Source organism: Olivibacter ginsenosidimutans (genome assembly GCF_039542865.1).
Classification (GTDB): domain Bacteria; phylum Bacteroidota; class Bacteroidia; order Sphingobacteriales; family Sphingobacteriaceae; genus Olivibacter; species Olivibacter ginsenosidimutans.
The window spans coordinates 519,044-576,714 of sequence record NZ_BAABIQ010000044.1 but is presented as its reverse complement, the minus strand read 5'-3'; the positions used below and the strand labels follow the sequence as shown (position 1 = coordinate 576,714).

Here is a 57,671-nt window from a genome sequence, read left to right as displayed (position 1 = left end):
AAACTTGTTGTCAATGATTTTGATGCTCGCGGGTTTGTATCCCAAATAATGGATGACGAATGGGAAAACAGAGAATACAAGCAACGCTGTAAGCACATCACAGCAATTCTGAAAAAGTTTTTACCAGCAGATTATAACGTGGCAATTGCTAAGATACTTGAACTGTTAGATCACGTAAAGGATACACTCCCTGATTTTTCAAAAATAGACGATAAGAATTTCGGATTATTAATGTTGGAGTATGGAGCGGTGTTGGATAATTATGTAGAACAATATGGGTTGGACAATTACGAAACCTCTATTAAAGCAATAGAAAAAATCACGCAGTTTACGACTTGCGAATTTTGTGTTCGTCCTTTTATTATAAAATATCCTGACGAAATGTTGAAACAAATGTTAATTTGGTCGAAGCATGAACATTGGGCGGTAAGACGGCTTGCATCGGAGGGGTGCCGTCCGCGCCTTCCTTGGGCAATGGCGTTATCCAATTTGAAAAAAAATCCTGCGCCAATCCTTCCAATTTTGGAAAATCTGAAAAACGACCCGTCAAGATTTGTGCGATTGAGTGTTGCCAATAATTTGAATGATATGGCGAAAGATAATCCTCAAGCTGTGATTGATCTAGTAAAAAGATGGCAGCAAGAGGAGTCGAAAGAAGTAGCTTGGATTATTAAACACGGCTGCCGAACACTCTTAAAACAAGGCAATTCGGAGGTGATGGAGTTGTTTGGCTTTGATGCTATTGTAAAAAATATCGACATTGAGAATTTTCAAATTTCGATACCCAAAGTTAAAGTCGGAACTTCGTTGGAATTTAGTTTTAACCTGTTGAATAATAACAACAAAAAAAACAAAATACGACTTGAATACGGAGTTTACTATCAAAATGCGAATGGAACGTTGGCAAAGAAAGTCTACAAAATTAGCGAAAAAGAGTACGCCGAGAATTCTACAGCACAAATTACTCGAAAACACTCTTTTCGCGTGGTAACAACAAGGAAATTTTACCTCGGACTTCACCAAGTTGCTATAATCATCAACGGAAATGAATTTGAAAAACATCATTTTGAACTAATTGAATGATCAACACTGCACAACCTGAGCAGAGGAAACAAAGCTGGCGAGCGGCAAATTCTTGCTGTACTGATGCAACATGTTTCTTTAAATTGATAACGGATACCATTTTTAATAATTCCTCAAACGAGGTTTCTGAAATAGTGTAGTAAGAATTTATCTTTTTCCTAAAAGGGTGTATTAATAATTCATCTATGGGAATTTAAAATAGCTAATTTATGCAGTTTCCCACTACCTTGTTTTAATGCCTTACTAACAGTTTTGACATTAGGTGTATTGGCTGCACATGTTACGGTGATTTAATACGTGTTTTTCGGTTTCAATTATTTTTTCGACATTTGATCAATAGATATTGGAATCTTTGACTATGCCCCCCTTTACAGTAGATATCAATCAGTTTAATGTTGGTGATCGAATAGTGTTTGATGGGGTTTATAGGTATTACTCAAGGCCATTGCAGTATTTCGCTCTTTCGTATGTACGTGATCGTGGGATCGCCGAGGAAATTGTGAGCGATAGTATGCTCAAACTGTGGAACAATCGCGAGCGCATCCGCACGGAGCAGCAGATCAAGGCTTTTCTATACATAGCCACGCGGAACGCATGTATTGATAATATCCGCAGTAATCGTGCACAGCTTATGAGTGAGCTGCCTGACGATGTAAACGACCTTTCAGGTCAAGATCCAGAAGGATACAACCGAATGCTCTATGTTGAATTGTTGCAACAGATTGAAGAAGCCATAGATGCGCTCCCTCTTAGTCAGCAAACCGTGTTTCGTAAAAGTTTTTTTGAGGGGAAGACTACCAATGAAATCGCTAAAGAAACAGGTATGACCGAATCATCGATATTCGCCCAGAAGTCCAAAGCCATATCTACTCTCCGAAAACTTTTGAAACACAACCTCTTATTTTTACTTTGGCTTGTCGGACAAAGATAATACGCTATGATATGCAGCACACATTGCTGTATTGACGAGTAATGCTGAAAAAGGACATAATAAAAAAAAATAAAAAAATTTGGTAAGATATATCCGTCCAGTCCGTATCTATAGTATTTGTTACTCCAAAATGAGTTAAGATACGGTAAAAATGGAACGGATCAGTCTATTACTTTATAAGCACCTACAGGGCTCCATCAGTGAAGCCGAACATGCTGAGCTGATGGCTTGGGCAGTCACCGATCCAGCTAACCGAGAGCTATTAAGCCGTATTGATCAAGAAGAGCGACTTCAGGCAGACATCCAAGATTGGTACGCAATCCCGAGACGATCTGTAACCGATGATGCACGATTAGATGCCGCTATCATACAACAAGAGACTGCTAACAAACGTTCGCGTACTTATCAACGGATCAGGCGTATGCTTCCTTATGCTGCCGCTGTACTTCTAATAGCTTTTACCGCTCTATGGTATACATTTGAACAAAATCATCATCAAGTACAGGAAATCGCTGCAGAAGATATTCTTACTGGTGGTAACAAAGCCTTTCTTACACTGGCAGACGGCCAGAAAATTGATTTAAGTACCGAACAATCAGGGATCATCGTTGGAGACGGCCATATCACTTATGACGATGGTTCAGCACTCGCCACCCTATCGAATAATGTTGAAGACCCACAAGCAATCACTCAATTAGAACTATCTACTCCAAAGGGTGGAACCTATCAGATGACATTGCCAGATGGCTCCAAAGTATGGCTCAACGCCGCCTCTACCATAAGCTATCCAAGCAGCTTTGCTGGCATGGAGCGTGTAGTCAAAATTAGTGGTGAAGTATATTTCGATATTCGGGAAGACAGCAAAAAACCATTCAAAGTGCTTAGTCAAGGCCAAGAGATAGAAGTATTAGGTACACAATTCAATATTTCAGCTTACCCAGACGAACAAGAGACAAAGACAACCTTGATAGATGGAAAAGTTCGCTTATCATTAGCCGCGGCATTGGGCAAAGCCAGCGCTAATCAATCCATTATACTTGTTTCTGGCGAGCAAGGATCACTAAGTAATGGACAGATTACAAAATCTAAAGTAGATGTTGCCCAGTTTATTGCGTGGAAGGAAGGGGTTTTCTATTTCAACCGGTTGCCTACCACCGCTGCTATCACCCAATTAAGCCGATGGTATGATCTTGATGTGTCTTATCAAGGGCATTTACCAGAATCTAATGTATACGCCTATATTGATCGTAAGAAACCATTAAGTGCTGTTTTAAAAGCACTCGAAAAAAGTAGACTAAAATTTAAGGTTGTCCAATCTGGAGAACGGAAACAGTTGATTGTTTTAGGAGAACAATAAATAGTTAACCAATGCACTGAATAAGGGAAACCAATGTTTAAACACTAAAGGAGGAGTAAGAATGATGGAAACATAACGTAAAACCAATTATCGGATATAGCCATAAAAAACAGATGATGCTAACGACATCATCTGCTGATTTTGCTTGGATTTGATACTCGGCATGTAATTAAGGAGCTGCCGAAAACCAATGTTTAACTAACCAAACATGACAAATATATGATTTTTACACCACGTGTAACTGACCCTTATTGGTCAGTTAAATTCCGATTATTACTTATTATGAAATTAGCGATTCTCTTAACGATTGCCTTTTCTTTGCAAGCTGTGGCAGAAGGCAAAGCGCAAACGATTACGTTAAGTGCCCAAAACAAGACACTTCGTGAAGTGTTGCAAGAAATTCAAAAACAACAAGGGTATTCCTTTTTGTTCAGAGGAGATCAAATTGCAGATATACGCGTTACTGCCCAGTTGAAACAGGTTGATTTAGCAGATGCCATGCATGTTCTGCTAGATGAACATGGGTTAACGTGGTCCTTGGATGAAGGAATCATTACGATAGCGGGCAAGCCTTCGAACTATGCAACAGGGGCTTCTCAACAGCAACGTTTAGTTTCAGGAAGGGTAATCGATGAGCAAGGACTTCCATTAGAAGGCGTAACCGTTAGTGTTAAGGGAACTACGACTGGAGCCAAAACCAATGAAAAGGGAATTTTTGAAATTAGAACGTCAGCTTCCAGTGCTGTCTTTGTTTTTAGCCTATTGGGATACGAAAAAGAAGAAGTCTCACTAGGTTCAAGCAGTACAATAAATGTGACACTAAAGTCGGCAATTAGTGATCTGGATGAAGTAGTGGTAGTTGGATACGGTACCATGCAGAAAAAAGACTTAACGGGTTCTGTGATGCAAATCCGCCCAGATAAAATTGCTAATGAAAATCCAAAGACGGTGCAGGACATCTTGCGAGGTGCACCAGGCTTGCGCGTTGGCTATAGCCCTTCGGCTAAAGGTGGTGGCGACATAGAGGTGCGGGGACGACGCTCAGTCTATACTGATGGTGGGCATAACAGCCCGCTTATTATTCTCGATGGAATGATCTTTTATGGCGAACTGTCGGAAATCAACCCTGACGATATTGACCAGATTGATATCCTCAAGGATGCTTCCGCAGCGGCTATCTATGGGGCGAAAGCGGCCAGTGGGGTAATCATTGTATCAACAAAAAAGGGTAAACAAGGTAAACCAGTGATTAATATGACCATGAATGTGGGGGCTACACAGAGAAGTAATTACCGTGAACGTTTCAGTACGGAAGCCTATTTACAACATCGGCAGGATTGGTACACCAAGAATACTTATGGGATAAATCCAGAAACTGGTGCCTATGAGGCTTATCAGAGCGGCACATATGCGAGTAAACCCGGCTATTTTATGCGACCCGATCAATTGCCTTCAACAGTCTCTTTAGATGATTGGCGAGCCTATACTTCAAATACGGAAGATGAATCTGATCTAAGTATTTGGGCCCAGCGATTAGGTTTCAAAGGTAATGCCCTCCAAAACCTCCTTTCAGGAAAAACTGTTGACTGGGCAGATAAGACATTCCGTACCGGTCTTAATCAAGACTATAATGCAAGTGTAAGTGGCGCCAGTGAGAAAGTGAACTACTATCTGTCTATGGGCTATTTAAAAAATGAGGGGGCGGTAGTTAGTGATAGTTACCAAGCCATCCGAGGCAACATGAAAGTAAATGCCAACATAACCAATTGGCTTGAACTTGGTGCCAATATCAACTTTCAGGATCGTTCAGATGGTAATCTTGATATCGATCCGGATCAGATGTTACGCAATAGCCCTTATGCTGATTATGTTGATGAGGCTGGTGATCCGATACAGTATCCTTTGAGTGCAGAGTATAGCCAAAGAGGTTATAATTACGATTTTCAAAAACAATATTTAGAGCTAGACAAAGGTTATACGGTATTCAACAGTATTTTCAATGCTAAAGTCAAGTTACCTTATAACATTACCTATTCCTTCAATGCCTCTCCCAGGTATCAATTTTTCTACGACCGTTATTTTATGTCGGCAGAACTGCCTGGTTCTGATCCCGCTACTCGTGGTGCAAATCGTGAGCAATCCAAAGGTTTAGATTGGTCATTGAACAATACCATCAATTGGGATCAAACGTTTAATGAAAAGCATCATGTGATGCTTACTTTAGTGCAGGAGGCGGAAGAACGTAAATTCTGGACAGACCGTATTGAAGCTCGTAATATCCTACCGTCGGATGCCTTGGGATTCCATAACACAAAGAACGGTAGCAAAGAGAATAGCACCTATTCGAGTAACGATACGCACGAAACAGCAGATGCCCTTTTGGCACGTCTATTTTATTCGTATGATAACCGGTATATGCTCACCACCTCTATCCGTCGGGATGGTTATTCGGCCTTTGGTACCTCCAATCCATATGCTACTTTTCCATCGGTAGCTGTGGCATGGACCTTTACTAATGAAAAGTTCTTCAAATGGACTGATATCATGAGTAATGGTAAGTTGCGGGTATCCTACGGAAAAAATGGTAACCGATCACTAGACAATCCCTACTTGGCCCTTGCTAATCTTTACGAAGGTGCCGGTAAAATGCAAGGTTACCTCAACCCATCAGGAGAGTTGGAATTATATCGATATTTGTTGGTTAACAGGTTAGCTAATCCTAATTTACAGTGGGAAAAAACGGCGTCATGGAATTTCGGACTGGACTTTGGGTTCCTAAATGATCGCATATCTGGAAGTTTGGAATATTACAGCATGCAAACACACGATATGATCATGAATCAGCGTCTTCCTGGCTTCACTGGATTTGATAACATTACGACCAATTTGGGGCAGGTGAATAATAATGGGATTGAATTATCCTTAAATACGTTGAATATTCGAAATAACTTTTTAGAATGGTCAACCACTGTTGGTTTTTCCTATAACAAGAACAAAATAACGCACCTTTACTATGAGTATGAGAATGTTTTAGATGCCGCCGGAAATGTCGTCGGTACGAAAGAAATGGACGATTTAAGCAATGGTTGGTTTATCGGAAAACCCATTGGCGCCATTTGGGACTACCGTGTGACAGGCATTTGGCAAGCCAACGAAGCGGAAGAAGCGGCCAAATACGGGCAGTTACCAGGGGATCCTAAAGTAGCGAACAACTATACGGCCGACGATGTGGTCAATGCAGATGGTTCTGTCACACATACTTATAATGACAAGGACAAAGAATTTTTGGGACAAACCGATCCACCTGTTCGTTGGTCACTGCGCAACGAGTTTATCTTATGGAAAGACCTGAATATCTCGTTTAACATCTACTCGTATATGGGGCATAAAAGCTTATTTGGCGACTACCTCAATAATGATGACGATGGTGGACGTATGGCTTATGCCATGGCCAACCTACCTGCAAAGGAATATTGGACACCAGAAAATCCTACAAATGAGTACGGACGTATTGAAGCAAAAGGACCTACCGGGGCGGCTGGTGCACAAAAATTGTATGACCGTTCCTTTATTCGTCTCGATAATATTTCAGTAGGCTATAATTTACCAAACAAATGGACCTCGAAGTGGAATTTAAATCGCGTTAAAGTTTACGGCACCGTGCGCAATGTGGCTACCTGGGCGAAAGACTGGGAGTATGGTGATCCCGAAACCGACCCTGCAGTTGGTCAAAGTGGTGGCGGATTCGCTACCCGTGTTTATACCTTGGGATTAAACTTAACTTTTTAACCAATTTAATTGACAGATATTATGAAGCAGATAAGCCAAAAATTGAAACATTTATATAAATATCTTGCCGTTTTTATGGGAAGTATCCTGCTGTTTAGCAGCTGTTCAAAAGATTTTTTACAACCCGATCCGCTATCCTTCTATGAGCCTAATGAAACCTTTAATACCGAGGCGGGCTTGATGTCCGCCATGGCCATATGTGATCGCCATCTCAAAGGATATTGGGCAACCGACCACAACGAAATGCTTATTCTAGGAACGGAATATACCTTTTCCGAACTGATGGTTGCCAGCGCGACGGACAAACGGAACATGCTTTGCGATGTAGCCAATATGCTCACACCTACCAGTGATAATTCCACCTTGATTAATCTCGACCGGACAAACAGCATCTGGTATCTTTGGGAGGAGACCTACAAAGGCATTAGTTATGCCAACACCATTATTAAATATGTGGATCAAGTAGAAGGATTGGACGACGCTGTAAAGAATGCATATAAGGGTAGGGCTTATTTTCATCGTGCTTTCCGCTATATGGCCTTGGTTTTTGAATTCGGCGATGTACCGTTAGTGACGACCATTATTGATGCACCAAAACAGAACTATCGCAGTACTAAGCGTGATGCTATTCTACAGATGCTTACTAAGGATATGGAATTTGCGGTGCAATGGGTGCCCGATCAAAAAGATATGAGTTTGACAGGCTTAATCAATAAGGGAGCTTGCCGTATGTTATTGGCGAAATGTTATTTAGCTATAGGTGAGTATGAAAAGGCAAAAGAGCAAACCGATATCTTGATTAACCAGTCGGGTTATTCCCTGATGCAAGACAATTTCGGTACGTTTAACGATGGTGGTGAACCGCAAACTTGGCCTATTACCCGTAATGTGATTTGGGACTTACATCGCCCAGAGAATAAATTGATTGCTGCCAATCATGAGACCATCATGGGTATGCCCAATCGCGGTGCAGATGCTGAATCATTCGTTCAAATGCTGACCATGCGTATCTTATATCCTTTTGCTTTTGATAGTAGGTTACAAACAAAGGATGGTAAGCAAGCATTGCTGAACATTAGGCGTGATCAAAGCGATTATAATCCTAACTACGATTATATGCGTGCATTCGGACGAGGTATTGCTACTTTTCGTCCTACCTATTTTCAAACACATGCGATGTGGCGCGTAAATGGTGTTATGGACGAAGGCGACTTACGCCATAGTTCCACAGTGGGTAACTGGGTACGCATGGAAGATTACCGCGTAAATAATAAGGCTTCTTCAGAATTTGGAAAACCTATTACGCTTTATAATCCAGACAATGGGGCGTTATTGTGTAGCGATACCGTCCGTCGTTGGTTTGATGTACCGCACTACAAATTCTTTCTGGATGATCCGGTAAATGAAGCCAATATTAGTGGTTCCGATGGCCTTAGAGGAGCTACTAATGGTGGTAATGCTGATTGGTACCTCTATCGCTTGGCAGAGGCTTATCTCCTTCGCGCGGAAGCTAAATATTACCTAAATCCGGGTGACGGTACCATTAAAGATGATTTGAATGCGGTGAGACAACGCGCAAAATGCAGCCAATTATATCAAGGCACTGTGACCATCGGTGATATTATGAACGAACGTGCCCGGGAATTATATTGGGAAGAGTGGCGCAATGTGGAGTTGAAAAGAGTGTCGTTGTGTTTGGCACGTAGCGGGAAACCCGATGAATGGGGCAATGTGTATAATTTAGACAATTTTGACAAACAAAGCGGAACGGGTCCTAGCGGTGGAAGTTACTGGTATCAACGTATTGAACACTACAGTATGTATAACAAAGGGCCAATAAAAATCGATGCTACTGGTAATAGCAACCCGAATTATACCATGGATAAAAAGAATATGTATTGGCCTATCCCTTATGCTGCTATTAGTGCGAACAATAAAGGAGAATTGAGTCAAAATTATGGATACGACGGCTATGACCCTGGTACACCTAAATGGGATAACTGGGAAGATGCTGTAGCAGACGAAATGGCAACGGCAGAGTAAGTGTCTAAACCAGGCGTTATCTCGACTGTAGTGGAGAGATTTCATAAACAATGTCTCTACTACGGTCAATGTGGTGAAGATTGAGTGCGAACTCAACAAGAATACGTTCAATTCTGTTTACTTAAATAAATGATTGTTATGTTTAAAAAAATAGTAGTTTGGTTACTCTTCCTTCCTTTTCAGCATTTATTTGCTCAAACGAATCTGTTAACTGATTTCCCTAACGGCTATACACCACAAGAAGTTGGCAAAAAAATCGCATACCGCTTTATCGATGCGAAACATGCCCTTCATGCAGGGAAATGGATAAGCTATCCGGAAACTTTTTACTGGAATGGTGCACTGAAGTTTGCAACGTTAACAAAAGACCAAGAGCTGCTTAAACAATTGCAAAACAGATTTGAGCCACTATTTACGACAGAAAAAGCATTACTGCCCATCAAAAACCATGTGGATCTGAACATGTTTGGTAGTTTGCCCCTAGAACTCTATCAAATAACTAAAGAAAAGCGCTACCTCGAATTGGGATTACCTTATGCAGATTCCCAGTGGGAAGTGCCCCAAAATGCGAAACCGGAACAAAAAGAATGGGCAGATAAAGGGTATTCTTGGCAAACACGCCTGTGGATTGATGATATGTATATGATTCCTATCGTGCAGACACAAGCTTATACGGTAACCGGCGATATCAAATATATTGATCGGGTAGCGAGAGAAATGGTGCTTTACCTCGATGAACTGCAACGCCCGAACGGCCTTTTCTACCATGCACCTGATGTTCCTTATTATTGGGGAAGAGGAAATGGCTGGATGGCCGCAGGAATGACGGAATTACTCCGTTGCTTACCTGAAGATCATAAAGATCGGCCACGCATACTCAAAGGCTACCTTACCATGATGAAAAGCCTGAAAAAATATCAAGCTGCTAGCGGTATGTGGAATCAGCTGATCAATGAATCAGACTGTTGGCCAGAAACATCTGGATCGGCGATGTTTGCTTACGCCATGATTACAGGCGTTAAGCATGGCTGGTTAAATGCCAAGCAATATGGCCCTTTTGCTCGGAAAGCTTGGCTGGCGATGGTAAAATATGTTAACGAAGCGGGGGCTGTATCGGAAGTATGCGTTGGAACCAATAAAAAGAACGATAAGCAGTACTATTATGATCGGCCACGCCATGTAGGAGACTATCACGGACAAGCCCCCTATCTCTGGTGCGTTGCTGCACTTTTGGAAAATGTAACAAAGTAAACAGTAAATTTTATACTGCAAGACATATTTGAAAGAGAGCTAAAAGATATTAACATGATACATCCCATTAGAATCTGCTTAATCATCCTATCTTTCTGCGGTACTTCGTACGCTTTCGGGCAGGAATCGCAGAACCAACAAGATGCCCCGTCAACAACAATGGTTAGCAGCGGCCAAAATAAAAAACCAAATATCCTACTGATTATTGCGGATGATCTTTCCAAGACCTTACCGCTTTACGGTGACAGCACCATTACTACTCCAGGTATGGATGGCGTGGCCAAAGACGGCGTGGTCTTTGAACGTGCTTACTGCACGGCTTCTTCCTGTACTCCCTCCCGAGCGAGTATCTTGACTGGAAAATACCCCCATCAACTGACCGAAGGGGGCAACTTGCATGGAACGCTGCCCCTGAAATACGAGAATTACGCCCGTATCTTAGCGGAAAATGGGTACCGGGTAGGCCTGCAGGGCAAAGGCTGGGGTCCTGGAAACTTTCAGAAAGGGGGGTATACCGAAAATCCTGCAGGCAAGTCCTACAAAAATTTCGAAAATTTCATGCAGGATCAGCCGGCGGACGTTCCTTTTTGTTTCTGGATCGGCAGCCATGATCCGCATAGACCTTACAGCGCGTCGCTCAAGGGTAGTCTGGGTATTGATTCGATGAAGGTAAAGGTACCGGTCTGGCTACCAGATAATAACGGGGTACAGGAGGATTTTCTCGACTATTACGCAGAGTCGAAACGTTTTGATCAGACGATAGAAAAGGCCATAGCCCTGCTCAAGGAAAAAGGAATCTATGATGAAACGTTGATTGTAATCACGAGTGATAATGGAATGCCGTTTCCAAGAGTCAAAGCAAATGCATATGACAGGAGCACCAATATACCGCTTATCATGCGGTGGGGCAGACATTTTATGAAAGGAAAAAGGACCAGCGAAATGGTCAGCCTGGTAGACCTAGCTCCTACTTTCCTCTCGGTGGCAGGTATAGAAACACCCAAATCTATGGAAGGCCAATCCCTCTTAGCTTTGCTTGAAACAGGCAAAAGTAAACATCCGCGTGCCGAAATTTTCAGCGAACGGGAAAGGCATGCCTATGTGCGAGCAGATAACTTGGGCTATCCGATGCGGGCAATCCGGACAGATCGCTTCCTGTATATCAATAACCTGCGCCCGGAACGCTGGCCAGCAGGAGATCCGGAGAACCCTGAATCAAACCGATTCTATGGGGACATAGACGATGGGCAGACAAAGAAACTGCTGCTGGAAAATAAAGACGACCCAGCCTACGAAAAGCTACGCTTATGGAGTTTGGACAAAAGACCAGCGGAGGAGCTGTATGACTTGGAAAAGGATCCTGATCAGTTGGAAAATCTGGCGAAAGACGCAAGCTATGCTAAAGTTCGGCAGGAGCTGGCAACGCGTCTGCTGAAGTGGAGGAAGCATACAAAAGATCCTGTAACGGAAACCATAGAACCTTTTGATAACTATCCTTTCTATGGAGAGATACCGAAACATCCATAGCATACTTATCCCGTGAATATGGATGTTTGAACGGAAAATATTTACATATTTCCTATTGAATAAGCGCATAACGTTTTTTCTTAACTACCGCTGTTATCGTGTCTCAACTCGTAAATGGCGATGGAATCAGGGAATTTCTTTTTCAATCGGTGGCTTTTGATGATTATGCGCTGTTTGTATGATACCCGAATCTCAGGGAAAACCCTTAGCAAAAAAGCAGCGTTTTCCCCAATTGCCTCGTTTTGTCCAAACGCCTTACTTTGTTTGGCAAAAACGATCGTGTCATTCATCCCATAAAAGGAAGTACCACCGACCCGCGAGGGCTGAGAATGGTTATGGTTGGCGATTTTGTATGGCGACAATAATGCTTACCCCCTTATTTTGTGAAGGTCTGGATCGGCGATAAACTCAAAATAGAGCAAACAACAACAAAAAGTAAACAGATGAAAAGGAAACAACTATTATGGACCGTAGTAGCCATGATGATGTTAAACGCCTGTAGCAAAAGTAATCCGGATGAAGTGAATCCAGACAATGGCCATTATGGCTCGGGGAATATTTTCATTAAACAGGGTACAGAAGGCATCACGAAGTTTGACCTTACTACCGGTATATTGTCGAGCGTGATTCCAAATTGGTTGAGCGCTGGTTGGGACATTAGTTGGGATGGAAAGAAGGGAGTTAAAGAAGTAAACGAATCAAGTTATGACACGCGGTATATTTTCTTTAATACAGCGGATGGCTCAACGATAAAAGAGCTGTTTTATGAGCCAAACGATAACAATGGGGGGCTGCCTTATATTTCGCCCGACGGGAGTAAGCTAGCCCTTAGGCCTACCTTAAGGGATGGGCTCGTCATATTGGATGTAAATACAGGCCACGTACTCCGCAATATTTCTGGATATGGTAACACCCATGAATTCGAATACCTTGATCCGATATGTTGGGAACCGGGTGGCACCATTCTATTTAAAAAAGATGGCGGACTTTGGCGTACTTCCAACGATTTTGGTAGGGCAACTAAAGTTCGGGATATTCCTTTTTCTGATTGGAGAGGATATGCTGATGCTAGTCCTGATGGCAAGAAAATTGTTGTACCGGCCGGTAACCATATTTGGCTGATGAATGCCGATGGAAGTGATTTTCACGCGGTCACCGAAAGTAACCAAGACGAATTTTCACCTTGTTTTTCACCAGATAGTAAATATATTGCTATGAAAGCGAACGCCCGGGCGCCTGAGATAGCCGGTTCTTCCGATAATGCATACCATCTCTGTATCATTCCGGCAGATGGCGAGGTTTATAAAGTATATCCCGGCGAAGATAAGCGGGTTATTCATCCAAGGGCCCGCGGAGACGAAGATTCCAGAGGATTGGGAATGACCATTGTAGGAGATTTTGTTTGGCGGCAATAAACCTGCGATTTACTAAAGATTGATAACCTTCGCGAAATTGTAGGAATACTTGTATTTTTATTTTTTTTAGGGTTCAACAACTTGAAAAGCTTTACACCTATTTTATGGATACTTCTCCTGCTGGCAAATGTTCATTCAATTGCAGCCAGTCAAGCAAAATCGGATCGTTATCCCGATAGCTTACTGAACGTACTGCATCAAGCTAAACAGGATAGCGTTAAGGCGCGAGCCTTATTTCTGTTGGCCGACTACTGGTCGGAACGGGATAGTACGTTAGCCGTGAAGTATGCAACGGAGTCGTTTACCTATACCGCAGATAAATCCGTTCTTCGCGGGTTGGCACATTTTTATCTTGCGGGATCTTATTTTAACTACGATAATAAGAAAAGTCAGCAAGAATACCTAACGGCTGATCGTATGTTGCAACGTTTTAAAGGTAAGGATATCATGCAATACCGATCGCGTGCCTGGCATAACTATGGTGCACTCGAACAGCGTAATGACAACAGTAAAGCCTTTGTCAATATTCTGTTAACCAAAGCGATCCCCTTTGCCGAAGCCGCTGAAGATGGAGAGCGGGTAGCATGGAATTTTATGGATCTCGGATCGGTCTTCATGAACTACAAAGACTATGAAAAAGCGGGCTACTATTATGAAAAAGCCATCACTGTTCTTCACAAAAACCAATACAGCAACAAACCGGTATTGGCAGAATGCTATATTAATCAGGCCAAAAGCTATGTCTTAAAAGAGCATGCCGATTCTGCAGATATACCACTGAAAAAGGCGTTTAAGATATTAACTTCCACCCAGGATTCCTCATATTTACCTCTTTATTATCTGGTTCAAGGGATGTTCCATACCCGCATGCAGCTATGGCGGGAAGCGATGGCAAGCTTGGATAAAGGGTTAATGCTCGCTAAGCAGCAGCAACGTCCCTATGATGTGCTGAGTATTCAATATGAACGTTATGAAGTTTATAAGCGTCAAGGTAAACTGGATATGGCTAAACAAGCACTTGAGGAAGTGTATATAGGATATAAGAAATATCCGCTTATGCAAAATGGTCGAACGATTTTATTTGAGCTGGCACAAACAGAGGCAGCCTTGGGAAATTATCAATCGGCTTTCGGAAAGCTCACGGAATATACGCAACTTTCAGATATTTTTTTTGCGGAGAAAACAGGTCGGGAAATAGCTGATTTGGAGGCTAAATATCAGGTTGCAGCACATGAAAAAAAGTTGCTGCAATTGCAAAACCGGAATCAGCTGCAGCAATTATTGCTGTATTTTGGCACAGGACTGGTTGTCTTATTGGTGATTTTTCTAATATATGTTTACCGGCAACGAAAAAAGCGGGAAGAACAACGTCTACACACACTGCAGCAGCAGCAGGAAATACAGATTGCACGTGCTCAACTGGAAGGTGAAGAACGAGAACGAAAACGCGTAGCACGGGATCTCCACGATGGTTTGGGAGGTATGCTAGCGGGAGTGAAACTCAATTTATCGGCCGTTAGTCATAACCAAAATGGAGAACCGCAGAAAGACTTGGAAAAAGTAATTGGCCAGCTGGATGCTTCGGTTCATGAGCTCAGACGGATTGCGCGTAATATGATACCGGAGGTCTTGCTTCGCTCTGGATTGGCTCGTGCACTGGAAGATCTTTGTAAATGGCTGGACAATGACAAGATGCATGTCGACTATGAATTTCTGAATATTCCGGAAAACATCATCCATCAAGAAAAAGTGGATATTTATCGAATCGTACAGGAGTTATTGGCGAACGCAGTGCGACATTCCGGTGCAACAGATATATTTTTGCAGTGCAGCGGGCGCGGACAACGGTTTTATATCACGATAGAAGACAATGGAAAGGGAATGACCGTAGTGGGACAACATCATGAGGAAGGACTAGGATTAGCGAACATCCGGGCTCGCGTAGCCTATTTGCAGGGAAAGATGGAATTGGATACACAAGCGGGAAGAGGTACGATCATTAATATTGAAATCAATGTCACAGGAAACGAATAAGGTCAGTATTGCATTGGTAGAAGATCATAGTATCTTTATCGAAGGACTACTAAGTGTATTGCAGAAAATCGAAAATGTACAAGTGCTTGGCACTTTTAACACCGGACAGGAAGCACTAAACTTCCTGCAGCAACAGTATGTGGATATCGTTTTGCTCGACATCAGTTTGCCAGGTAGCATGTCTGGTGTTGACCTATGTAATGCCATTCACGGTATGAATAAACAGATTAAAATCATCGGATTGAGCAATCATACTGAGCGAGATATTATTCATAAAATGCTAAGTAATGGAGCAAATGGTTATCTCTTGAAAAATGCTTCTTTGCATGATCTGAAAAATGCCATTGACCAAGTTATGCAAGGGCAGTGTGTCTTAAGTGAAGAGGTTCGGCATATCGTCTTTTCCTCCCCAGATAGGTCGCAAGGGCCGCCCCGTCTTACCTCACGGGAAAAAGAGGTTCTCTACTGGATAGGTGAGGGGCTTACTACTTCAGCTATTGCCGCCAAGTTATTTATCAGCGTACAAACCGTGGAAAGCCACCGATATAACCTATTGCAAAAATTTGAGGTTCCAAACGCGGTAGTGCTCATAAAAAAAGCGATGGAATTGGGATTGATACCCTAATGGGAAAAGACACGCTAAGTATACGGAGTAGGCTTTGCCTACTCCGTATACCCGACTTGCGACTGAACTTGTATGGGTATGTGTTTCAAATTCCATGACTTAAATCAATAATTACTACCGCTGCGGATATTACCTTTGTCGGAAAATTCGACATATGAATAATGTAGATATCATCGAAGAAATACCCGAAATCAAAGAACCGATAGTTACCGTTAAACAACCTCAACAGCTGCTGAGAATATACATTAATATATTTTCTATTGTTTTCATTGAATTTTTAATCATGGGCATATCCCTAGGAGTGCTACCTACCTTTGTGCACGAAACGTTGGGATTTAGTAATTTTTGGGTTGGCGTGGTTATTGGCGCTCAATATGTCGCTACGCTCTGTGCTCGGCAATTTTCAGGTAACCTTGCAGACAGTGCTGGAGGGAAAAAGGCTGTCAACTATGGATTGCTCTTAAGCGGGCTGTCTGGTGTACTGTTACTGTTATCTGGTATGTGGGCTTCTTATGGCGTAGCCTGTATCATAGGATTAATCATAGCACGTATTGTATTAGGCATAGGCGAAAGTTTACTGGTAATCGGTATTTTTGCTTGGGGGTTCAAGCTCGTCGGTTCTGCCCATACGGGGAAAATTATGGTTTGGAATGGAATGGGCATGTATGGAGGGATGGCCTGTGGAGCACCGATCGGTATGGCTATTTTAGGTTACACCAATTTGGCACTTGTCTTTACCCTTACTATCGTACTGCCTATGGTTGCTTATCTCATCATGCGCTTACTTCCCGAAGTGGCACTACCCAAAAAAGCAACACAGATTCCCTTTTATAAAGCAATCTATCTCATTTGGCGGTCCGGTGCAGGTTTAGCCTTAGCTAGCATAGGCTTTGGCGGTATTGCCTCTTTTATTTCCTTATATTTTATTCAGCACAGTTGGCAAGGTGGTTCTTTGGCGCTTACTTCTTTTGGCGCCAGCTACATTATCGTGCGCCTATTCTTAGCGGGTGCCCCCGATAAATACGGAGGAGCAAAAGTTGCTTTTATTAGTCTTTTAGTCGAACTTTCCGGACAGTTATTGGTATGGGGTGGATTTTCTTCCTATCTCACCATCGTTGGAGCAGCACTCACTGGAGCAGGATTATCCCTCGTGTTCCCTTCTTTCGGACAGATCGCCATCAAAAAGGTTACACCAGAAAACCGTGGGATTGCTATGGCAGCATACAATGCTTTCTTCGATATCGGAATGGCAATCACGGCTCCATTGGCAGGCTTACTCGCTGGAGATGGTCAGTACCAGCATGTGTATTTATTTGGCGCCAGTGCTGTGTTCGTTAGTGCCTTATTTGCCCTTTGGGAATTGCGAAAACCAAACTGATGTAATATGAAACAAGAGACACTATACCAACGCTTAAGAGAAAACATTGCTGCGACGATCACGATCAACCAAGAACAAATGGATTTGATCTTGAAATATTTTAAGTGGTATGAGGTCAAGAAGAATAAAATTATTTTAAGCGCTGGGGAAACTAACCAATGGATGAATTTTGTTGGTTATGGTTGTTTGCGTATTTTCTTCATTAAGGACGACGGACAAGAGGTAACTCGTTACCTGGCTTTTGAACATATGTTTGCCACCGGCTTGGCCAGTTTTATCACCCAACAACCATCTTTTGAATATTTGCAGGCAATGGAAGATACCCAATTACTACGGATCAGCCGGACTGATTTTTATTATTTGCTGAGTATTATTCCCGCTTGGGAGAAATTTTTTCGGGATTACCTTTCCGATGCTTATATCAATAACTTGGAAATCTTTCATCGGGAAACAACAAAAGATGCGGAAGACCGTTACCGGGAGCTGTTGCACAAATACCCCACTGTCGTTCAACGGCTACCCAATAAAATTATCGCTTCCTACTTAAACATGTCTCCTGAAACCCTAAGTAGAATGAAAAGAAAAATCCTGAATCTATCGAAGTAGATAGTGGTATTAAAATACGATGAACTCGAATGATAATTCAGATCTAAATTGATGGAATAAAATCCAAAATACTACCAGGTCAGGATGAAATAATAAAAAGCAATCAAGATAAGGTTTACAGACAACTTCATCATTACACATGCCTTGAATATAATAACAGTAGCGGAACCCAATGAGTAACGGAGTTCCGCGCTATTAAATCGTTATACAACCCTACGCCCGATCTAGTAGCGGGTCGGTGAAGCTTTCTTTACCGGTTTCCACTCTTCCGGCGAACCGCTGCCGGTAGGTATTATTCCCTGTTGCAGTAAGGGTGAAATCATACCAGTTAAAGGTGTCTTTAAGATCAATCATGATCCGTTCGGTTGTGTTGGGAGCAATGACTTTCGTCGCGAGTTGTTTTTTCTTATAGCTCACATCATGTAAAGCAACTGTTATCGCTTGATCTCCCTCATTAGCGAGATTTATTTCGATATTCCCTGTTGGAACTTTGGTTAAGGGTTTTAATGCGGGTGAAACGGTAACGTTCAGCTGTGGATCCTGGGTATTACCGGTAAATTCCCGAAAAAAGCCATTCGGTCCATGCAGTTGTAGGTTGTAATTGCCTTTTTCAAATGCTTTTAAAGGCCATTCATAGCGAATCTCATCACCCGCTTTTACCGCAAATGCCCAGTTTCGGCAAACTTCGGTTTTACCTTTGTCGGTATAGGCTACAGGAGCATATACGGTAAAGGGCGATCCTGCGGCATCTTTGCCAAAGACAGCTTGATCGGCTTTCATGCGGATGCTGAAAGTATCTTTCGTTGCCTGTAGGTGCCCTTCAGCACAGAGCTGATAAGGAAGCGCACAGGATGGGCGCTTGCCGGGCTCTTGCTGCGACATTAAAGCGCCAAAAGAGCCTGATTGCTGAGCCTGGTTAATTTCCTGATCGCTGACTGCTTTAAAATTCCCTGGTTCTTCCTTGAACTTGGCATTGTAAATCGTTTCCACAAACTTATTCCGATCTAAGAAGGGCAATTTTTCATCTTTTGGATTAAAAGGGGTGAATGCGGCCGTGAGGTTACCACAAATAGTACGTCGCCAGGCACTGATATTGTCGAAATGCAGATTCTTGCCGAACTTTTTATTCACGAAAGTTTCCAAAAATTGTAACGTTGAAGTATGGTCAAAAACTTGTGAACATACTTTTCCTCCTCTACTCCAGGGGGAGGCAATAAGCATTGGTACCCGAAAGCCTAGACCTACCGGTGCTTCACGAGCCTGTTTTTTGGGAATTCCCAGTTTGAGTTCATTAGCTAAACGCACATGCTCAATTTCGGTTTCGATACCTGCCGAACACTTACCCGTGTCAGGCTTATTATTATCTGGGATGGAAAATGGCGGTATATGATCGTAATAACCGTCATTCTCGTCATAAGTGACAATGAAAATAGTCTTTTTCCATACCTCAGGGTTTTTGGTTAAGATGTCCAATATTTCAGAAACATACCATGCGCCGTACCAAGGTGCGCTAGGGTGATCGGAAAAGTTTTGCGGACCTGCTAACCAGGAAACGGTTGGCAGTTTGCCGTTATTTACATCTTCTCGAAATTGGTGCAATAAGTCTCCCTTGGGAACAGCTAATTCTCGTTTAACACCCTTATCATCATAAGATAAGGTATCCAGACTAAGGTAATTGGGGTCGGCTTGGTTGGTAACGAAAGCGCGGCGATGTAGACTTTTTTGCTTGTCACTTAATTTTTCAAAGTTAGCTTTGCTCCATTGTTGTAGTTCTGCCTGCGCGGCGTCTAAAACTTTTTGCTTGGCCAGAATACTTTCTTTTATCTTTTTTGCCCTTTCTTCGCTAGAAGGGCTTTCTTCTTGTAATTTGTTGATTTCGTCCGGAAGTGTATCCACCTGCCGTTGCAGGCTCGCAATATAGCGGTCCCGGAACTTGACATTGTAGGCGGCAAAGAATTCCAACAAATTGCAGCCAAAGTTGGCTAACCAAGAACGTTCCTCACCCTGATAACCTCCTCCAGAGCTCAACTCGTTTTGATAAAAGCTCCAGCTAATACCATTTTCTTCTAACAATTCAGGAAAGGTTTTCCATTCCCGCTTGCCATAAGCGTAATCAGAATTTTGGATATTCGCTTTGGGTATTCCGTTAACAGTACTCATAATGTTTCCCGTCCAAAAGAAAGAGCGGTTGGGTGTAGTGCTCGTCATGGCCGAACAGAAATTCTGATCGCATACGGTAAAAGCATCGGCCATAGCATAATTAAATGGGAGATCTTCGCGCGAGTAATGTCCTAATGTAAGGGGCATCTCGGCATATTTCTTATTGCCCGATTTTTTGGCATGTAACCATTTGTCGTATTTCCCTTCATTATAAGCATCCACCTGACTGGCACGGGAATGAGGGAGCGATCCCATCCAGGTAATTTTGCTGTCTTTGATGTTTAAACGAAAAGGGGCATAGGTGTTTCCTGAAGCGTCGGTTTGAAACCATGCGGGCTTTTGATCGGGTAAAGTTACCACGCGGGGGTCATTGAAGCCTCGAACACCTGATAAGGTACCAAATGCATGGTCAAAAGACCGATTCTCCTGCATCAAAATGACAACATGTTCGGCATCGAGGTAAGTGCTTCCAGGAGCAGGATCAATAGCCATTGCCTTTTGTATCGCTTCCGGCATCACATTAACTAATCCAGTAGCCCCAGAAAGTAAAATGGTTTTTCGGAGAAATTCTCTTCTAGTATCCATAATAAGTATTATACGTTGTTTTAGTCTTGACAAGTTTAACTTTTTTAAATATATTTAAAGTAAAATTAAGCTTAAGTTTGTGTAAGGTAATCGAATTGTTACAATCTTACCTTAATCTGTCTTTATCTCGAGTTTATACTACTCTCTACTACGTTTTATACTAATCCTATACTAAGTAGACATTATCTCCTATTTTAAAGAATAATATATTTAATAACTATACCTATTCAATCCATATTTTCAATATTAAATATGGATTCATATTGGACTCATATTGGACTCACTATGGACTCATTTGCTAATTATACATAATTTGGTACCCTCTTTGTCTTAATATCTAGCAAGTAGAACTTTAACCTGTAGTGCGTATGGAAAAATCTAATGGTCAATGTTCTCTTTATTAAAGCTAAAACAATTTCATGGAAAAAATTATTGCTAAATCGATTTTTTTTCAGATTTTAGCCTAGAGTAAACCTAATGGGCCGTGGTAATACGATCTTGTACTGAGGAGGAGAAGTTATTGGCTTTGATTGCTGATGGGAATGAGCGGGCTTTTGAGCTGTTTTTTTCAGCCCATCACCATCAATTGGGATCCTTTGCATACCAACTTACAGCATCACGTACACTAGCTGAAGAGGTAGTGCAGGAGGTATTTATCGAAGTATGGCTAAAAAGACGGGAGTTACCTCAAGTTGCATCCATTAAAAATTATCTTTTTATCTTAACTAGAAATAGAGCGCTGAATGCGTTGCGAAAGATAGCGAATGACAAGCTGAAGCACGCCGTTTGGGCACAGTATACGCCAACTTATGAGGAAACAACAGCTGCCGAAGATCCGATAGAAGTATACAACCATAGGTTACAGGAAGCCATTACAAAGCTCCCTCTGCAACAGCAAAAGGTGTTCCGAATGAGTAAAATAGAACGCTTAAAACAGGAAGAAATCGCTCGTATTCTTAATTTATCGCCAGAAACGGTGAAAAAGCATATGAAGCTGGCCTTACGCTTTTTACGCAGTTACCTGTCGACGAATATCGATAAGCCTATCTTACTGCTATTGCTAGGCAACTGGTTTCGTTAGAAAAGAGCAGTATATATTACCCCTTTTTTCCATTAGCAGTGTCTTTAACCAAAAAACCAGATATAAAATCTGAACTACTGATATAGGCTACATACAATGAAATTTATCCTTTTATTATTCTTCTTTCTACCCTCCATTAAGTTTTGTTATGCCCAATTCCCTGTTGTCGAAGCTAGTCGATCGTCATGGAATGCAGGTTGGGTTGCTGCTCCAAATGATGATGGACAACACTATGGTGTTTATTATTTCCGGAAGCGTATCGATTTGTCAACAAAACCAAAAACGTTTCTAGTACACGTTTCAGCGGATAACCGTTTCAAATTGTATGTCAATGGAACTTTGGTTGCACTGGGACCTGCACGTGGTGATACCTATCACTGGAACTACGAAACGGTTGATCTTGCTCCTTACCTGAGTGAAGGAGGAAACATGGTTTCGGCAGTTGTGTGGAATGAGGCGGCCTTCCGGCCAGAGGCGCAAATCAGTTTTCGGACAGCCTTCATCGTTCAGGGTAACACAGAAGCGGAAGAGATAGTCAATACCAATAAAAGTTGGAAATGTATGCGCGATCAAGGTTATCAGCCTATCAGTGGCTTTTTTGCAGCCAGCACGGGTGAGTTTGTCGATATGAACCAATCGGTTAAAGGGTGGACGGCCTTGGATTTTGACGATAGGAATTGGTCTTTTGCGGATAGTCTGTTCGCCGGCCAACCGAAAGGACTTTCCGACGGTTTTGGTTGGATGTTAGTCCCTTCTTCGCTTCCACAAATGGAGTTGACGTATCAGCGCATACCGGCCTTGCGTAAGGCGACTGGGATTAAAGTTCCGGCTGGATTTCCAGCGGAAAAAGCACCGCTGACAATACCCGCCCAGTCCACTGCCACCTTGCTCCTCGATCAAACCTATTTAACCAATGCTTACCTTACGCTCAAGTTCAGTAAAGGAAAGCATGCTTTTATCACTATACGTTATGCCGAATCGCTGGTGGATGAATTTACCCCTTATGGCCCTAAAAAAGGTAATCGAAATGAAGTGGAAGGAAAACTATTTCACGGTAGAAAAGATAGTTTAATTGCTGATGGCAGTGATGGCCAATTGTATACTAATCTCAACTTTCGCACCTATCGATACATTCAATTACAGGTAAAGACAGCGCAGGAACCACTCGTTATTGACGACCTGTTTGGTACTTTTACGGGGTATCCTTTTAAAGAGCCTGCTGCATTTGAGAGTGATCATCCGGAAATAAAAAAGATATTGGACATTGGTTGGCGTACCGCTAGACTCAATGCGTGGGAGACCTATACGGATTGCCCCTATTACGAACAATTACAATATATAGGTGACACGCGTGTACAGGCCATGATTACCTATTATAACAGCGCGGATGATCGTTTGGCAAGGAATGCCATCACCCTAATAGATCATGCACGCCTGTCTGACGGTCTAACCTTAAGTCGTTATCCTACCCACAGCACACAGGTAATTTCTACCTTTTCTTTATGGTACATTGGTATGTTATACGATTATTGGATGTATCGTGGCGATGATCGATTTATTCAGGATAAGCTTAGTGGAGCGAGAGGTATTCTTGAATTTTTTGGTAAATATCAAGGAGAGGATGGCTCTTTGCAGCATCTTCCTTACTGGACTTTTGTCGATTGGGCTAATGGGGAAAACTGGTCCGTAGGCGCACCGCCTAAAGGTACCGATGGCAGCTCGGCGATCTTCGATCTGCAATTGCTCTGGGCCTATCAATGGGCAGCTGCTATGGAAGCTCATATGGGTATGACAGCATTTGCAGCATTATATCATAAAAAAGCACTCCAACTGGAGCAGACCATCCAACGGAAATACTGGGATCCGGTAAAACAGTTATATGCCGATACAGAAGAAAAAACGTTTTTCTCCCAACATGTTAATGCGCTTGCTATCCTTACCGGTGTGGCAGGCCAGGTTGATAAGCTTGCTTTAGGAAAACGCTTATTAGCGGATAGCACGCTCACTCAATGTACGATATACTTTAAATATTACCTGCATCAGGCTTTGGTAAAAGCGGGATTGGGTAACGATTACCTGAATTGGCTGGATATATGGCGTAAAAATATAGCCATGGGTTTAACTACATGGACAGAAGATTCAAACATTGAATTCAGTCGCTCGGATTGCCACGCTTGGGGTAGCAGTCCGAATATTGAATTTTTCCGAACGGTGTTAGGGATAGACAGCGATGCTCCCGGTTTCCATAAAATCAAAATTGAACCGCATTTAGGAACATTAACCCATGCTAAAGGTACCATCCCTCATCCTGAAGGAAATATTGCGGTAGCCTATATTCAGGATAAGGGAAAATGGAAAATTACCATCAATTTACCGGAAAAGACGTCGGGAATCTTCGTGTGGAAAGGGAAGGAATACCAAGTTCATGCCGGTGATAATGCATGGGTAATTTAAGTGGTTTAAAAATAGAACCTTTATTCTATACTTTCTTTTCCGCAAAGAAAGTATCAAAGAAACTCGCCGCTTCAAAATTTACAAAAACGGTAGTGCCTCCCATTGCACCTTGTAAATTTTATATGCGGCATTTTCGAAGACCAACAGCAGGTGCTTTTAACCGGACGAGCCGTATGGGTTGTTTTTTCAATGGTGGAGACTATATGTATGCTTTCCACCTGCTTGGCAGAAAATCTCCGTTCTGCTAAAAACCGTCTTAGCCAGTAGCGGTATGTAGTAGGATGCACTACCGTTGTAGCTGCTGGGTACAGCGGGAGCTTTTTTTGTTACTTTTTTTCGCGGTGAAAAAAAGTAAAATTAAAAGGTTCTTTTAATACCACAATCAACCATATGTGGCTGCCAGGTATAACTAGTGTAAAATGAACTGATAGATGATCATTTTTTCATTACCCCTTTTTTATACTTGCTGTGTCTTTAGTACAGGAAACTATTTATAGCTAACGATTGCCAATGGAAAAATCCAGATTGACTGCACTGTTTGAAAAATATAGGACTGGAACGATGACTCCCGAAGAGGAGCAAGAGTTCTTTTCCCGTTTATGGGCAGATCATCCGGAAGAAGAGCTGAATACGGTTTTACGTAAGGTGTTTGATGAACATCAAACACAGCATACGTTTTTTACCGAACAGGAAACCGAACGCATGTTGGCGCATATAAAGAAAAAAAGTGGTCTGAGGCGGGTAGGTAACTATCGTTCATTCTGGCGATATGCTGCTGCGGTGTTCCTCGTATTGGGCGCTGCTTTTTTCCTTCATCACACCCTGATGAAACGGAATTTGTTCACGCCAATGGCTGAAAAAGTGGTCGTCACAAAAGATGTGGCTCCAGGTAATGAAAAGGCGATTATTACCTTAGCCGATGGTAGTAAAATTGATGTCGACCAGGTGGCCAATGGAACTTTTGATGATCATGGGAACACCTTTTTAAAAGAAAAGAAAGGATTGTTGAACTATACCGCAAATCAGGCTAATGGTCAGGATGTGGCTTATCATACCATGACCATACCCAAGGGAGGGCAGTACCAATTAGTCTTGGCTGATGGTACTAAAGTTTGGCTAAATGCGGCTTCGTCGTTGCACTACCCGACACAATTTAAGGGTACGGTAAGGGAAGTTAGTGTTACTGGTGAGGCGTATTTTGAAGTGGCTCATCATCCGGAGAAGCCATTTTTAGTAACCTGTCACGGACAGACGATTCGGGTGCTGGGCACACATTTTAATGTACGCGCTTATCCAGACGAGCCAAGCGTGAAGACAACGTTGTTAACAGGAAGTATTAGTCTATTAACAAAAGCGTCCACCAATCAAGAAGCCTTAAAATTACAGCCTGGCGATGAGGCTACACAACAGGCGAATGGTGAAATTAACGTCAAGCATTTAACCAATGCTGCGATGTCTGTGGCATGGACAGAGGGATACTTTGCTTTTTACCACAGCGATTTAGAGAACGTATTGCGCGAACTTTCAAGATGGTATAATGTCGATTTCAAGATAAAAGCCAAAACTTCAAAAACATATACCGGCAGAATCGACCGGCAACTCACATTAGCTGAACTCATGAACGGTTTGCAGCTTTCGGGAGTTCCTATCCAAATAGAAGATAAGCATAACATTATTGTATTACCTAATAAATGAATACTATGATGAAAACGAAGATAATATAGAAAACGAACAAAGGGGAAAATTGAATATAAACTAACAATCCTAATATATATTGAATTCATATGATCGCAATCAAAAAAGAGGCGAAATGGAAGGCTATTAGCCAAACTTTCGAAAAAAAAGGGTATAGCAGATCGGCATGGGGACTGATGCTGATGACGTGGCTTATGCTTGTTGCTTTACCCGTTTCTGCTCAAGGGATTACCCTTGTCGCAAGGCAAGCATTACTGTCGGATATCTTTGCATCGATTGAAAAACAATCGGATTACACCTTTTTTTATAATGACCAACTGCTGGATAAAATCAGCAAAGTGGATGTCAACATAAAAGATGCTCGTGTCGATGATGCTTTGAAAACCATTCTACAGCATTTATCTCTAGACTATCAGATTAAAGGCCAAACGATCTTTATTACCGAAAAAAAACAAGTGTCAACCGATCATCTTCAGCAATTCCGGGTGCAAGGTAAGGTGCTTGATGAAGAAGGTAAACCTTTACCTGGGGCATCGGTTAAGCTTCGTGGATCGGCAAAAGGTACCGTCACCAATGCCGAAGGTGCTTTTACTATAGAGGCATCGTCGGGTGATGTTTTGCTGGTATCCTATATTGGTTATACCGAAAAAGAACTTGTCTTAACCGACTCGAGTCAGCTAACCATCACTTTAGCAACGGCTAGTAATAGTCTTGATCAGATTGTAGTGGTCGGGTATGGTACCTCCCGAAAGGCGAACCTCAGTACGGCCGTAGGTTCGGTAAAAGGAGAGGAGCTGCTGGAACGGCCAACAGCACAGAATCTGCTTCAAGGAATGGCCGGTAAGATAGCTGGTGTGAATATCAGTTTAAATTCGGGTAAACCCGGAGGGAACCCCGCTATTAAAATACGGGGAACAGGTTCTATCAATGGTTCTAATACACCACTATATGTTATTGATGGTATTGTCGGTGCTGACCCGACAACCATCGATCCAGCCATTATTCAATCCGTAGATGTGCTGAAAGATGCGTCATCAGCGGCTATTTATGGCTCAAGAGGTGCCAATGGCGTGGTGGTCATCACCACTAAGAACGGAGATCCAAATACCGCTCAGATTGCCTTCGATAATACCCTTAGCTTTGGCTCGCTTCCTCGTGAACTGGATTTACTGGACGCTAACGAAAGCTTGGAAATGTTTAAGCGGCAATACGAATATGTGCCTGGCCGGCTTGCTCCACACCTGGATCCCGATAATGCCTTTAAACGAAAAGACGATCTGTTCAATAGCGATGGAACGCCAAAATATCAGGTGAATTGGCAGCGCGAGGCTACCCGTGTGGCGGTTTCGCATCAGCATGCGCTTACTTTTTCGGGCGGTAAGGATAACATTAAAGTATTGGCAAATATATCCTATAGAAACAACCAAGGGATTATGCTAAATAGCTATTACAAGCAATTGAATGGTTTTTTGAATCTGGATTGGGATGTGAAGTCTTGGTTGAATATTAAGGCCAATATCAATGCAGGTGGCTATCAGAGTAATAACATTGATAATAATACACTCGGTTTAAATCCATTGCGGGAAACGTTGGAATACCTGCCTTTTTTACCGGTACAATATGCAGACGGCACGTATAGTCGGAAAGGAGACTATCCTGGAGCGGAAAACTCCGAAAATCCGGTTAAATTACTCAATGAAGTGAAGAACGTGACCGGCCGCAGCCAGTCGCTCGGCAATTTAATGGCTACCTTCCATTTGACAGATAAGTTGGATTTTAATACCTCGGTAAGCGGACAATTGTCGTCTGGTTATACTCATTATTATGGTGGGCGGACGGTCTATGATGTAGGTGAAAATCAGCAGGGGGTAGCCCAGCGTGCACATACTGATTTTGGCTCATGGACTACGGAGAATTATTTCTCTTATAACCAATCGTGGGATAAACATCACCTCAATGCGGTGGCTGGAGCGAGCTGGTACTATTATGTTACCTCAACCGATCAGGCCGGAGCAGAAGGTTTCTTCGATGATTATTTCCAAGACAATAACCTGGGAACAGGAACGACACCACAAATTCCGAGTTCAGGAAAAACAGAAAATCAATTGAACTCCTATTTTGCGCGGGCGAATTATAATTTTGACGATCGCTATTTGCTGGGCGCTTCTTTTCGGGTAGATGGAAGCTCCCGCTTTGGTAAACATAACAAATACGGCTTTTTCCCTTCTTTCTCCGCAGCTTGGCGGATTTCGCAGGAGTCTTTCTTTAAAGACATGAATACGGGCATCAACGATCTAAAGTTAAGAGCCAGTTATGGGATTGTAGGGAATGCAGAAATAGGCGACTATGTCACCTTAAATCGTTATAACAACGGACAAGCGGTATTTAATAACAACTACGAGTCGGCTGTAACCTTAGCCGGTTTAGGAAATCCCGACTTGCGCTGGGAGAAAGCCAAACAGTTGAATGTCGGTTTAGACCTTAGTTTATTCCAGGGTCGATTGTTGCTGACGGCAGATGCCTATAATAAACGGAATGATGATCTACTTTATTTACGGAAACTTCCTGTAACTACGGGATATACCAATGTTTTCGACAATATTGGCAGCATCGAGAATAAGGGGATAGAACTCGGTGTGAATGCCGTTACGATGAAAAAAGGAGATTTTACTTGGAGCACCGGTTATAATTTTTCCCTGAACCGTTCGAAGGTCATCGACATTAATAATGATGTGATTTATCCTTGGTTCGGCCGGATTATCGCCGGAGGGCCGCTGAATGAGTTTTTTGGTTATGAGCGCTTGGGCGTTTGGGGCACGGGTGAAGCGGAAGAGGCGGCTCAATATGGGAAGAAACCAGGCGACATCAAATACCAGGATACCAATGGAAATGGCGCTAAAGATGCAGATGATCGAGTCAATCTGGGCAATGCCATGCCAAAATGGGAAATGAACATGACCAATACCTTTAGCTATAAGGGCTTTTCGCTGTTTGTCGATTTACAGGGGGCTTATGGAAACCATGTGATCAGTTTAGCGCGCGTGCTAATGGTCAATCCAGGACCAAACATCAACAGTTTTAAGTCTATTCTAGACGCTTGGACACCGGAGCATCAAAATACAATGCTGGGTCAACTGCGCGTTAATTCGGACGGTTTTGATAATGAAGGCGGGGATTCCTTCAACGTGGAAGATGCTTCTTTCTTGCGTATACGGAATGTCGGCTTTTCCTATCAGTTTAACAAAGACTGGTTGCAAAAAATAAAATTGAATAGTCTGGTATTCGGCGTAAACGTAGAAAATGCGGCACTCTTCACCGGTTATAGTGGCTACGATCCGGAAGTAACCTCTTTTGATGCGGCATTGAATCAGGGGGTAGACGTTTATCAATATCCCAAGCCACGGACGATTTCCTTTTCCTTGAAAACCAGTTTTTAATTCCTATTACTGATGAAAATATTGAAAAAAATAGAGAAACCTATGAAAACCTTTGTTAAATTATCGGCATTGACCGTGTTGTTGCTAAGTTCTTGCACTAAATTTCTAGAGGAAGAACCTGCCAGTTTTTTAACCACCGATCAGTATTATAAAACCGAAGAGCAGATCCATGCAGCGGCCAATGGTACTTACGACGGACTGAATATGCCTTTCGCCTCAGAAATTACGTTAGCGGCAAGTCCGGTATATGCACTGGAATACATAACCGGCTATAGCAGGCGTCCACGTCCGACCGGAGGCGATGACGATCAATTTCTACTTTTGCAAAATATCCAAAATTCCAATGGACGATTTGAAACCTGGTGGAATGCGACCTATATTCCAATCGAAAACTGCAACAGTTTTATCGCTAATGTGTCGCAAACAAGTGTGGTAAACGAAGAAACTAAGAACCGCTTTCTCGGGGAGGTCTATTTTTTGCGGGCTTATTATTATTTTCGTGCCGTACGCCTATTCGGTAGCATTCCATTGAAAACGGAACCAACCTTAAATCTGGATAATATCCAGATTGGAAAATCGCCGATAGAAGAGATCTATAACCAGATTGTAAGCGATCTGCAGTTTGCCGAAAATGCCGGTCTGCCATGGACAGATAAAAGTGGCCGGGTTAACCTAGCAGCGGTAAAATCGTTGTTAGCTGAGGTATACATAACGATGGCTGGTTATCCATTGCAAAAAGGCGCAAATTATTATCAAATGGCCTATGATAAAAGTATGGAAGTCATTAACGCAGGCGAATATAGTTTATTTGCCAGCTATGCCGATCTTCGGGATCCAGCCAAAAACAATAGTGGAGAGCATATCCTCATGAATCAGCGCGACCAGAAGAACGCAACGAGCATTATCCATTTTCATTTTATGCCCTATCCCGAACCGTCAAAACCGGTTTCCGTTATTCCCAATATGGGTGGTTCCATGGCACCAACAACGGCATTTTACGATTCGTATGCAGCTGATGATCTGCGTAAACAGGAAAAACAGTTTTTCTTTAAGGTGTCTAATACCCCTTTTATTTATAAGTTTTGGGACGATGAGGCGGAGCAAACCTCCCGTTCAGGGGCTAATTTCCCCTTAATGCGCTATGCTGATGTGCTGCTGTTAGGTGCAGAAGCCAAAACGATGGTAGACGGCGGCACAACACAGGATGCAGCAGCTTTAGATGCCTATTATAGTGTGCATAAACGGGCTTTTCCATCGTCTAAAAGACCGTCCAGCATCAGTACGGATGACGTGCTGAAAGAACGGTATTGGGAATTGTGTTTTGAGTTGCATACCTGGTTCGATATGATCCGTACACGTAAGGCCTTCGATGTGGAAAATGACCGTATCGTCAGCCTGATTGGCTTTAAAGCGCCGAACCATAATCGGGCTTTTGAGGAGAAAGATCTATTATGGCTTATTCCGCTTGCTGAAATTCAGGCAAATCCAAACCTGAAATAAAATGGCGGGATTACGTAAGATCTGGTCTATCGGATGTTGCCTGCTGCTATTGGCCACAATGGGATTTGCCCAAACGGCCTATTTTGTAGATGGCTTCCATGGGGGAAAGTGGGGTCACTATCCACCGCAATATACGCGCTACCTGGTACAGCAATTGCGGCAGCATCCGGATTGGAAAATGAACGTAGAGATCGAACCAGCTACTTGGGATTGGGTAGCCACGGTGGATCAGGAGGGCTATGCGGCATTTAAAGCTATGGTAGCCGATCCCTCGACTGCCGAGCGTATTGAATATGTCAATCCTGCTTATGGGCAGTCCTATCTCTACAATATATCGGGCGAGAGCATCATTCGGCAATTTGCCTATGGCATGGAAGAATTGCACAAGCATTTTCCCTCCATGACTTTCGATACCTATTCTTCCGAAGAACCTTGCTTCACCAGTGCCTTACCGCAGATTTTACGTGGTTTCGGTTTTAAATATGCTTCACTAAAAAACCCCAACACCTGTTGGGGAGGTTATGTGCGCGCTTATGGTGGGGAAATGCTGGATTGGGTGGGGCCAGACGGCACGGCGATTCCTACCGTTCCACGTTACGCGATGGAGAAACTGAAAGCGGGTTCAACGTGGGAAACCATTGGCAATGCTAATACCAATCATTTTATCCGAACTGCATTTCAAGCAGGTATTGCACATCCGGTAGGGATGTGCCTACAGGATGCAGGTTGGAGAAACGGTCCATGGCTGGGCAAAAATAAGGGCGAGTATCACCCGGTTAGCTATACCACGTGGCGTAACTATTTTGAAGAGGTAAGTACCCGTAGGGATTTGGAAAAATGGCGCCTGTCACAAGAAGATATTCAGGTAAGTTTGGTTTGGGGGGCACAAGTGCTACAGCGCATTGCCCAACACGTGCGCCAAGCCGAAAATAAGATCCTCATGGCCGAAAAATGGGCAGCGATGGATCAGGCATCGTTAGGAATTGCTTTTCCACGTGTTGCCTTAAAAGATGCTTGGTATCCCTTATTATTGGCGCAGCACCATGATTGTTGGATTGTTCCGTATAACAAGGTGGACAGCCTGGATTGGGCAGGGAAGGTGAGGCAATGGACCGCTCATACCATACGGGTTGCTGATTCGGTAATGCAGACTGGAGCATCGGCAAACCAAGGAGAGCATGCTGCCCTAGTGGTGCGTAATGTACTACCTTATGCGCGGGAAGATGTGGTAAGCTATCCGGTAAACCAAATGGATGCGGATACCAGTTTGGTGGTTGTAGACGCTAAGGGCAACGTTTTACCCACTCAATGGAACCGGAACAGGGCGCAGGAGGGATATCAACTCCTGTTTTTAGCACAGGTACCGCCCATGGGGGAGGCAACTTACCAGTTAAAGAAAATGGAGTCTTCGATATCTCCGCTAGCAAAGCTTACGCCAGATGAGCAGGAGTGGAAAGTGGAGACCGATGCTTATACCCTGACCTTGGATGTGAAGCAGGGTGGTGTCATCCGGAGTTTGCGTTCCAAAACAGAGCCAAGCAAAGAGTGGGTAGATACCAGTCAAGGAAAGGGATTTAATGAATTGCGCGGTTTCTTTTACGATCAAAATCGCTTTCGTTCCAGCACGGAAAACCCGGCAAGGATTCAGGTATTGGAAAATGGCCCGGTGCGATTGCGATTAGCCGTTCATGGTAAAATCGCTGAACATCCCTTTACGCAGGAGCTTTCCTTTACCAAAGGGCAAGCGCGCATTGATGTACAGCTGAGTATTGATTGGCAAGGGCAACCCCATATTGGACAGTTTGATGATCAGCATGCGAAAGCTGAATCCCGTAAGAAAGCGTTTTATAATGATAAATACAAGCTTTTGGCCTTATTTCCGACAAATTTAGCGCAGCAGCGTATCGTTAAAAACGCACCGTTTGATGTTACGGAAAGTAAGCTTTCCAATACTTTTTTTTCGAGCTGGGACAGTATTAAAAATAATATCTTGCTGGATTGGGTAGAGGTGAATAGTGATAAGGAGCATATCGGACTTGCTTTGATGAGCGATCATACAACAACCTATGCACATGGGGAAGGAGAGCCACTGGCTTTAACCGTACAGTATGCGGGAAAAGGCTTATGGGGGCGTAACTATGACGTAGAAGGGCCTACTCACATGCAGTATAGCCTATTGCTTCATGCCAATGATTGGGCAAAGGCACAGCTTTGGTTTGCACATGATCGGTTAAGCAATCCTCTACTGGTCAATCATAATCGGCGGATCGCTGTAGCCAAGGAAAGCTCGTTGTTGCATTTTACTAAACCGGGTTATCAACTGAGTGCCTTGTACTATTCGGGGGAAGACCTGCTGCTTCGTATTTTCAATGCCGCTGGCGACGATAAACCCCTTACTGTCGATTTAGGGTTCAAGCCTGGACAAGTAACCTCGGAAGATCTGAACGGAAAACCGTTAGCAAATCTGCCCATCAGCGATAAGGCAAAAGGTTGTCAGTTTAGCATACAAATGCCTCGGTTTGGTATACAGACCGTCCGTGTAAAGATGAAAAAATGAGTATATTAACCCGGAATCGAACGGTAGTCGTGTTCAGTTGGACAAGACCGAAGTCGGTCCTCAATAAATTGTTATAATGAACCCGACATGATTGAGATAATCATTAACCAACAGTGCAATGATTATCTCAATCATCAAAGGCTCCATCTGACAACTAAAAATAAAATATAAACAGATGAAAAAAATACCTCTTTTTTTAGTGATTCTCTTAATGGGAGCGATTAACGGAACTTTTGCTCAATTGCTGCAACCCTTTAAGAAGGGCGATCGCGTCGTATTCGCTGGCAACAGTATCACGGAAGCCGGCCTCTATGAAAATTACATTTGGCTCTATTATATCACGCATTTCCCCAAAGAACGCTTACAGGTTTTCAATGGCGGGGTAGGTGGTGATGTAGCCGGACAGATTTATGCTCGTTTATCGAAGGATTTGTTGGCTAAAGATCCGTCTGTATTGGTCGTGACCTTTGGTATGAATGACAGCCGGTACTTTGAATATGGTGATACCACTAAGACGGCACAGGTAACGCAGGATGCGGTAGACACCTCTTACGCCAGCTTTTTAAAAATCGAAAAGGAGTTAAAAGCACATTCCCGTATCCAGAAAATACTCATGACATCATCACCGTATGATGAAACGATGCAGAATAAGGATAATTATTTCAAAGGCAAGAGCCATACCCTTGATCTCATTGCCCGTTTTCAGGAAGAAGCTGCGCAACGTAATGGGTGGGGCTTTGTAGATTTATTGCATCCCATGCTGGACATCACCTATCGTGAACAGCAGCAGAAGCCGGATTTTACCCTCACGGGCCCTGATCGGATCCATCCCGGAAGTGCCGGTCATTTTGTAATGGCCTATTTTTTCCTAAAAGCCCAAGGTCTGGCGGGTAAACCCGTAGCGGATATCGTGATCAATGCGGAGGGGAAATTAAGTCGATCGGAGAATGCCCAAGTAAAACATGTACAGCAAAAAGAAGGCGAAATTAGTTTTGACTATTTGGCGCATTCCTTGCCCTATCCTATAGATACCTTACCACGTGTTTGGCAAAACAACCAAATCCAGAAAGAAGCATTGGATGTTATTCCCTTTACCCAGGAGTTTAATCAAGAGCGGATTACCGTTGAAGGGTTGAAATCGGGCAATTATATCCTAAAGATCGATGGTGAGGAGATGGGAACTTATACGGCTGAAGAATGTGGTAAAGGCATCAACTTAGCCGAGATTACCCATACACCGCAATACCAACAAGCACTACAGCTAATGGACTTGAATAGAAAACACCGGGAGCTAGAAGCGAAGTTCCGGAATTATTATTGGGTGAACTACGATTTTTTACAAGAAAAAGGACTTTTGCTTGCGGATAATGCTGCTGCTATGGATACGATCATGAAACATCAGGAAGATAATGGTTGGCTCAAGGCAAAGACCAATGATTATAAGGAGGTGGTAACGCCATCAACACGGAAGCGGCTGGAGAAAGAGATGCAGGGTTTACGTGACGAAATGTATCGCGTAAACAAACCGAAGAAACATCAAGTTACTTTAACGGCTATTTAATGAAAATGAAGATATATCGCGCTTTATCCCTCGCTTCATATGTATTTTTTGTGCTCCTGTTTAGTGCAGCATGTGAGGGAACGAAGCATACCGAAGCATCGGATATCGTAGATGAGGTTAATCCGTTTATCGGCGCCAGCACCAGTGTTGGCGCCGCTGGGGTATACCACGGCTTGGGAAAAACCATTCCTGGAGCAACCACCCCTTTTGGAATGGTGCAAGTAAGTCCGAATACCATTACCGGTGGAGATAATGGTTCGGGCTATAGTTATGAACATAAAACCATCGAAGGTTTTGCCTTCACCCAGATGAGTGGTATCGGTTGGTATGGCGATTTAGGTAATTTCCTGGTTATGCCTAGCGCAGGGCCGCTGAAAACCAACGCCGGTGTAGAAGGAAAAAGTGATGGCTACCGTAGTTATTATGATAAATCCAGCGAACAGGCATCTGCGGGATATTATGGGGTGCTATTAACCGATCACCATATCAAAGCAGAGATGACGGCTGCACCTCATAGCGGTATGTTGCGATTTACTTTTCCTGAACATGCTACGTCACGGATACAGATTGACTTGGCCCGACGGGTTGGTGGTACTTCTACCCGGCAAGAGGTGCGTGTTTTAGACGAACATAGTATTGGCGGGTGGATGCGCTGTACACCTGATGGTGGTGGCTGGGGTAATGGCGATGGCAAAGCCAATTATACGGTTTATTTTTACGCCGAATTTAGTAAGCCTTTGCAGCATGTCGGTATCTGGCAAGCCGATATTCCGGATACCGCCCATCGAAAGCTGGAAAATGTGACGGCTGATTATTATCAGCAATGGATTGCGCATGCAAAGGTTCAGGATGGATTACGGGAAGCAACCGGTAAGCATACAGGTTTTTATACCACCTTTGCCACAACAGATCAGGAGCAAGTATTGATGAAAGTGGGTATCTCTTTCGTGGATGAAGCGGGAGCGAAAAAGAATTTGAAGGCGGAGATCAAAGACTGGGATTTTGACCGTACGCATGAACAGGCACGTCAATTATGGTCGGATGCGCTGCGTAAAATGCAAATAACGGGAGGTACAGCCGAGCAACGAAAAGTATTTTATACGGCACTCTACCGAACAATGCTTGATCCACGCACGTTGCAGGATGTAGATGGTCGATATCCCGGTGGTGATGCTAAAATCCATCAGGCAGAAAATGGACATACCCGACGTACGATTTTTAGCGGGTGGGATGTATTCCGGAGTCAGATACCGCTACAGACCTTAATTAATCCACAGGTCGTAAGCGACCTGCTACAATCATTAACGGATCTTGCCGCCGAGAAAAAACAACCCTACTTTGAACGTTGGGAAATGATGAATGCCTATTCCGGCTGTATGATAGGCAATCCTGCCGTGAACGTTCTTGCGGAAGCCTATTCCAAGGGTATTCGGAATTACCCGATAGACCGAGCTTATCAATTGGCTGTAGGTTCTTTAGCGAAGTTTGGAAATGATAGTTTAGGCTATACACCTGGTAATTTAGGAATTTCCTTGACCTTGGAATATGCCTATAACGATTGGTGTTTGAGTACCTTGGCCCAACAATTAGGGAAAAAGGACGATGCAGCACGTTATGCGCAACAGGCGTCTGCCTATCGAAATTTGTTTGATTCAACTAAGGGCTGGTTCCGACCGAAAGACGAACAGGGCCAGTGGTTAGCATGGCCCACAGCAGGTAGGGAAAAGGAGTGGTATGGCACGATAGAATGTAATCCGTATCAGCAAGGATGGTTTGTGCCACATGATATTTCCGGATTGGCAACGCTTTTAGGAGGAAAGGAACGAATGCTGCAAGACTTGACCTCTTTTTTTGAAAAAACACCTGAAGATTTTCACTGGAATGCCTTTTATAACCATGCCAATGAACCGGTACATCATGCCGCCTTTCTATTCAACCGTTTAGGAAAACCTGCTTTAACGCAACAGTGGACACGAAAAATATGTACACAAGCGTATCACAACGCGGTGGAAAAGGGTTTGGTAGGGAATGAAGATGTCGGGCAGATGTCTGCTTGGTATGTCTTGGCTGCAAGCGGTATCCATCCGATAGCTGCTGCCGATGGGCGCTATGAGATCACGAGTCCGCTTTTCGATAAAGTTGACATTCGTTTGGATAGCGCATATGCTGCTGGAAAAACGTTTACCATTGTCGCCGAAAACAATTCACCTGAGCATGTCTATATCCAGTCCATCCAACTCAACGGTAAGCCTTATCATAAGAGTTATCTGCTGCATACGGATGTGATTAAAGGGGGTGAGTTACGCTTAGAAATGGGGAATACACCGGTGAATACCTTAGAGACAGATTAATTGCTTCAGGCAGTGAGGTCAAATTTGCATCGGCTTTAATAGCAGCAGCTAGTACATGGCAATCATCAGAATCGGGTAATATCAGGTTTGGTATGAGGCCTTCGTAATTCATAACTAGTGCGTCCGGAAAAGCCTTATTGGGACCATTCATTCTTTTGATAGTTTCTTCTTCAGAAACACCTTTTCGGAGCATCATACATTTCCACTCTTCAAAGATATGAACGCTCCACTTAAGAGTATATAGATCATAATGCAATGGATAAAGCAAGGGTATGACCGGAAAAGGTGATGAATGAAGGATTAAGGAAATCAGCGATTAAGGGAATACGTTTGCTGTGGGGTTCCGGAGGTGGGTGAATGCCTGAAGTGAGGTACGAACGAAAGGCGTGAACCGACCGGAGGAATAACAAGAACACTGTTTAAAGCCTTCTTAGCATGTACTTTATCGCAAATTTATTTTAAAATATTTTTTTTGATTTCGATATGTGGTAAATTTGCATGAATGAGCGCTATAAAGGATATATTACGAATCCTGCCCAAACATTTATTTTGTGATGTCGATCCAAAGAATTTAGATATTCAGGATGACAGTGATTTTATTATCCCCAGGGCTCTAATTGCTACAACTGCTGAAACATTTGCTAAAGATATCCAGCCCTTGGAGAAGTTATATAGCAAAGTTCAGATCTTTAAGGAATTGCAAAGCACAAAAGAACGTATAAGTAATGAGGTGTGTAAACTTGTTGCTCGTCGTTATCATGTGAAGCAGTTTTTACGTTATCAATAACATCGTTGTACCCTAGTTTTCGCCCCCCTATGTAGACATTACTAATAGAGAATAGGTTGTTTATAACAATTTGAATTCAAGGCGTTGTGCGCCGCTTCTGATATGTTAAGTAAACTCAATGGAAAATCTTACGATAAGTAAACTGGTTAACAAGGAAGTTAACTAATTATTTACCAATAATTTATATTTATGTATATTTAATGAGAAACCGGACGATCTTGCTTTGAAGAGCAGACTACCTTAATTTAAGACCGTTCTTTTTCAATCGGATACGATTATTAGCCACATCAATGTAGCTATCTATGATTTCAATATTATACTTATTTAGTTGTAAAACCAAGTTTTTGATAGTCTCCTTATCGCTATCGAGCATTTTCGCTCCAAGTATTATACCCACTAGACTCTTTGGATCAAAAGGTTTTGACCTATTCTTAGTGCTTTTTTCAAAAGTCGTCCGTTCACGAATCTCCTGCTCATATTTCCAAGTTATAGTCCTAGATATATTCTCAAATCTAACCAAAAACCTCTATATTAGCCAATAATTGTCAAGTCAAATTTCAAACAACAAAATCATGATTGGAGAAAAGATTCGGGAATTGCGTGAGACGAACAATATCTTGATCCGGCAGCTTGCTGCTCAGCTAGATATAGACACGGCTTTGTTGAGCAAGATGGAACGGGGTGACCGTTTTTTCAGGAAAGAGGATCTCACAAAAATTGCAGGCATCTTCCAGGTTTCCGAACAGGAACTGTTGACCTTGTGGCTAGCGGATCGGATACTTAAAACAGTGGAAACGGAATCCCATCAAAAGGAAGCGTTGGAATTGGCATTGAAAAGGATTAAATAACCTAAATAGAATAGCGAAATGAGTGTAGATAAATTAGACATGCAATCACCGGATTTGGTGAATCGGAATATAGAAAAATTGGCTGAATTGTTTCCGAACTGTGTGACGGAAAGTGATACAGGAAAATCTGACCGGACAGCTGACGACCTTTTAGCACAAGTTATGCTCGACTGGGGACTTCCATTGAGCTTGAAAATCCAACGATTGGAAATTGCAGGAAAAGAAGTGTTTCGTGTTGCTGAAAACTCCCTGTACGCATGTTTTGACAAAGGCATTGATGAAGCTTTTGCCAAAGAAATCGCGAAAGACCAACCTTTGCGTGTAGTCTTTAGAGACAATGAATTTAAGGATGATACGGCAAAGGTAAATGTCAAGCAATTGCTAAAGCAGTTGAGTCCGGAGACTGAAATGAAGGTGATCTAATGAAAAGTGCAGCAGAATTAATTCAACAGCTCAATCACACCGATGAGTGTAATTGGATAGAAGCTAAGCGCGGAAGCGCTATCGATCGATCCATATTGGAAAGCGTATGTGGCTTCTCCAATGAACCGGGTTTGGGAGGTGGTTACATTTTGCTTGGTGTGGAACAGGAAGAGTTATCCTTATTTCCTACTTACTATGCTTCGGGTATAGAGCAGTCAGACAAAATACAGCTGGATTTAAGCACGCAGTGTGCATCGATGTTCAATCAGCCTATACGGCCCACTATACAGGTCGAATCTGTAAACGGAAGAAACGTCATCGTTGCGTACGTATCTGAACTTCCAGATGGACAAAAGCCGGCATATTTTCGGAATGAGAATTTGCCGCAGGGGGCGTACCGTCGTATAGGTTCTTCAGATCAACGCTGTACAGACGATGATCTGTTTGTATTCTTTAATAAAGAAGATAGTTTTGATAGTACTTTGGTAAGCGGTTCTTCTCTCGACGATATTAGTGAAGAAGCTCTAGCGTTATATAGACAGCTTCGTAGTAAGGTAAATTCTTTTGCGGAAGAACTGCAGTACAATGATGAAGATTTACTCTATTCATTAGGGTGTATCCGAAAAGAAAAAGGAGAAATCCAATTGACGTATGCCGGATTATTGCTCTTTGGAAAACGCATAGCACATCGCCGACTTTTGCCTATGGTGCGGGTAGATTATGTACGTGTACCGGGCAATGAATGGATGGAAGATCCTGAGAATAGGTTTACGACAATTGATATGCGAGGATCCTTGTTGGAAATGGTGCAACGTGTGTTTAGTCAGATTACGGATGATTTGCCTAAAGGTTTTGTGTTGCCAGAAGGCGAACTCCAGGCCGAAAGTATTGGATTGCCCACCCGTGTCCTTCGCGAGGCTATTGTTAATGCGTTAATCCATAGAACTTACCGCGAAAATCAGCCTATTCAGATTATTCGCTATGGAAATCGGATCGAGATTAAAAATCCGGGCTTTTCGCTAAAACCAGAAGATCATTTGGGAGAACCTGGTTCAAAGAGTCGGAACCCGTTTATTGCAGCTGTATTTCACGAGACTAACTTGGCAGAGACCAAAGGTTCGGGTGTACGTACGATGAGAGCTTTGATGGAAAAAGCTAATCTTTTACCGCCTACATTTGAAAGTGATCATGGACGAAACCAGTTTACGGTACGTTTACTTCTTCATCATTTCTTAGGTACTGATGATGTTCAATGGTTGTCCACTTTTGAAATTTATGGTTTGAATGAAGATCAGAAACGTGCTTTGATCTTCACCCGAGAAGTGGGTGCTATAGATAATTCTTCGTATCGACAGCTTAATGGTGTAGATATTCTCAAAGCCAGTAGTGATCTTAGGGATATGCGTCTAAAAGAATTACTAGATCAAAAAGGTAAAGGTAGAGCTACCTATTATGTTGTTGGGACAAACTTTGTTAGCGGAGATGAAGCAGAAGATAGTAAACCACCTGTGAGCGTTAGTACACCAGTTGATGATCTTAATCTTAAGACACCACCTCAAGACCTTAGTGCACCACCTCAAAGCCTTAGTGCACCACCTCAAAGCCTTAGTGCACCAGTTACTATTGATTATAAAGCGGTGGCAGCAAAGATTGGAGAGCAAACGCTAAAAAAAATAAATAAACTACCAAAAAGAACATCAGATCCACTTATTATAGAAGATGTGATAGTAGATATATGTGAAAAAAGCTATTTCAAAGCATCTGAATTTGCTCTTCTTTTAGGGCGGAGCGAGGATTATGTAAAGCGTAAATTTCTAACGCCAATGATCAATAGTAAAAAACTACTTTACAAATTTCCGGACATGATCAATCATCCTGAACAGGCCTATATTAAAGCTAAGACTGATAAAAAATGAAATTACAATTTAAAGAACAGGACTTTCAGATTCAGGCGGTCAAAGCAGTGGTCGATTGTTTTCAAGGGCAACCATTGAAAACCAATCGTTCCTTTTTGTCATATACTAAATTGATTTCTTTAAATTGAATTTAAGCACCAGTGCCGGCAAGGGTATAAAAGATACGACAAAGTCTGCGAATGGATGGGATAAAATCCTGCCAAAATTCGGCAAGGGCGAAAAAATTTTGGCAGGATTTTACCCCCTTTTTTGGTGTTTTAATCTGTTCTGAAAGGGATAACTATTGTTCTTTACTATTTAAAGGGCGTTTTTTTGTTGGGATTTACCTTTTTTGAGTCAGACCCAATTTTCGAACAAAAGTGTTTTGTTCGATGACGAAAGTGAATAGTCATCGGGAAAAGGTAATTCGTCATCGAGCTGTTTTGCTCCCTACGATGACAAAAGTATCGCATAGTTTGAACACAATATTCAGGTCAAGCGCACCTAACATGCGGTTGATTGTTGATACTTAAAGAAGGTTTTTATTATACTTTCTTTTTCCGCAAAAGAAAGGTAACCAAAGAACTTAGTGGAGCGTTCTCATGAGTGCTTTTAAAAATAAACCACAACACGAATAAAACTCTTCGCTTCAAAATTTACAGGAACGCTAGTGCATCCCACTACAAGATGTAAATTTTGGAGGCGAATGGATTCGAAAGTCAACTGCAAGTGCTTTAAACCATGCGTGTTACCCTGTTTTATTTCAATAGTACAGGTGTATTGGCTTCCGGATTTAACAAACTGAATATATGTGTAATACAAATTTTGTCATGTACTTAATGCAAGCAATTTAATAAGAAAGTAGAGTTGAATTTGAAGCTTAAGAAGGCTGAGAGACAGCTTGATAAGCTATTTGACAATTCAATATAAACAAGCCGCCAATCCAATCCGAATCGGCGGCTTTTAATCTTAATCCTCATCCAAACTAATGATAAGCAATTTATTCATCGTTGTAACCTTAACTCGTTGATCGGGACTAAAACCTAATTTTTCGAGCCAATGCCCACTTAGTCTGATAACAGGAACTGTTGTCTGACTGAATTGGTTAAATCTGATGAATGGTTGGATTTTTAAGCTTCTAACCTCCGGTTGTCTGCTTAATTTCTTCTTGGATGTACGCATAATTTTTTGAAGATTTTAAGGTAGCCTGACAGTGCTGCGTACATCCAAGAAATATTGAAATGTGCAGGACTTGCACCTGCTCTCTGCCAGGCATATTGTTAAACATTGAAGTTTTTATCTTGATATTTCTTATGTACGCATTACAAACATAAGCATTATTCTTTAAATTAATTACCCATTCCTTCAACTTTTAGGACTATTTAAATAGACTCAATGGATTTTTTGACGTCTTTTAAGAGTAATTGGCGGTATCGCCAGCGAATCTTTACTTCCTCTTACCCTTCACTTCTTTATCAAAGCCTATCACGTTAACCATTTCGTATCCTTCCTCTAAATTCAAACTTAGATAAATTGCCTTTTATATGCAATATAATCGCGTGGTATATAAAAGCAATTTATCGGTCTCTCCTCTGCCATCGAGAACTTATTTATAGAGGAAATATAACATCTCTCCCTTTAGTTAGAAAGGGATCTTTTTGTATCCAACCGTTTGCTATGCAAATCAGGATGATCTTCTTGAAATTTTTGATGTACCTAACCGTGGTATTATTTCCGCATACGCTTTGGGCACGGAGATAAAATCGTAATCGGTTATAAATCGGTGGTCTATTTTGTTTAGTGCGATATCGTTGACTCCGTATTGATACTGAATGAATTTTTTGGTATGTTGTAGGGAAGTTTGATACCGTTGCCCGTGCATAGATGTGTAGTGTGATAGTACTATTTATAAGGTTCTGATCACTAGTGTCCGGTTTAAAAATTAAAGATATTTAGTTGTTTATATATATCGTTCTTTGAAATTTGAAATTGTTTATCATTAAGTAACTCTGTGATTGGTGTCCTGTCGAACAGCGATACACTTAAAACCTGTAGAACTTCGTATAAACTTTGTTCTATCCTGAGTTTTTTTCTGACAATAGCTACGATCAGGTATGCGGATAACGCTATCCAGAGCTGGGTTTTGACTGCATTTTCGCTTTCTCCCCAGAAAACTTTGATCCTCAGGTGCTGCTTGATCCATTTAAAGGAGAGTTCTATTTTCCAGCGTTGTCTGTAGAGCCCGGCAATCATCCCGGCATCCAGTTCCATATGGTTGGTCAATAACAGAACGGTTTTCCCTGTATCGGGATCTCTGCTCCTGATATATCTTAGCGGTTGCGGATATGCCTTTTTTGAATAGTAATTCTTAAAATGTACGATATTGTCCATCAGGATATCCCTTTCCACTGCAGCGCTCTCCAATGTGGCCAGCTTCAGGTTGGTTCTTGCCCGGATAACAAAAAAGGCCTTCTGCCGGTCGATACGGAAAAGCTGTGCCAGGTCAAAATAGGCCCTGTCCATAATGTAAAAGGCCGCTGGCCTGAAATTAATTTCCGGAAGAATCTTCATGTCATGCACCTTACCGCTTGTGATGGCAACCAGCTCCGGAAGGGCGTGCTGTACATCCAGCAGGGTATGCAGCTTCAGGCCTGCAGTTGTCGACCGGTAATGTGCCCATTGGTACACTTCCACACAGAGACGGATCAATGTTGAATCCAGGGCATAGACGCTGCCCTGCAGTTCCCTGCCAATTTCCGGCTCATTAATGTAAAGGGCTTTGGCATCCTGCATGAGCTGGGCGGCGAAATCGGCATAGATACGCCAGTCCCTATGCCTGTTGGCATCGGATAAGGTAGAGCGGCTCACCTGTTTTTTAAAACCAAGATGGTAGAGCTTCTTGCCCTGGGCATTTAGGCATAGAACGATGTCCCGCAAACTTTCCCGGTGCGTAAGCTGACCAAAGGCCAGACACAGAAACTGTTGCCAGCACGTAAAGTTCCGAGAACGGTAATTGCCCTTATAACGCTCCACACATTTGTTGAACACATATTTGGAAGCATAATCCATCAATTGCGAATAAACATATTTGCCCTGGTTCATTAACTTGCTTTTAGTTCAATGTGCAAGTTAACAGCAATTTCAAATCAAAAAATCAAAGAACGACTATAAATCATTGTATATTAAATAGTTATATTAAAAACTTTTTTCTTAACCGGACACTAGTGAGGTTCTGATCGTAAATATCTTGATGGGTGCTGAAAGCATAGAAAGAATACTCGGAGCATATCATCACTAAATTCTATAAAATTGAAAAAAATTGCTTGTTTTGTGTAAATTAACAAGCCTATTTAGCTGACTGATTGATTTTGCTTCGTTATGTGTTTTTCCAGATTTTTGATGTGGACGATAGTATGGACTGGTGGTATCTTGCTGCTCGTGAACGTGGCCTATGGGCAAAATTATTGGTTTAAACGTTACGATAATCGAGATGGCCTTTCGTTCAATAATATCAATTGCAGTGTGCAGGATAATAAAGGCTTTTTGTGGTTTGGCACATGGGATGGCTTAAATCGCTTTGATGGGCATGAGTTCAAAATTTTTCGGACGGACGATAAGCAGGAGAAAGCTATTGGCAATAATTTTGTCAGTGCGCTCTATGTGGGCAATACAGACACCTTATGGGTGGGCACACACAATGGCCTATGGAAGTATGATGCTACTGACGAAACATTCACCCGATTAAATTTCACTTTCACCAAGTGGATAGCTGGTATTACAGATGACCATCAGGGCAATTTGTGGATGATCTGTAATGATCAACTCGTGAAATACAATTTAAAATCCGGAGCCTATCATTTTTTTGATCAATATTACTGTATCTCATTGATGACGGCGCCAAACGGTGATATATGGGTTGGTACCAATCGTGGATATATATTACGCTATGATGCACAAACCAATCTGCGCACAAGCTTCTCCGTTCCCGGCACAACAACCCAAGCGGCACCCGCGCGCATTACTAAATTATTCTTCGTAAATCAGGAGATGATGCTTGTCGGTACAGAGCATAATGGACTAAAGCGCTTTGAACAGAACACCGGAAATTTTAGTGACGTATTTCTGCAGAGCCCAGACCATACCACTATTAGCGTAACCGATATCCTCCAATCGGGGGCTAGCGAATATTGGATAAGCACTACGAAAGGCATTTATGTGTATGATCTTAAGTCGGGTAAAAAAAAGTTGCTGAGTCGAAACGATAAAGATCCCAACAGTTTGTCAGATAACAACATCAAAGACCTGCAGATAGATCGGGAAGGGGGAATCTGGGTAGGTTGTAAGTATAGTGGCATCAATTATTTCAATAAAAAGAATGGATGGTTTACCTTATACGCCACGGAAGATGTTATAGATGGTCAACAAGTTGTGGGACAGGTGGCGCCTGACGAAGACGGTGGGATATGGGCAGCTACAGAAAATGATGGTTTATTTTTTCTCGATACGAACGATAACGTGCTCCGGCGTAGGCTTAAGGCTTTTAACAGTGTTTCGGGGCTTTTTGCTGATGGGGATAAACTTTGGTTCGGTTCGGGTAGGGGTACCGTGGTCGTTGCCAACCGCCATAGTGGCAACGTGATCCATCAATACAACACCCTCGGACTATCTGAAGGCATTGGCACGGGGACAGTGAATTGTTTTAGCAAAACCGCGAATGGTATGCTAATCGGTACAACTGATGGTATGCTCTTTTTAGACGCAAAGACAGAACGGATTAGTGTGGTGAGTGGTATCCCCAGGGTAGTCGTATCGTCCCTATTTAGGGATCATGCCGGTGGTATTTGGGTTGGGACCTATTTTTCCGGTCTCTATTATATTGATCCAAAGACGATGTCCGGTGTCTCGCTACCGATCGACTTTGCCGAAGGTGGAAAGTTTAATAATACCGTGACGAGTATTATGGAAGACGGTGATCATCGGATGTGGTTCTCTACGGAGGGGAGAGGGGTAGTAAGGTATGAACCAAAGCAACAGCAAGTAACTTTCCTTACAACCGATGATGGCTTGCCGAGTAACAATACCTTTAAAATACTACGATCGAACAATTGGCTATGGATATCTACCGCCGCTGGCTTATGTAAACTGGATAGTAAAAGTGGTGCCATCCAAATTTTTAATCGATCAAATGGATTACCCATTGATCAATTTGCGGGTAACTCTGGTTACATTACGAAGGATGGCATCATTTATTTTGGATCGACGCAAGGTCTTGTGGGATTCCACTCCGCTATGATCGCTGAAGAGGTGATCCATCCTCCGCTATTTATAACGGGGATACAGGTAGACAATCTTGAACTGCCGATAGGATCCCAAGCGGCATTGAAAAAATCGATCGTGGAAACCAAAACACTTACCTTACCCTATGATAGTGCATCGTTAAGTATTGACTTTGCTGCACTATCCTACCGGTCACCCGAGCTCACGCAATATAGCTATCGCTTGGAAGGTTTGGAGTCTGGGTGGACGAAGTTGAAAACCAACCGACGAGTATACTTTACCAAGCTCCCGCCAGGCGAATATACCTTCCAAGTAAAGGCTGCAACGATCGTTGGAAGATGGGGCCGGGAGCAGCAACTAAAACTCATCATCACGCCACCTTGGTGGTTAAGTTCGCAAGCCTATTTCTTGTACGTATTGTTTGGTTGTTCCGTCGTTTTAGTTGCCTTTCGTTATTACCAGAAAAGAATACAAGAAAAGCATGAGCGGATGTATAGCATGCTTAACCATCAGAAAGATAAAGAGATTTACGAGGCTAAAATAGACTTTTTTACCAATATAGCCCATGAGATACGGACACCGCTTACGCTCATTATGGCACCATTGGAAAAAATTGAACAAGCCGATAAGCTGGAAGAAGCCAAGTATAATGCCAATATCATGCATAAAAATGCTGATCGTTTGGTAAAATTAACGAATCAGCTCCTTGATTTCCGAAAGGTGGAGCAGCGAGAGCTCAAACTCAACTTTGTTAAAACGGATGTCCGCCAACTGCTTGTGGAGAATTTTGACCGATTCAAATTGAGTGCAGAGATGCAGGGAATAGCGTATCAACTCACTACAGACCATCAGCCCCTATATGCCTATGTGGATCCGGAAGCGTTGACGAAGATCATTGTTAATTTATTAAAAAATGCCTTGAAGTACGGAGAACAGGTTGTAACCGTGAACCTAGCCACTGAAAAGGAAAAAAGCGTTGAAATCACGGTACGTAATGATGGCCCCCTTATTCCGGAGCCCTTAAAAGAAAAAATATTTGAACCTTTTTATCGCTTAAAAACCAAGCAGCATACGGAAGGTACCGGAATTGGATTGGCACTTTCCCGTTCACTGGCGGCATTTCATCACGGATCCTTGGAGGCGAGTACGGCAGCTTCGCATAATGTCTTTACCCTAACCTTACCCATACATCAGGAAATTGAATTTGACTTGGATTATTTTCAGGAAGATTTGACCCAGGAAACGGAAGTCCGTACAACTACCGAAGCCAAGAAGCATATTTTGATCGTTGAAGACAATAAAGAAATCATGCGTTTCCTGTTCCAGGAACTGCGTAATGATTATCACGTACACACCGCAGGAATGGGCGTTGAAGCCTTGGATGTATTGCATCGGAAAGACATCAACTTAATCATCAGTGATGTGATGATGCCCGAAATGGATGGTTTTGAGCTTTGCAACAGGGTCAAAAGTGACATTAACTTCAGCCATATTCCCGTTATTTTACTGACCGCAAAAAGCAGTGTGGACGCAAAGATTGAGGGGTTGGAGTTAGGCGCGGATGCGTATATTGAAAAGCCGTTTTCACCCATGCACGTAAAAGCCCAAATCAATAGCTTGCTGCTCAATCGGGCCAAAATTATGCATCATTTTGCTATTTCTCCTGCAGCCGAAATTACCACTATTGCTCCTTCAAAGGCAGATGATATTTTATTGAACAAACTCAATGCTATTATTCTGGAGAACCTTGAAAATGTAGACTTAGATGTTGATGGCCTAGCATCAATGCTCCATATGAGCCGGCGTAATTTGTATCGAAAAATCAAAGCGGTATCGGGCATTTCTCCACAGGAAATGATTATCCTTATCCGACTCAAAAAAGCGGCTGAACTGTTGCGATCAGAAGATCTGAAAATATACGAAATAGCCATGCAAACCGGATTTAAATCACCCGACACGTTCACCCGGAATTTCATTAAACAATTCGGTGTTTTACCCACAGAATATGCTAAAAAAGGGTCTTAAACCTAAAAAAGGCACAAATCCTCGGAAGATTGGCACGTTCTCACGTAGCAGTTTTTGCTTCTAGCGCTACCTTTGATGGTTATAACTGACGGGGTATTATCCCATAAATCTTTTATAACCAAAGGTGATTTTATGAGACCTATTAACCACGAAACCAATTCATGCACTGCGACCGTAATTTCTGCTGTCAGAAACGAATCGGAGATGTTGCATAGCGTAGCTGAGGGAGATACTGATGCTTTTGAATGGTTGTTCCATACCTACCACGATTATCTAGGAGCTGTGGTCTATCAGCTGACTTCATCGCGTGTTTTGGCAGAGGAAATTACGCAGGAGACCTTTATGGAGGTTTGGCTCAGACGGAAATCTTTGCGCCATATTAAATCATTTAAAGACTTTGTATTTGTTGTAGCAAAGAATAGGATGTTAAATGCCCTGCGAAAGATGGCCAACGAACAGCGGATTCATCAGCGATGGATAGAAAGCATAGACAGGTACCAGCCTGCAGAAATAGCTGATGATCTTTTTGAGCAATATACACGTCTGATGGATGAAGCAATCAGTAAACTGCCTACTCAGCAACAAAAGGTATTCCGCATGAACAAGATTGCCCGATTGAAGCAACGTGAAATCGCAAGTATGTTGAACATCTCTGTGGAGACTGTGAAAAAACATATGAAATTGGCTTTTAAGTCGATCAGGGAGTATTGCAGCCATAGGCCAATTGATCAAACGGTATAGTTGGCTATTTTTTTGTCAACGATTACCCCTTTTTATAAAGCGAAGTGTCTTTATTTTAATACGTAATACCAATAATATACCATTATTTAACCAAAATCTAAGTATGAAGCGTGTTTTTATACCACCACTTTTTTCGGGTATACTCCTGATTGTATGCATGTCCTGCGGTAAGCAGGGCTTTTTGGACCAAACAGTTACATCAGATTTAACAGAAGATCTGGTCTTTTCAGACAGCTTGTATACGGTCCAGTTCTTGAACGATATTTACGTGGATATCGGCTTTTCTGAACATGCCAATCGCTTTGAAAACGGCGGTTTGGACGCGGCGTGCGATGAGTCACGGCCGCAGCAATCGACCGATGTGACAACCACCGTGCTCTTTTCCTCGGGTACCATTACCGCCTCCAGTATTGCTACAGACGCATGGCTAAAACCCTATGCCAACATTCGCAAGGTGAACCAGTTATTGAAACATTTGCCACAAGCACCCATTGAGGCCCATCAAAAAGAACTCATGGCCGCCGAAGCGCGTTTCTTGCGTGCCTGGTATTATTTTATTCTACTCAAGCACTATGGTGGCATTCCGCTGGTGGGCGATACGGTCTATGCGTTTACCGATCATATCCCTGCGAAGCGAAACACTTATGCCGAATGTGTCGATTATATTGTGGGCGAATGCGATGCGGTGCGCAATGTACTTCCGTATAAACAGATTAGGGGTGAGTATGGGCGTGCAGGCGGGGCATCATGTGATGCCTTAAAAGCACGAACCTTATTATATGCCGCCAGTCCACTGTACAATCGCAGCAACAGCAACCCCTTGCTCGGGTATACCTCGGCAGATCCCGAACGCTGGAAAAAAGCAGCAGATGCTGCCCAACGGATCATCACCTCAGGGCAATACGCCTTGTATGAAGAAAATAATAATCCACCCGGGTATAGCTTTTTTTATGTATTCACGCTGCGTGAAAATCCGGAATATATCGTTGCCCGCATGCAGGGTGGTAACAAAGAATTAGAAGAAATTTGGCAACCCCCTTCACGAGGTGCAGCGAAGGGCGGTTTCCCGTATCAGGAAACCGTAGATGCTTTTGGCATGCAGAATGGTAAGGCTATTGACGAGGACGGAAGTGGATACGATCCGCAGAATCCCTATGCAGGGCGCGATCCGCGATTGGCCTATAGCTTTATTAAAGATCAGACCGTCATTGCGAACAACCAAGGAGCTATGGCACCTGTAAATATTTACCTGACTGCAAATGGTCAGCCATCTAGTCAGGATGCCATCTATTCCGGAACGCCTACCGGTTATTACACCAATAAGATGCTAAATCCGGAACACGCCGCCAATTTTATCCATGGTGGGCAACGTTGCTTTCCCTTGATTCGCTATGCGGAAGTATTGTTGAATTACGCCGAAGCCCTCAACGAATACAGCGGCCCTGGTACCGAAGTCTATCAAGCAATGGAAGCCGTACGAAAACGGGCTGGTTTAAATCCCTATCAATTGCCGGAAGGCCTTTCACAAGCGGAAATGCGGGAACGCATCCGGAACGAACGGCGGGTAGAACTCGCATTCGAAGGTCATCGTTTCTGGGATGTGCGTCGGTGGATGTTAGGCGATACCCAAAACCAGCAAATGCATGGAATGGAGGTCAGACGAGGAAACGGACAAGTAACCTATAAAGTTGTCGTGGTAGATAAGCACAACTTCAGGCCGGAGATGTATTATTGGCCGATCCCCATGAGTGAAGTGGGAAAATCGCCCGAATTGGAACAAAACCCGGGTTATTAATAAAATTTACCAAAAACCAATATAATTATGATGAGCAAAATACCTAATCTTCCAAGGTTTTTCATAAAGCCTATGATATGCTTGCTGCTTGGGCTCAATATGCTGTATTCCTGTAAAACGGACGAAATCGCTACGGTTGAATCCGTCAAGCAAATACAAGGAAGTTGGCAGATTACCAAAGCAACCCGGAATGGTACCGACATCACGGAAAAATTTGATTTTTCCCCTTTCCGAATCACGTTCCAAGCAGATGGTAATTACCAGATAGAACATGCCTTACCATTTATAGTGGCTAAAGACGGCGCTTATGCTTTAGACGATCCGCAGTACCCCTTTCAAATCAAATTTAAAGAAGCCGAAACTAACCGGGAAGTCGGTTCCAGTTTTGACTACCCGATTGTAGGGGGAACACGGAATCTATCCCTCACCTTCAGTGCGGGCTGTAGTAGCAATACCTATGTGTATACCTTGGTAAAAACAATCGATCAGTGACCACCTAATTGATGAAAAATTCATGAATACAACCAAGATAAAACGAACCTTATCCTTTCGATGGGCGATAGGATGTGCGCTTATTGCCCTCATTGCGGGCTGTGTGTATCTGGATGGGGTAGAACAACCCGGTTCGGTAAAGGCAGGTGAAGCCTTGGAAGCGGCATTGCATGCCCATGTGGACGTAGCGGAAGACCGACAGAACGTACGATTTGTAATAGCCGTTTTGGCACCCCGCAGTTGGAACGCGGCGCAAAACATGCAGATGAGTTATGTGTCGCAAGACTTTGGCTCCGGAACGCTGGTACAGGTGCCTGTAGGTGTCAAGGCGCCTAACTCAGGCAATAACCTGGATTGGTCTCCGGCCCTGAAAAACAAGTTTGGTATTGGCCCGAACCTGATTGACGATATGGAGTGGGTGGTGTTTTGGACCAAAGAGCAGTACACGCTGCATAATGGTGATAAGCCGAAGATCGATGCCCAGATCTCCATCAAAAGCGGCATGCAGAACGTGAAGTTTAAAGTAGGCTATTTCATAGGGTCGAGCATTGACGGTTTGGACGATTATCTGGGTGGGCCTGGAGCGAAATATAAAACCTGGTTTTCCGACTGCTTTGAGGTGACCGACGGCGAAGGCGACGTAGTGGATTTTTGTAATCCACCGCAGACATTCGTTGACCCTTATCGCTCAACGGATAATGATATACTGACTTTGACCTATGATCGGGATATCTTACCCGGCCCGTTGGGTGAAGAGATTTACCTCTGTGCAACGGCGGAGTTGGCAGACGGCAAAACAAAGACCGTATGCGAGGTGTCGTCAGCAAACCGTTTGAAAGCCGTAACCGGTGCAAAGGGGAGGTTTGAAATGACCTTTTGGCCAAGACAGTATTTTGGTTTACAGGAGGGAGAAGTGATGGAGCGGTTTATCTATTATTTTACCGATCAGACCGGGAATATCAAGGTAGGCTATGCCAATACCGAAGAACCATTTGTATACACCTTTACATGCGATTAACTTTTATTTAACGATAAACAGATGAAGAAATTTTTAGTTGCTCTTTTCTTAGGGGGTATGCTCTTTCCCTTGCGTTGGGCAAGCGGGCAGGAAACCGATAGTCTGGAGGTACTTTATGATCGGGCACCGGTAAAAACATTTTTGGGGGCGCGTACTACCTTGGTGTCTGATCAGCTGACCACCACCCCGGCTACAGGTTATTTACCTGCCCTTACCGGACGTATGTCCGGTTTTTATACCCAGCAAAATCAAGGGTTCAGAGTAATGAATACGGCCGTCAACTATAACGTCGACGCCTTTTTGGGAAACCGGCCGATTGCGGGTGCCGGTGTGCCCAGTGAAAATACCGAATACAATATCAGTTTGCGCAAACAATCGCCCATTGTGGTCATTGATGGCATACAACGCGACATTTTTTCCATTGATCCGGAGAATATCGAGTCGATTACGGTGTTAAAGGATGCCCTATCGACTATTGCACTGGGGCAACGGAGTTCGCGTGGCGTTTTATTGATTACAACCAAAAAACCACAAGCGGGTAAAACACGCATTTCGTTCACCGCACAGGCAGCCTTGCAGGAACCCTTGAACTTACCCAAGCCCTTGCCTGCTCATCAATTTGCTTACTTATTAAACGAGGCCCTGACCAATGGGGGCAATCAGCCTGCCTATACCGAAGAACAATTTGAGTTGTTTCGGACCGGTACAGATCCGTTGCGTTATCCGAACACCGACTGGTACGATCAGGTATTGCGAAAAACGGCGCCGCTGATGCGCTACAATTTGTCGGCCAACGGGGGCGGAAAAACGGCGCAGTATGCCATTGCTTTGAATTATACGGATCAACTCGGATTGTTTAAAGAATCGCCTGAGGTGGCCTATAATACCAACAGTTCGTTGAAGCGCTATAGCCTGAATACCAATGTGAACATTCGCATTACCGATCGCTTTACGCTCGGTATGCAAATCATGGGACGGATACAAGATGGAAACGAACCGGGAGTGGGTACACAAAATTTATTGGAAACCTTAAAGAAAACACCTAATGGTGTTTACCCGATCAAGAATGCAAATGGTAGCTGGGGGTCCACGAGTTATTTCAAAGACAATCTCTTGGCTTTAACCACGAATTCCGGTTATCGGCAGGACCATCTCAAAGATGTGATGGCCAATGTCGATTTGCGTTACGACTTAAATGATTGGGTGAAAGGTTTGTCGGTCAAGGCTACAACGAACGTAGCCGTACAATCGCTTACCGGAATTGTGCGTGAACGGAAGGAACCGACCTACCAAATGGTTGTCGGTTCCGCAGGAGATACTTCCTACAATATCATGGCGAACGCGGTGGCGCAAAATAATGATTTCAATACGGTTTTCAATGCGCGTTATTGGTTCGGTCAGGTGTCGGTTAATTATGAACGGGATTGGGCGGAACATCATTTTCAGGCCAGTTTGATGGGCGACCAGCGCCGGACGCTCTTTAATTATGACTTACCCGCGGTAGCGACCAACCTCACGGGAAAGCTCTCTTACGATTATCAGGGAAAATATATGGCGCAAGCGGCCTTGAATACGAGCGGTTTCAACCGATATCGTCCGGGATATCAATATGGGCTCTTTTATGCCTTCGGACTGGGCTGGAATATCAAAAAGGAGCCTTTTCTACAAGATGGCGCCTCTTGGTTAGATGAGTTGAAGCTTCGGGGAACCTTTGGTAAGACCGGGAATGGGGTAGACAATTCGGGATATTATGAGTATCGCGCTACGTTTATGGCCACTGATGGTCGCATCGGCAGTGGTGTGTACAGTGCCGGCACGGAACGCTCTGAGCTGCGTGGTTATTGGGAGAACACTTATTTACCGAATGTCCGTACGTGGGAGGGAGCCTATAAGTTGAATGTGGGCTTCGATGCGGCGTTTTTCGGTAATCGACTGCAATGGGTTGCGGATGCCTATTACGATCGTTATTTCGACCTTTTACAAACGCGCGGAAAGAGTATTGAGATGATCGGTATTGCCTATCCGGCCGAAAATATCGGTAAAACGAATATAAAAGGATTGGAATCGACCTGGACGTATCAGCAGCAGTTGGGGGATGTCGGTTATTTTGCATCAGCCAATTTGACGGTTGAACAAAGCAAAGTGGTGTTTTTTGATGAGCAACAACAACGCTACCCTTGGCAAGAGGTTACAGGCCTTCCTATGGGCGTGCGGATGGGGTATATTGCCGATGGTCTGCTTCAATCCATGGAAGAAATCGAAAATGGAGCATCCACTGTTGGCTATGATGCGCAACCCGGAGATATCAAATACCGCGACCTCAATGAAGATGGGGTGATCGATCAATTTGATCGGACGTTGATCTCCTCGACCAAACCGTTGATCTATTATGGCTTCACCTTAGGATTCCGTTGGAAAGGTTTGGAATGCAGTGCCTTGCTACAGGGCGTAACCAACCGTGAACTGTATTTGAATGACCGGGCTATCCATGGCGGGTTTCTTGGCTTCGGTGGCTATGAACAAGCGTATGAACCCATCCTGGATCGATGGACACCTGAAACCGCTGCTACCGCTACGTATCCACGTCTCACTATTGGGAACTCCCATAACTATGCCGAGTCTTCTTTCTGGATTCGGTCGGGCAATTATTTCCGGCTTAAAAATGTACAGGTTGCCTACAGTTTTCCGGCCTCATTTACGGAAAAGCTTAGACTGAACGGATTAAAACTATTTGCCAATGCTTTGAATGTAAGTACATGGTCGGCGTACAAGGGGCAGGATCCGGAAGTACCAACTGGTGCTTATCCACTACAACGGGTATTTAATGTGGGCGTTAACGTAAATCTATAAAATCAGGACGGATGAGAACAAAAGAAATGATTAAACGGTATATGCGGTTTTCCATCGTGTTGATGGGAATGGCCATCGCCATGCTATCCTGCAAAAAGGATTATGAAGCGGAACCGCTGGAGAATGTGACCATTGAATATGTATTTGACCCCAATGATTCGCTGGGGACCAACGCTTTGCGGTTTTTGAATTCGATGTATGCGGATATGTTTCCGAAAAGTGTTTCGCGGAACCGGGTCGATGGTAATTTGTTGGATGCGGCCAGTGACGATGCCATCTCTTCGAACATTGAAGATAATGAAGCCAGTCGGCTGGCAAAAGGCCAATATAGTGCTTACGATCGGGTAAACTCGGATATGATCTGGGGCGATTGTTACAAGAATATCCGTGCGGCTAATGTCTTTATCAACCATATCGATGTGGTGCAGGTTAACGACAGTAAATTTGATCCGTTGCCAAGCGGATTAACCGTAAAGCGCACTTGGAAAGCGGAAGCGCGCTTTTTGCGTGCATTGGCCTATTTTGAGTTATTAAAGCGATACGGTGGTATTACCTTGATGGGCGATCGGGTGTTGGAACTCGGTGAAGATGTGGAGCTACCACGCGATACCTATGAAGCCTGTGTGGATTATATTGTACAAGAGATGGATGCCATTCAGGATAGCCTGTTGGCCTACCCCGTACCCAGTCCGTCGCGCAACAGTCATCGCGTAACGAAAGGTGCTGCCATGGCCTTAAAGGCACGGATATTATTATATGCGGCCAGTCCGCTGGCGAACGGTGAAAATATCGACGGCAGTAATCCGTTGACCGGATATCCTTCTTTTGATGCCGAACGGTGGGCGCGTGCTGCTGAAGCGGCCAAAGCAATCATCGATCTCCAGACCTACGCATTGGAAGAAAACGCAAAAGAAATATTCACCCGCCAATACAATAAAGAAATTATCTTTTTCAAGCAATGGGGCAACAATAAGGACATCGAAAATGCCAATGGGCCCTTTGGGTTTGGTACCCAGATTGGTGGAGAGGGCAGAACGAGTCCGACACAGGAGTTTGTGGAGGCTTTTCCTATGAATACAGGAGAGCCAATCAACACATCGGGCAATTATGATCCTAATAATCCTTATACCAATCGGGATCCGCGGTTAGCCATGAATGTGCTGTATAATGGAGCCACCTGGTTACGTACGCCCTTGCAGACGTTTGATGGCGGGAGAAACAAACCGGGTGGAACGGAACTGCAAACCCGTACCAGTTATTACATGCGAAAGTTTATGGGCGATTTTGAAGAAGCCTCCCAATATAGTGAGGTGCAACGCGATTATATTCTTTTCCGCTACACGGAAGTGATCTTGAACTATATCGAAGCCCTGAATGAATACAGCGGCCCGGTACAAGCGGTATACGACCAACTTCAGGCACTTCGGCAGCGCGCAGGCATTTTGGCCGGTGATGACGGGCATTATGGTATTCCGACCAATTTGAGCAAAGAGCAGATGCGTGATTTAATCCGCAATGAAAGGCGGTTGGAGCTCGCTTTTGAGGAACACCGCTACTGGGATATCCGGCGCTGGAAGCTGGCCGGGGAGGTCATGGGTAAACCCTTGCATGGCATGCAGATCACTCAATCGGCCGGCATGTTAACGTACAACCGGGTAGAAGTATTCGAACCGGGATTTACGTCCAACATGTATTTCTATCCTATACCGGATAGTGAGGTGTTGAAGAATACCCATATGAAACAGAATCCCGGTTGGAATTAATGGAAAGCGTTAAAAAATATTACAGATCGTACAAGCTTATAAACATGAAGAAATTATTATCAATGATCCTATTTAACGCGATGCTATTGGCGCATGTAACCTTGCTTGCGCAGCAGCGGGTTATCAAGGGCACTGTACGCGATTTGGGAGGTATTCTTCCCGGAGCAACCATCCGCGAAAAAGGTGTTGAAAAAAATGTGACCTCATCGGATGCCAAAGGTCAATTTCAGCTGACCTTAAGAGGTACATCGAATATATTGGTGGTTAAATTATTGGGGTTTGCGGATAACGAGGTTGATGTAACGGGTAAGCACTACGTGGATGTGACCATGCAACC

The 57,671-nt window shown here is 43.2% G+C and carries 36 protein-coding genes (2 of these 36 running past the window's edge); 32 read left to right on the top strand and 4 right to left on the bottom strand.

Features of this window, described 5'->3' with window-relative positions:
* The 12 genes from ABD930_RS21790 to ABD930_RS21735 all read left to right on the top strand — a co-directional run.
* A protein-coding gene (locus ABD930_RS21790; RefSeq protein ID WP_345235422.1) for a DNA alkylation repair protein crosses the window boundary here: on the top strand, positions 1 to 1,083 show its 3' portion. Its footprint begins 63 nt before the window's first position; the window shows 1,083 of its 1,146 coding nt (coding positions 64-1,146); the start codon falls outside the window, past its left edge; it ends in the stop codon at positions 1,081 to 1,083.
* A gap of 358 nt (positions 1,084 to 1,441) precedes the next feature.
* Positions 1,442 to 2,014, top strand: coding sequence for an RNA polymerase sigma-70 factor (locus ABD930_RS21785; RefSeq protein ID WP_345235420.1), 573 nt, complete (start codon positions 1,442 to 1,444; stop codon positions 2,012 to 2,014).
* A 151-nt stretch (positions 2,015 to 2,165) separates the two neighbouring features.
* The gene (locus ABD930_RS21780) at positions 2,166 to 3,371 is read left to right on the top strand and encodes a FecR family protein (RefSeq protein ID WP_345235418.1); all 1,206 of its coding nucleotides are present in this window, start codon (positions 2,166 to 2,168) and stop codon (positions 3,369 to 3,371) included.
* A 282-nt stretch (positions 3,372 to 3,653) separates the two neighbouring features.
* Positions 3,654 to 7,160, top strand: coding sequence for a SusC/RagA family TonB-linked outer membrane protein (locus ABD930_RS21775; protein WP_345235415.1), 3,507 nt, complete (start codon positions 3,654 to 3,656; stop codon positions 7,158 to 7,160).
* 21 nt (positions 7,161 to 7,181) lie between these two features.
* Positions 7,182 to 9,203, top strand: a complete 2,022-nt coding sequence (locus ABD930_RS21770) for a RagB/SusD family nutrient uptake outer membrane protein (RefSeq protein ID WP_345235413.1) — start codon at positions 7,182 to 7,184, stop codon at positions 9,201 to 9,203.
* A gap of 138 nt (positions 9,204 to 9,341) precedes the next feature.
* Positions 9,342 to 10,454 carry a glycoside hydrolase family 88/105 protein gene (locus tag ABD930_RS21765; RefSeq protein WP_345235411.1) on the top strand — a complete coding sequence of 371 codons (1,113 nt, stop codon included), beginning with the start codon at positions 9,342 to 9,344 and terminating at the stop codon, positions 10,452 to 10,454.
* 54 nt (positions 10,455 to 10,508) lie between these two features.
* A complete protein-coding gene (locus tag ABD930_RS21760; protein ID WP_345235409.1) occupies positions 10,509 to 11,981 on the top strand; it encodes a sulfatase family protein in 1,473 nt (490 codons plus the stop codon).
* Positions 11,982 to 12,424: 443 nt separating this feature from the next.
* Positions 12,425 to 13,396, top strand: a complete 972-nt coding sequence (locus ABD930_RS21755) for a TolB family protein (protein WP_345235406.1) — start codon at positions 12,425 to 12,427, stop codon at positions 13,394 to 13,396.
* Positions 13,397 to 13,477: 81 nt separating this feature from the next.
* A complete protein-coding gene (locus tag ABD930_RS21750) occupies positions 13,478 to 15,430 on the top strand; it encodes a tetratricopeptide repeat-containing sensor histidine kinase (protein ID WP_345235404.1) in 1,953 nt (650 codons plus the stop codon).
* On the top strand, positions 15,411 to 16,055 hold the full coding sequence (locus tag ABD930_RS21745; protein WP_345235402.1) for a response regulator: 645 nt from the start codon (positions 15,411 to 15,413) through the stop codon (positions 16,053 to 16,055). Before ABD930_RS21750 ends, ABD930_RS21745 begins: the two co-directional genes overlap by 20 nt.
* A gap of 154 nt (positions 16,056 to 16,209) precedes the next feature.
* On the top strand, positions 16,210 to 17,433 hold the full coding sequence (locus ABD930_RS21740; RefSeq protein WP_345235399.1) for an MFS transporter: 1,224 nt from the start codon (positions 16,210 to 16,212) through the stop codon (positions 17,431 to 17,433).
* 6 nt (positions 17,434 to 17,439) lie between these two features.
* A complete protein-coding gene (locus ABD930_RS21735) occupies positions 17,440 to 18,039 on the top strand; it encodes a Crp/Fnr family transcriptional regulator (RefSeq protein WP_345235397.1) in 600 nt (199 codons plus the stop codon).
* Positions 18,040 to 18,252: 213 nt separating this feature from the next.
* Here ABD930_RS21735 and ABD930_RS21730 read toward each other — a convergent pair whose 3' ends face one another.
* Positions 18,253 to 20,784, bottom strand: coding sequence for a phosphocholine-specific phospholipase C (locus ABD930_RS21730; protein WP_345235394.1), 2,532 nt, complete (start codon positions 20,782 to 20,784; stop codon positions 18,253 to 18,255).
* Between the two features lie 484 nt (positions 20,785 to 21,268).
* On the opposite strand from ABD930_RS21730, the gene ABD930_RS21725 reads away from it, so the two are divergent.
* The 12 genes from ABD930_RS21725 to ABD930_RS21670 all read left to right on the top strand — a co-directional run bounded on the left by ABD930_RS21725 (position 21,269) and on the right by ABD930_RS21670 (position 41,394).
* Positions 21,269 to 21,865: an RNA polymerase sigma factor gene (locus ABD930_RS21725; RefSeq protein WP_345235392.1), complete on the top strand. Its 597-nt coding sequence runs from the start codon at positions 21,269 to 21,271 to the stop codon at positions 21,863 to 21,865.
* Between the two features lie 96 nt (positions 21,866 to 21,961).
* The gene (locus ABD930_RS21720) at positions 21,962 to 24,319 is read left to right on the top strand and encodes an alpha-L-rhamnosidase-related protein (RefSeq protein ID WP_345235390.1); all 2,358 of its coding nucleotides are present in this window, start codon (positions 21,962 to 21,964) and stop codon (positions 24,317 to 24,319) included.
* 510 nt (positions 24,320 to 24,829) lie between these two features.
* Positions 24,830 to 26,014 carry a FecR family protein gene (locus tag ABD930_RS21715; RefSeq protein ID WP_345235387.1) on the top strand — a complete coding sequence of 395 codons (1,185 nt, stop codon included), beginning with the start codon at positions 24,830 to 24,832 and terminating at the stop codon, positions 26,012 to 26,014.
* Between the two features lie 89 nt (positions 26,015 to 26,103).
* Positions 26,104 to 29,451, top strand: a complete 3,348-nt coding sequence (locus tag ABD930_RS21710; protein ID WP_345235385.1) for a TonB-dependent receptor — start codon at positions 26,104 to 26,106, stop codon at positions 29,449 to 29,451.
* Positions 29,452 to 29,493: 42 nt separating this feature from the next.
* Positions 29,494 to 30,951, top strand: a complete 1,458-nt coding sequence (locus ABD930_RS21705; RefSeq protein ID WP_345235384.1) for a RagB/SusD family nutrient uptake outer membrane protein — start codon at positions 29,494 to 29,496, stop codon at positions 30,949 to 30,951.
* Between the two features lies 1 nt (position 30,952).
* On the top strand, positions 30,953 to 33,508 hold the full coding sequence (locus ABD930_RS21700) for a glycoside hydrolase family 38 C-terminal domain-containing protein (RefSeq protein WP_345235382.1): 2,556 nt from the start codon (positions 30,953 to 30,955) through the stop codon (positions 33,506 to 33,508).
* A 175-nt stretch (positions 33,509 to 33,683) separates the two neighbouring features.
* Positions 33,684 to 35,069, top strand: a complete 1,386-nt coding sequence (locus ABD930_RS21695; RefSeq protein WP_345235380.1) for an SGNH/GDSL hydrolase family protein — start codon at positions 33,684 to 33,686, stop codon at positions 35,067 to 35,069.
* Positions 35,069 to 37,420 carry a GH92 family glycosyl hydrolase gene (locus tag ABD930_RS21690; RefSeq protein WP_345235378.1) on the top strand — a complete coding sequence of 784 codons (2,352 nt, stop codon included), beginning with the start codon at positions 35,069 to 35,071 and terminating at the stop codon, positions 37,418 to 37,420. The genes ABD930_RS21695 and ABD930_RS21690 overlap by 1 nt, the downstream gene beginning before the upstream one ends.
* Positions 37,421 to 37,922: 502 nt before the next feature.
* The gene (locus ABD930_RS21685) at positions 37,923 to 38,207 is read left to right on the top strand and encodes a DUF6922 domain-containing protein (protein WP_345235376.1); all 285 of its coding nucleotides are present in this window, start codon (positions 37,923 to 37,925) and stop codon (positions 38,205 to 38,207) included.
* A gap of 572 nt (positions 38,208 to 38,779) precedes the next feature.
* Complete coding sequence (locus ABD930_RS21680) at positions 38,780 to 39,055, top strand: helix-turn-helix domain-containing protein (protein ID WP_345235374.1); 276 nt, start codon at positions 38,780 to 38,782, stop codon at positions 39,053 to 39,055.
* 18 nt (positions 39,056 to 39,073) lie between these two features.
* Positions 39,074 to 39,478, top strand: coding sequence for a hypothetical protein (locus tag ABD930_RS21675; protein ID WP_345235372.1), 405 nt, complete (start codon positions 39,074 to 39,076; stop codon positions 39,476 to 39,478).
* Positions 39,478 to 41,394, top strand: a complete 1,917-nt coding sequence (locus tag ABD930_RS21670; protein ID WP_345235370.1) for an ATP-binding protein — start codon at positions 39,478 to 39,480, stop codon at positions 41,392 to 41,394. Before ABD930_RS21675 ends, ABD930_RS21670 begins: the two co-directional genes overlap by 1 nt.
* Positions 41,395 to 42,342: 948 nt before the next feature.
* Here the strand turns inward: ABD930_RS21670 and ABD930_RS21665 are convergent.
* The 3 genes from ABD930_RS21665 to ABD930_RS21660 all read right to left on the bottom strand — a co-directional run bounded on the left by ABD930_RS21665 (position 42,343) and on the right by ABD930_RS21660 (position 44,475).
* Complete coding sequence (locus tag ABD930_RS21665) at positions 42,343 to 42,555, bottom strand: SymE family type I addiction module toxin (protein WP_345235367.1); 213 nt, start codon at positions 42,553 to 42,555, stop codon at positions 42,343 to 42,345.
* A 428-nt stretch (positions 42,556 to 42,983) separates the two neighbouring features.
* Positions 42,984 to 43,154, bottom strand: coding sequence for a phage integrase SAM-like domain-containing protein (locus tag ABD930_RS21950; RefSeq protein WP_486348637.1), 171 nt, complete (start codon positions 43,152 to 43,154; stop codon positions 42,984 to 42,986).
* 154 nt (positions 43,155 to 43,308) lie between these two features.
* A complete protein-coding gene (locus ABD930_RS21660; RefSeq protein ID WP_345235365.1) occupies positions 43,309 to 44,475 on the bottom strand; it encodes an IS4 family transposase in 1,167 nt (388 codons plus the stop codon).
* 297 nt (positions 44,476 to 44,772) lie between these two features.
* Here ABD930_RS21660 and ABD930_RS21655 point away from each other — a divergent pair, with 297 nt between their 5' ends.
* The 8 genes from ABD930_RS21655 to ABD930_RS21620 all read left to right on the top strand — a co-directional run.
* Positions 44,773 to 48,675 carry a hybrid sensor histidine kinase/response regulator transcription factor gene (locus ABD930_RS21655; RefSeq protein WP_345235363.1) on the top strand — a complete coding sequence of 1,301 codons (3,903 nt, stop codon included), beginning with the start codon at positions 44,773 to 44,775 and terminating at the stop codon, positions 48,673 to 48,675.
* 132 nt (positions 48,676 to 48,807) lie between these two features.
* The gene (locus ABD930_RS21650) at positions 48,808 to 49,416 is read left to right on the top strand and encodes an RNA polymerase sigma-70 factor (protein ID WP_345235361.1); all 609 of its coding nucleotides are present in this window, start codon (positions 48,808 to 48,810) and stop codon (positions 49,414 to 49,416) included.
* 103 nt (positions 49,417 to 49,519) lie between these two features.
* On the top strand, positions 49,520 to 51,211 hold the full coding sequence (locus ABD930_RS21645; protein ID WP_345235360.1) for a RagB/SusD family nutrient uptake outer membrane protein: 1,692 nt from the start codon (positions 49,520 to 49,522) through the stop codon (positions 51,209 to 51,211).
* Positions 51,212 to 51,238: 27 nt separating this feature from the next.
* Positions 51,239 to 51,703, top strand: a complete 465-nt coding sequence (locus ABD930_RS21640; RefSeq protein WP_345235358.1) for a DUF5004 domain-containing protein — start codon at positions 51,239 to 51,241, stop codon at positions 51,701 to 51,703.
* Positions 51,704 to 51,725: 22 nt separating this feature from the next.
* Positions 51,726 to 52,721: a DUF4961 domain-containing protein gene (locus ABD930_RS21635; protein WP_345235356.1), complete on the top strand. Its 996-nt coding sequence runs from the start codon at positions 51,726 to 51,728 to the stop codon at positions 52,719 to 52,721.
* Positions 52,722 to 52,742: 21 nt separating this feature from the next.
* Positions 52,743 to 55,571, top strand: a complete 2,829-nt coding sequence (locus tag ABD930_RS21630; RefSeq protein WP_345235354.1) for a SusC/RagA family TonB-linked outer membrane protein — start codon at positions 52,743 to 52,745, stop codon at positions 55,569 to 55,571.
* 11 nt (positions 55,572 to 55,582) lie between these two features.
* Positions 55,583 to 57,334 (top strand): RagB/SusD family nutrient uptake outer membrane protein, encoded by a 1,752-nt coding sequence (locus ABD930_RS21625; protein ID WP_345235352.1) that lies wholly within the window; start codon positions 55,583 to 55,585, stop codon positions 57,332 to 57,334.
* Positions 57,335 to 57,378: 44 nt separating this feature from the next.
* Positions 57,379 to 57,671, top strand: the start of a protein-coding gene (locus ABD930_RS21620; RefSeq protein ID WP_345235349.1) for a SusC/RagA family TonB-linked outer membrane protein. Its footprint extends 2,812 nt past the window's final position; only the first 293 of its 3,105 coding nucleotides appear in the window; its start codon is at positions 57,379 to 57,381; the stop codon falls past the right edge of the window.

Excerpts from the sequence above, each read along its gene's own strand:
- ABD930_RS21700 (WP_345235382.1), top strand. The coding sequence starts at position 30,953 with ATGGCGGGATTACGTAAGATCTGGTCTATCGGATGTTGCCTGCTGCTA.
- ABD930_RS21735 (WP_345235397.1), top strand. The coding sequence starts at position 17,440 with ATGAAACAAGAGACACTATACCAACGCTTAAGAGAAAACATTGCTGCG.
- ABD930_RS21660 (WP_345235365.1), bottom strand. The coding sequence starts at position 44,475 with ATGAACCAGGGCAAATATGTTTATTCGCAATTGATGGATTATGCTTCC.
- ABD930_RS21755 (WP_345235406.1), top strand. The coding sequence starts at position 12,425 with ATGAAAAGGAAACAACTATTATGGACCGTAGTAGCCATGATGATGTTA.
- ABD930_RS21640 (WP_345235358.1), top strand. The coding sequence starts at position 51,239 with ATGATGAGCAAAATACCTAATCTTCCAAGGTTTTTCATAAAGCCTATG.
- ABD930_RS21780 (WP_345235418.1), top strand. The coding sequence starts at position 2,166 with ATGGAACGGATCAGTCTATTACTTTATAAGCACCTACAGGGCTCCATC.
- ABD930_RS21645 (WP_345235360.1), top strand. The coding sequence starts at position 49,520 with ATGAAGCGTGTTTTTATACCACCACTTTTTTCGGGTATACTCCTGATT.
- ABD930_RS21630 (WP_345235354.1), top strand. The coding sequence starts at position 52,743 with ATGAAGAAATTTTTAGTTGCTCTTTTCTTAGGGGGTATGCTCTTTCCC.
- ABD930_RS21765 (WP_345235411.1), top strand. The coding sequence starts at position 9,342 with ATGTTTAAAAAAATAGTAGTTTGGTTACTCTTCCTTCCTTTTCAGCAT.
- ABD930_RS21740 (WP_345235399.1), top strand. The coding sequence starts at position 16,210 with ATGAATAATGTAGATATCATCGAAGAAATACCCGAAATCAAAGAACCG.
- ABD930_RS21730 (WP_345235394.1), bottom strand. The coding sequence starts at position 20,784 with ATGGATACTAGAAGAGAATTTCTCCGAAAAACCATTTTACTTTCTGGG.
- ABD930_RS21690 (WP_345235378.1), top strand. The coding sequence starts at position 35,069 with ATGAAAATGAAGATATATCGCGCTTTATCCCTCGCTTCATATGTATTT.
- ABD930_RS21635 (WP_345235356.1), top strand. The coding sequence starts at position 51,726 with ATGAATACAACCAAGATAAAACGAACCTTATCCTTTCGATGGGCGATA.
- ABD930_RS21745 (WP_345235402.1), top strand. The coding sequence starts at position 15,411 with ATGTCACAGGAAACGAATAAGGTCAGTATTGCATTGGTAGAAGATCAT.
- ABD930_RS21710 (WP_345235385.1), top strand. The coding sequence starts at position 26,104 with ATGATCGCAATCAAAAAAGAGGCGAAATGGAAGGCTATTAGCCAAACT.
- ABD930_RS21675 (WP_345235372.1), top strand. The coding sequence starts at position 39,074 with ATGAGTGTAGATAAATTAGACATGCAATCACCGGATTTGGTGAATCGG.
- ABD930_RS21720 (WP_345235390.1), top strand. The coding sequence starts at position 21,962 with ATGAAATTTATCCTTTTATTATTCTTCTTTCTACCCTCCATTAAGTTT.
- ABD930_RS21715 (WP_345235387.1), top strand. The coding sequence starts at position 24,830 with ATGGAAAAATCCAGATTGACTGCACTGTTTGAAAAATATAGGACTGGA.
- ABD930_RS21650 (WP_345235361.1), top strand. The coding sequence starts at position 48,808 with ATGAGACCTATTAACCACGAAACCAATTCATGCACTGCGACCGTAATT.
- ABD930_RS21695 (WP_345235380.1), top strand. The coding sequence starts at position 33,684 with ATGAAAAAAATACCTCTTTTTTTAGTGATTCTCTTAATGGGAGCGATT.
- ABD930_RS21785 (WP_345235420.1), top strand. The coding sequence starts at position 1,442 with ATGCCCCCCTTTACAGTAGATATCAATCAGTTTAATGTTGGTGATCGA.
- ABD930_RS21655 (WP_345235363.1), top strand. The coding sequence starts at position 44,773 with ATGTGGACGATAGTATGGACTGGTGGTATCTTGCTGCTCGTGAACGTG.
- ABD930_RS21705 (WP_345235384.1), top strand. The coding sequence starts at position 29,494 with ATGAAAACCTTTGTTAAATTATCGGCATTGACCGTGTTGTTGCTAAGT.
- ABD930_RS21685 (WP_345235376.1), top strand. The coding sequence starts at position 37,923 with ATGAGCGCTATAAAGGATATATTACGAATCCTGCCCAAACATTTATTT.
- ABD930_RS21760 (WP_345235409.1), top strand. The coding sequence starts at position 10,509 with ATGATACATCCCATTAGAATCTGCTTAATCATCCTATCTTTCTGCGGT.
- ABD930_RS21625 (WP_345235352.1), top strand. The coding sequence starts at position 55,583 with ATGAGAACAAAAGAAATGATTAAACGGTATATGCGGTTTTCCATCGTG.
- ABD930_RS21775 (WP_345235415.1), top strand. The coding sequence starts at position 3,654 with ATGAAATTAGCGATTCTCTTAACGATTGCCTTTTCTTTGCAAGCTGTG.
- ABD930_RS21770 (WP_345235413.1), top strand. The coding sequence starts at position 7,182 with ATGAAGCAGATAAGCCAAAAATTGAAACATTTATATAAATATCTTGCC.
- ABD930_RS21665 (WP_345235367.1), bottom strand. The coding sequence starts at position 42,555 with ATGCGTACATCCAAGAAGAAATTAAGCAGACAACCGGAGGTTAGAAGC.
- ABD930_RS21670 (WP_345235370.1), top strand. The coding sequence starts at position 39,478 with ATGAAAAGTGCAGCAGAATTAATTCAACAGCTCAATCACACCGATGAG.
- ABD930_RS21680 (WP_345235374.1), top strand. The coding sequence starts at position 38,780 with ATGATTGGAGAAAAGATTCGGGAATTGCGTGAGACGAACAATATCTTG.